The 56,154-nt window shown below is 63.2% G+C and carries 55 protein-coding genes and 1 tRNA gene (1 of these 56 only partly in view); 18 read left to right on the top strand and 38 right to left on the bottom strand.

Annotated features, from left to right (window positions below):
- Positions 1-821, top strand: the 3' portion of a protein-coding gene (locus BW940_RS00270; protein ID WP_076607188.1) for a CaiB/BaiF CoA transferase family protein. The gene continues 367 nt to the left of window position 1, outside the view; only the last 821 of its 1,188 coding nucleotides appear in the window; its start codon lies off the left edge, out of view; the stop codon is at positions 819-821.
- Positions 822-1,335: 514 nt separating this feature from the next.
- A complete protein-coding gene (locus tag BW940_RS00265) occupies positions 1,336-1,785 on the top strand; it encodes a CBS domain-containing protein (RefSeq protein WP_076607187.1) in 450 nt (149 codons plus the stop codon).
- Positions 1,786-1,818: 33 nt separating this feature from the next.
- On the opposite strand, the gene BW940_RS00260 is transcribed toward BW940_RS00265, so the two are convergent.
- The gene (locus BW940_RS00260; protein ID WP_076607186.1) at positions 1,819-2,337 is read right to left on the bottom strand and encodes a gamma carbonic anhydrase family protein; all 519 of its coding nucleotides are present in this window, start codon (positions 2,335-2,337) and stop codon (positions 1,819-1,821) included.
- A gap of 141 nt (positions 2,338-2,478) precedes the next feature.
- Between BW940_RS00260 and BW940_RS00255 the strand changes: the two genes are divergently transcribed.
- The gene (locus BW940_RS00255; protein WP_076607185.1) at positions 2,479-3,150 is read left to right on the top strand and encodes a metallophosphoesterase family protein; all 672 of its coding nucleotides are present in this window, start codon (positions 2,479-2,481) and stop codon (positions 3,148-3,150) included.
- Positions 3,151-3,234: 84 nt separating this feature from the next.
- Here BW940_RS00255 and glnA read toward each other — a convergent pair whose 3' ends face one another.
- Positions 3,235-4,590, bottom strand: a complete 1,356-nt coding sequence (glnA, locus tag BW940_RS00250) for a type I glutamate--ammonia ligase (RefSeq protein ID WP_076607184.1) — start codon at positions 4,588-4,590, stop codon at positions 3,235-3,237.
- A gap of 126 nt (positions 4,591-4,716) precedes the next feature.
- On the opposite strand from glnA, the gene lrp reads away from it, so the two are divergent.
- A complete protein-coding gene (lrp, locus tag BW940_RS00245) occupies positions 4,717-5,178 on the top strand; it encodes an HTH-type transcriptional regulator Lrp (protein WP_076607687.1) in 462 nt (153 codons plus the stop codon).
- 120 nt (positions 5,179-5,298) lie between these two features.
- Here lrp and BW940_RS21640 read toward each other — a convergent pair whose 3' ends face one another.
- The 12 genes from BW940_RS21640 to BW940_RS00190 form a co-directional block, all read right to left on the bottom strand.
- On the bottom strand, positions 5,299-5,439 hold the full coding sequence (locus BW940_RS21640) for a hypothetical protein (protein WP_173834825.1): 141 nt from the start codon (positions 5,437-5,439) through the stop codon (positions 5,299-5,301).
- 204 nt (positions 5,440-5,643) lie between these two features.
- A complete protein-coding gene (thsB, locus tag BW940_RS00240; protein WP_076607183.1) occupies positions 5,644-7,305 on the bottom strand; it encodes a thermosome subunit beta in 1,662 nt (553 codons plus the stop codon).
- A gap of 202 nt (positions 7,306-7,507) precedes the next feature.
- A complete protein-coding gene (locus BW940_RS00235; protein WP_076607182.1) occupies positions 7,508-8,221 on the bottom strand; it encodes an SOS response-associated peptidase in 714 nt (237 codons plus the stop codon).
- 411 nt (positions 8,222-8,632) lie between these two features.
- Positions 8,633-8,714: transfer RNA gene (locus BW940_RS00230), tRNA-Ser, on the bottom strand.
- A 27-nt stretch (positions 8,715-8,741) separates the two neighbouring features.
- The gene (locus BW940_RS00225; protein WP_076607181.1) at positions 8,742-9,017 is read right to left on the bottom strand and encodes a hypothetical protein; all 276 of its coding nucleotides are present in this window, start codon (positions 9,015-9,017) and stop codon (positions 8,742-8,744) included.
- Positions 9,018-9,020: 3 nt separating this feature from the next.
- Positions 9,021-9,401, bottom strand: coding sequence for a Rid family detoxifying hydrolase (locus tag BW940_RS00220; protein ID WP_076607180.1), 381 nt, complete (start codon positions 9,399-9,401; stop codon positions 9,021-9,023).
- Positions 9,402-9,444: 43 nt separating this feature from the next.
- Positions 9,445-10,656: a threonine ammonia-lyase gene (gene ilvA, locus BW940_RS00215; RefSeq protein ID WP_076607179.1), complete on the bottom strand. Its 1,212-nt coding sequence runs from the start codon at positions 10,654-10,656 to the stop codon at positions 9,445-9,447.
- Positions 10,657-10,909: 253 nt separating this feature from the next.
- Positions 10,910-11,359, bottom strand: a complete 450-nt coding sequence (locus BW940_RS00210) for a gamma-glutamylcyclotransferase family protein (protein ID WP_394329392.1) — start codon at positions 11,357-11,359, stop codon at positions 10,910-10,912.
- Positions 11,360-11,473: 114 nt separating this feature from the next.
- Entirely contained in the window at positions 11,474-12,622 is a 1,149-nt protein-coding gene (citZ, locus tag BW940_RS00205) for a citrate synthase (protein WP_076607178.1), read from the bottom strand.
- Positions 12,623-12,791: 169 nt separating this feature from the next.
- Positions 12,792-13,442 (bottom strand): helix-turn-helix domain-containing protein, encoded by a 651-nt coding sequence (locus tag BW940_RS00200; protein ID WP_076607177.1) that lies wholly within the window; start codon positions 13,440-13,442, stop codon positions 12,792-12,794.
- Positions 13,443-13,524: 82 nt separating this feature from the next.
- Positions 13,525-13,887, bottom strand: a complete 363-nt coding sequence (locus BW940_RS00195) for a cell division protein SepF (protein WP_006064815.1) — start codon at positions 13,885-13,887, stop codon at positions 13,525-13,527.
- Positions 13,888-14,076: 189 nt separating this feature from the next.
- Complete coding sequence (locus BW940_RS00190) at positions 14,077-14,556, bottom strand: RNA-binding protein (RefSeq protein WP_076607176.1); 480 nt, start codon at positions 14,554-14,556, stop codon at positions 14,077-14,079.
- A 123-nt stretch (positions 14,557-14,679) separates the two neighbouring features.
- Here BW940_RS00190 and BW940_RS00185 point away from each other — a divergent pair, with 123 nt between their 5' ends.
- Together BW940_RS00185 and BW940_RS00180 are read left to right on the top strand one after the other, a co-directional pair.
- Positions 14,680-14,973, top strand: a complete 294-nt coding sequence (locus BW940_RS00185) for a DUF7562 family protein (protein ID WP_076607175.1) — start codon at positions 14,680-14,682, stop codon at positions 14,971-14,973.
- A 99-nt stretch (positions 14,974-15,072) separates the two neighbouring features.
- Entirely contained in the window at positions 15,073-16,371 is a 1,299-nt protein-coding gene (locus BW940_RS00180) for an RNB domain-containing ribonuclease (RefSeq protein ID WP_076607174.1), read from the top strand.
- A 4-nt stretch (positions 16,372-16,375) separates the two neighbouring features.
- On the opposite strand, the gene BW940_RS00175 is transcribed toward BW940_RS00180, so the two are convergent.
- Positions 16,376-17,743, bottom strand: coding sequence for a cytochrome P450 (locus BW940_RS00175; protein ID WP_076607173.1), 1,368 nt, complete (start codon positions 17,741-17,743; stop codon positions 16,376-16,378).
- A gap of 81 nt (positions 17,744-17,824) precedes the next feature.
- Here BW940_RS00175 and BW940_RS00170 point away from each other — a divergent pair, with 81 nt between their 5' ends.
- Complete coding sequence (locus tag BW940_RS00170; protein WP_076607172.1) at positions 17,825-18,472, top strand: helix-turn-helix domain-containing protein; 648 nt, start codon at positions 17,825-17,827, stop codon at positions 18,470-18,472.
- A 4-nt stretch (positions 18,473-18,476) separates the two neighbouring features.
- Here BW940_RS00170 and BW940_RS00165 read toward each other — a convergent pair whose 3' ends face one another.
- The 7 genes from BW940_RS00165 to rtcA all read right to left on the bottom strand — a co-directional run bounded on the left by BW940_RS00165 (position 18,477) and on the right by rtcA (position 24,636).
- On the bottom strand, positions 18,477-19,010 hold the full coding sequence (locus BW940_RS00165; protein WP_076607685.1) for a GNAT family N-acetyltransferase: 534 nt from the start codon (positions 19,008-19,010) through the stop codon (positions 18,477-18,479).
- Positions 19,011-19,249: 239 nt separating this feature from the next.
- The gene (locus BW940_RS00160; protein ID WP_076607171.1) at positions 19,250-19,720 is read right to left on the bottom strand and encodes an Hsp20/alpha crystallin family protein; all 471 of its coding nucleotides are present in this window, start codon (positions 19,718-19,720) and stop codon (positions 19,250-19,252) included.
- Positions 19,721-19,870: 150 nt separating this feature from the next.
- The gene (locus BW940_RS00155; RefSeq protein WP_076607170.1) at positions 19,871-20,149 is read right to left on the bottom strand and encodes a lipoyl domain-containing protein; all 279 of its coding nucleotides are present in this window, start codon (positions 20,147-20,149) and stop codon (positions 19,871-19,873) included.
- On the bottom strand, positions 20,146-21,159 hold the full coding sequence (locus BW940_RS00150) for an alpha-ketoacid dehydrogenase subunit beta (protein ID WP_076607169.1): 1,014 nt from the start codon (positions 21,157-21,159) through the stop codon (positions 20,146-20,148). Before BW940_RS00150 ends, BW940_RS00155 begins: the two co-directional genes overlap by 4 nt.
- Positions 21,156-22,178 carry a thiamine pyrophosphate-dependent dehydrogenase E1 component subunit alpha gene (locus BW940_RS00145; protein ID WP_076607684.1) on the bottom strand — a complete coding sequence of 341 codons (1,023 nt, stop codon included), beginning with the start codon at positions 22,176-22,178 and terminating at the stop codon, positions 21,156-21,158. Before BW940_RS00145 ends, BW940_RS00150 begins: the two co-directional genes overlap by 4 nt.
- Positions 22,179-22,426: 248 nt before the next feature.
- Positions 22,427-23,380 carry a bifunctional 2-dehydro-3-deoxygluconokinase/2-dehydro-3-deoxygalactonokinase gene (gene kdgK1, locus BW940_RS00140; RefSeq protein ID WP_076607168.1) on the bottom strand — a complete coding sequence of 318 codons (954 nt, stop codon included), beginning with the start codon at positions 23,378-23,380 and terminating at the stop codon, positions 22,427-22,429.
- 149 nt (positions 23,381-23,529) lie between these two features.
- Positions 23,530-24,636, bottom strand: coding sequence for an RNA 3'-terminal phosphate cyclase (gene rtcA / locus BW940_RS00135; protein WP_076607167.1), 1,107 nt, complete (start codon positions 24,634-24,636; stop codon positions 23,530-23,532).
- 120 nt (positions 24,637-24,756) lie between these two features.
- On the opposite strand from rtcA, the gene BW940_RS00130 reads away from it, so the two are divergent.
- Positions 24,757-26,031: an MFS transporter gene (locus BW940_RS00130; protein WP_076607166.1), complete on the top strand. Its 1,275-nt coding sequence runs from the start codon at positions 24,757-24,759 to the stop codon at positions 26,029-26,031.
- 191 nt (positions 26,032-26,222) lie between these two features.
- Here BW940_RS00130 and BW940_RS00125 read toward each other — a convergent pair whose 3' ends face one another.
- From BW940_RS00125 to BW940_RS00110, 6 genes are all read right to left on the bottom strand, one after another.
- Positions 26,223-26,432, bottom strand: a complete 210-nt coding sequence (locus tag BW940_RS00125) for a hypothetical protein (protein WP_076607683.1) — start codon at positions 26,430-26,432, stop codon at positions 26,223-26,225.
- Positions 26,433-26,611: 179 nt separating this feature from the next.
- Positions 26,612-28,726: a DNA mismatch repair endonuclease MutL gene (gene mutL, locus BW940_RS00120; RefSeq protein WP_076607165.1), complete on the bottom strand. Its 2,115-nt coding sequence runs from the start codon at positions 28,724-28,726 to the stop codon at positions 26,612-26,614.
- Positions 28,723-28,848, bottom strand: coding sequence for a hypothetical protein (locus tag BW940_RS22315; protein ID WP_268875521.1), 126 nt, complete (start codon positions 28,846-28,848; stop codon positions 28,723-28,725). Before BW940_RS22315 ends, mutL begins: the two co-directional genes overlap by 4 nt.
- A gap of 71 nt (positions 28,849-28,919) precedes the next feature.
- A complete protein-coding gene (locus tag BW940_RS00115) occupies positions 28,920-30,443 on the bottom strand; it encodes a glycosyl hydrolase family 28-related protein (protein WP_076607164.1) in 1,524 nt (507 codons plus the stop codon).
- Between the two features lie 2 nt (positions 30,444-30,445).
- Positions 30,446-30,610, bottom strand: a complete 165-nt coding sequence (locus tag BW940_RS21415) for a hypothetical protein (protein ID WP_152938868.1) — start codon at positions 30,608-30,610, stop codon at positions 30,446-30,448.
- Between the two features lie 178 nt (positions 30,611-30,788).
- Entirely contained in the window at positions 30,789-31,682 is an 894-nt protein-coding gene (locus BW940_RS00110; RefSeq protein ID WP_076607163.1) for a dihydrodipicolinate synthase family protein, read from the bottom strand.
- Between the two features lie 165 nt (positions 31,683-31,847).
- Here BW940_RS00110 and BW940_RS00105 point away from each other — a divergent pair, with 165 nt between their 5' ends.
- Together BW940_RS00105 and BW940_RS00100 are read left to right on the top strand one after the other, a co-directional pair.
- Complete coding sequence (locus tag BW940_RS00105; RefSeq protein ID WP_076607162.1) at positions 31,848-32,672, top strand: helix-turn-helix transcriptional regulator; 825 nt, start codon at positions 31,848-31,850, stop codon at positions 32,670-32,672.
- A gap of 252 nt (positions 32,673-32,924) precedes the next feature.
- On the top strand, positions 32,925-33,527 hold the full coding sequence (locus BW940_RS00100) for an OsmC family protein (RefSeq protein WP_076607161.1): 603 nt from the start codon (positions 32,925-32,927) through the stop codon (positions 33,525-33,527).
- Positions 33,528-33,632: 105 nt separating this feature from the next.
- Here BW940_RS00100 and BW940_RS00095 read toward each other — a convergent pair whose 3' ends face one another.
- From BW940_RS00095 to BW940_RS00085, 3 genes are all read right to left on the bottom strand, one after another.
- On the bottom strand, positions 33,633-34,430 hold the full coding sequence (locus BW940_RS00095; RefSeq protein WP_076607160.1) for an SDR family NAD(P)-dependent oxidoreductase: 798 nt from the start codon (positions 34,428-34,430) through the stop codon (positions 33,633-33,635).
- A 147-nt stretch (positions 34,431-34,577) separates the two neighbouring features.
- A complete protein-coding gene (locus tag BW940_RS00090; protein WP_076607159.1) occupies positions 34,578-35,237 on the bottom strand; it encodes an SOUL family heme-binding protein in 660 nt (219 codons plus the stop codon).
- Between the two features lie 723 nt (positions 35,238-35,960).
- Entirely contained in the window at positions 35,961-36,761 is an 801-nt protein-coding gene (locus tag BW940_RS00085; RefSeq protein WP_076607158.1) for an IclR family transcriptional regulator, read from the bottom strand.
- 387 nt (positions 36,762-37,148) lie between these two features.
- Between BW940_RS00085 and BW940_RS00080 the strand changes: the two genes are divergently transcribed.
- The 6 genes from BW940_RS00080 (at position 37,149) to BW940_RS00055 (ending at position 44,994) form a co-directional block, all read left to right on the top strand.
- On the top strand, positions 37,149-38,399 hold the full coding sequence (locus BW940_RS00080; protein ID WP_076607157.1) for a M20 family metallo-hydrolase: 1,251 nt from the start codon (positions 37,149-37,151) through the stop codon (positions 38,397-38,399).
- 295 nt (positions 38,400-38,694) lie between these two features.
- On the top strand, positions 38,695-40,263 hold the full coding sequence (locus BW940_RS00075) for an ABC transporter substrate-binding protein (protein ID WP_076607156.1): 1,569 nt from the start codon (positions 38,695-38,697) through the stop codon (positions 40,261-40,263).
- 72 nt (positions 40,264-40,335) lie between these two features.
- On the top strand, positions 40,336-41,295 hold the full coding sequence (locus BW940_RS00070) for an ABC transporter permease (RefSeq protein ID WP_076607155.1): 960 nt from the start codon (positions 40,336-40,338) through the stop codon (positions 41,293-41,295).
- Positions 41,295-42,218, top strand: a complete 924-nt coding sequence (locus BW940_RS00065) for an ABC transporter permease (protein ID WP_076607154.1) — start codon at positions 41,295-41,297, stop codon at positions 42,216-42,218. Before BW940_RS00070 ends, BW940_RS00065 begins: the two co-directional genes overlap by 1 nt.
- Entirely contained in the window at positions 42,215-44,338 is a 2,124-nt protein-coding gene (locus BW940_RS00060) for a dipeptide ABC transporter ATP-binding protein (RefSeq protein WP_076607153.1), read from the top strand. The genes BW940_RS00065 and BW940_RS00060 overlap by 4 nt, the downstream gene beginning before the upstream one ends.
- Positions 44,335-44,994, top strand: coding sequence for a DUF1028 domain-containing protein (locus BW940_RS00055; protein ID WP_076607152.1), 660 nt, complete (start codon positions 44,335-44,337; stop codon positions 44,992-44,994). Before BW940_RS00060 ends, BW940_RS00055 begins: the two co-directional genes overlap by 4 nt.
- A gap of 441 nt (positions 44,995-45,435) precedes the next feature.
- Here BW940_RS00055 and mutS read toward each other — a convergent pair whose 3' ends face one another.
- On the bottom strand, positions 45,436-48,069 hold the full coding sequence (gene mutS / locus BW940_RS00050) for a DNA mismatch repair protein MutS (protein ID WP_076607682.1): 2,634 nt from the start codon (positions 48,067-48,069) through the stop codon (positions 45,436-45,438).
- A 138-nt stretch (positions 48,070-48,207) separates the two neighbouring features.
- On the opposite strand from mutS, the gene BW940_RS00045 reads away from it, so the two are divergent.
- On the top strand, positions 48,208-49,044 hold the full coding sequence (locus tag BW940_RS00045) for a universal stress protein (RefSeq protein WP_076607151.1): 837 nt from the start codon (positions 48,208-48,210) through the stop codon (positions 49,042-49,044).
- Between the two features lie 63 nt (positions 49,045-49,107).
- Here the strand turns inward: BW940_RS00045 and BW940_RS00040 are convergent, their stop codons facing one another.
- From BW940_RS00040 to thiD, 5 genes are all read right to left on the bottom strand, one after another.
- A complete protein-coding gene (locus tag BW940_RS00040; protein WP_076607150.1) occupies positions 49,108-49,857 on the bottom strand; it encodes a universal stress protein in 750 nt (249 codons plus the stop codon).
- Positions 49,857-51,278, bottom strand: coding sequence for an APC family permease (locus BW940_RS00035; RefSeq protein ID WP_076607149.1), 1,422 nt, complete (start codon positions 51,276-51,278; stop codon positions 49,857-49,859). Before BW940_RS00035 ends, BW940_RS00040 begins: the two co-directional genes overlap by 1 nt.
- An 81-nt stretch (positions 51,279-51,359) precedes the next feature.
- On the bottom strand, positions 51,360-51,689 hold the full coding sequence (locus BW940_RS00030; RefSeq protein WP_076607148.1) for a hypothetical protein: 330 nt from the start codon (positions 51,687-51,689) through the stop codon (positions 51,360-51,362).
- 77 nt (positions 51,690-51,766) lie between these two features.
- On the bottom strand, positions 51,767-52,774 hold the full coding sequence (locus tag BW940_RS00025; RefSeq protein WP_076607147.1) for a TIGR03560 family F420-dependent LLM class oxidoreductase: 1,008 nt from the start codon (positions 52,772-52,774) through the stop codon (positions 51,767-51,769).
- Positions 52,771-54,126: a bifunctional hydroxymethylpyrimidine kinase/phosphomethylpyrimidine kinase gene (gene thiD, locus BW940_RS00020; RefSeq protein ID WP_076607146.1), complete on the bottom strand. Its 1,356-nt coding sequence runs from the start codon at positions 54,124-54,126 to the stop codon at positions 52,771-52,773. The genes BW940_RS00025 and thiD overlap by 4 nt, the downstream gene beginning before the upstream one ends.
- Positions 54,127-54,279: 153 nt before the next feature.
- Between thiD and BW940_RS00015 the strand changes: the two genes are divergently transcribed.
- Positions 54,280-54,831, top strand: coding sequence for a cysteine hydrolase family protein (locus BW940_RS00015; RefSeq protein ID WP_076607145.1), 552 nt, complete (start codon positions 54,280-54,282; stop codon positions 54,829-54,831).
- 28 nt (positions 54,832-54,859) lie between these two features.
- Here BW940_RS00015 and BW940_RS00010 read toward each other — a convergent pair whose 3' ends face one another.
- Positions 54,860-55,876 (bottom strand): AIR synthase family protein, encoded by a 1,017-nt coding sequence (locus tag BW940_RS00010; RefSeq protein WP_076607144.1) that lies wholly within the window; start codon positions 55,874-55,876, stop codon positions 54,860-54,862.
- Between the last annotated feature and the right edge of the window lie 278 nt (positions 55,877-56,154).

Raw genomic sequence — 56,154 nt, 5'->3', positions numbered from 1 at the left:
CCGGCTACGGACAAGACGGCCCCTGGGCAGACCGGGCCGGCCACGACCTCAACTACGTCTCGCTGGCTGGATTGATGGATCTGACCCGCGATTCAACTGACGAAAAGCCACAGGTTCCCGGCTACCAGATCGGCGATATGGCCGGCGGGCTGTTCGCCGCGTTCGCCATCGTCGGCGCACTGCTCTCGAGAGAACTCGGTAACACTGGCGGCGAGTACATCGACGTCGCGATGGCCGACGTCGTCGCCTCGTTCTCCCAGTCGGTCGCCTACCAGTCGTTGACCGGCGACCCGGCCGAACCGCGACCGGGGGAGACGCCGCTGACCGGCGGCGTCCCGTGGTACGACAGCTACGAGACCGCCGACGGGACGTGGGTCACGCTCGGCGCGCTCGAGCCGAAGTTCTGGCGAGCGTTCTGTGACGCTGTCGATCGGGACGACCTCGTCGACAAACACGGCTCACAGGATCCGGCCGTGCTCGCCGCCCTCGAGGCCGAACTCCGAGATCTCTTTCGCAAACGAACGCGAGACGAGTGGGAAACGATGCTCGGCGACGTCGACGCGGCGTTCGCCGGCGTCTACGCGCCCGCGGAAACGGTCGCCCATCCCCAGTTTCGGGCTCGAGACCTCGTCGTTCGACCCGACGACGCGCCACCGCGGCTCGGCTTCCCTGCCTGTGGCAGCGACGTCCCGGAGACAACCGACGAGGCCGTGCCGGCCCACGGCGAACACACTCACAAGTATCTCGCCGAAGTGGGATACGACGATGGGGAGATCGAGTCGCTCCTCGAGTCCGGTGTCATCCGTCGAGACGTATCGTGACGAGCCCAACCTCCGCTTGCGTCTGGAGAGACGGAGACGGATCGCGCTAACGTGGTCCTGATCGGCCGACTGCTATCGAAAGGAAGTGGACAAATAGTCGAGAAAACGGTTATTTAGGACGATATAATTAGCGAGGACGGGTGAGTACCGAATGAAACAATATGAGAACCGCTACGAGTGTCGCGATTGTTCGATAGAAGTCTATCCCGTTTCCTATCGAGCGAACTGTCTGAACTGCGGTGGCGCGCTTCGGTCTGCGACACGCTATGGTGGCGGCGAAACGACGGGGAGCTGACGGACGCTCCGTCCGTTTTTTACGACGCTGGCGACAGCCGTGCAGCCGCGCCGATAGCGCCATCTGATATGATATGCCACCCGTCTACTTGGTCGCAGACTTTCCACCTATATATAACTAATATCGCCTAATAAATAGACATACAGCCAGTATTCTAGCAGATATCGAGTGTACTCCCACAGCGCATATATACTGTGTAGTGGTACCAATGTTCAACCGATGATTCCCATTCCAGTCGAACACGCGCTGTCGCACGCTGCACGAACGGTTTCGCCAGAAACGTCCACGACCGAAGCTGCGACGATGCTTCGTGATCCGAGCGTCCCGGCACTGGTCGTCCTCGAGGACGAGTCAGTCGTCGGTATGATCACCGAGTCGGATATCGTCGCGTTCGTCGCCGAGACGCTCGAGCCCCACCCCGTCGACACGATCATGTCCTCGCCGGTGACGACGGTTTCGCCGACCGAATCGCTCGTCGACGCCGCCGAGTCGATGCGCGCAAACGGCGTGAGCCACCTGCCGGTCGTCGACGGCGGGGCCTACTGTGGGCTCGTCTCCGCGTCTAGGCTCGCGCCGTACCTCTCACGGACCCGACTCGAGATCGAGTGGCAGGACGACCCGATGCGGATCGACGCCGACGACAGCGGCGGAATCCGGATCAGTGAGTGAGACGGTCGCTCGAGTTCGTCCATCGCCGATCGGTCACTCGAACAGCTCTTTGTGCCGTTTCGCGAGGTCCGTGTACTCGCCCGAGGAGAACATCTCGAAGATCTCGTCGGGATCGATCGTCGTCTCCTCGAGCGGTGTGATTTCGCCGGGGACACCGCGAACGAACGATTCAGGCGGGATATCGTACTCGTCGGGAATCACCGTTCCGGCGGCAACGACGCTGCTCGAGCCGATTGTCGCACCCGTGTTGATCGTCGCGTTGAATCCGACCAGCGCCTGTTCGTCGACGGTCGCCTCGTTGAGGACGGCCCCGTGACCGACCATGACGCGGTCCGAAATCGTCGAGGCGTGAATCGTCGCGTTGTCGCCAACGTGTGCCTGTTGTCCGACCCGAACGGGACCGATATCACCCCGAAGTACGACCCCCGGCCAGACGCTCGCGTCGGCGTCGACGTGGACATCCCCGACGAGCGTTGCCTCTTGGCTGACCGATGCATCGTCGTCGATCGTTGGTGTCGTCCCTTCGAACGCGTACTGTCGACTATCTACCATGCGAATGCGGCCCACGTCGCCGATAATAAGCGTTCGTTACGGGTTCTGTGACGCTCATCCGATGATGCGTTTCGCTCGAGCAGAGCCCGGGCAGCCTTCGACGGCACCGGTTCTTTGCCTATCGGGTTCGTCTAGACCGATATGCTCGTCCTCGGTGACGCCCACGCGTCCGATCCGGCCCGCCGCGAGACGTTGCTCGAACTCTACCGCGCTCTCGAGCCCGCGTCCGTGCTCCAAGCCGGCGATCTGGAACGGTACGACCTGCCTGCGCCGACGTGGTTCGTCGCGGGTAACAACGAGGATCTCGACGTCATCGAGGCGCTTCGGGCTGGCAAGGACCCGTCGACGCGGGTGACGGCCACCCTGCTCGCAAGCACGGCCGCGACCGTCGACGGCTGGCGCGTCGCCGGGCTCTCGGGGAACTTCGCGCCGACAAAATACGACTGTGCGCGAACAGAACTCGAGGGCGACCGGCGTCGCCACTTCACTCACGAAGACGTCGAGCTGGCGGCTGCGCTGTCCGACGTGGACATGCTGGTCACCCACGAAGCACCGACTGGCCTGCTGTGGTACGGCTACGACCCCGGCTGTAAACACGTCGACGACCTGCTCGAGTCGCTGTCGCCGGCGCTCTGTCTAGTGGGCCACCACCACCGCCACCGCGAAGCCGAGATCGACGGCACGCGTGTCGTCAGCCTCGCCCCCGCCTGGGAGCGCTACTATACGCTCGAGGGCGATCCCGACGGATTCTCTCTCGAGGTACACGACCACGAGTTCGGTCCCGACGCTCCATCGACGGGCGACGGATCGTAACGACGCAAAAAACAGCAACAACAACCGTGAGTTACGGGACAGCACTTCTCGGGCAAGAGCCTGCGAACCGAGACGCTTGAGCCGTTAGAACGTCTCGAGGTAGCGGTCGAGTTCCCACTGGGAGACGTCGATGAGGTACTCCTCGAACTCCTGGCGTTTGGCCTCGACGAACTTCGAGGCGATGTGGTCACCGAGCGCACTGTAGATCGCCTCGTCTTCCTCGAGGGCGTCGACGGCTGCACCGAGGTTCGACGGCAGCGTGTCGATACCGTGTTCGTCGCGTTTGGCCTCGTCGAACTCGTAGATGTTGTCCCGAACCGGGTCGGGGGCCTCGAGGTCCTGTTCGATGCCGTCGAGACCGGCATGGATCATGACAGCGATGGCGAGGTAGGGGTTACACGAGGGATCGGGCGAGCGCAGTTCGATTCGCGAGGCCGCTGGGACGCGTGCGGCCGGTTTGCGGATCAGCGCCGAGCGGTTGCGGTCGGACCAGGCCACGTAGACGGGTGCTTCGTAGCCCGGCACGAGGCGCTTGTAGCTGTTAACCGTCGGGTTCGCGATCGCGGTGATCGCGGGCGCGTGTTCGAGGATCCCGGCGAGGAACGAGTGGGCGGTGTCGGACAGATCGAACTCGTCGTCCGCGTCGTGGAAGGCGTTCTCGCCGTCCTCGGTGAACAGCGAAATGTGGGTGTGCATCCCCGAGCCGTTGATCTCCGGGATCGGTTTCGGCATGAACGTCGCGTGGTAGTCGTGCTGGGAGGCGATCGCTCGGACGACGGTTCGGAAGGTCCCGACGTTGTCCGCCGTCGTCAGCGCGTCATCGTACTCGAAGTTGATCTCGTGTTGGCCCTCGGCGACCTCGTGGTGGCTGGCCTCGACTTCGAAGCCCATGTTCTCGAGGCCGTAGATGATGTCACGGCGCACGTCGCTCGCGAGGTCTTTGGGTGCGAGGTCGAAGTAGCCGCCGGCATCGTTCGTTTTGGTCGTCGCGCGGCCCTCCTCGTCCTCCTCGAAGAGGAAGAACTCCGGTTCGGGGGCGGCGTTGACCAGATACCCCATTTCGTGGGCACGGTCGAGTGCCTGCTTGAGCACGTAGCGTGGGTCGCCCTCGAACGGCTCACCGGTTGACGTATTATAGACGTCACAGATCATTCGAGCGGAGGAGCCGTCCTCACGGTCTCGCCACGGAAGCACAGCAAAGGTGTCCGGATCAGGGACGAGTCGCATGTCCGATTCCTGAATACGCACGAAGCCCTCGATCGAAGAGCCGTCGAAGTAGATTCCGTCAGTAAACGCCTTCTCGGCCTGGCGGGCCGGCACCGAGACGTTCTTGACCGTCCCCAGAATGTCCGTAAACTGCAGTCGAAGGAAGTCGATATTTTTCTCGTCAATCTCGTCGAGTACGGCCTGCTCGGTCTCAGTGATGTTTCCGCTTGTCATCTTTCTCGTCGTGCTATCCAAGTAACTCTGCTACTAAAACCCTACTGCTCCAAGCAAATCTTCTCTCCACCGCTGGAAACTGTATATTCGTAAAGTTCTAAAGGCTCCAGTGAGAGGTTGGATGTGATGACGTACGAAAATCTCGATGCAAAATTAGTGAATGCACTTCTGGGCGATGGCCGAGCCAGCCTCCGCAGCCTCGCCGAGGAGCTTGACGTCTCCGTGACGACCATCTCGAACCACCTTTCTGATCTCGAGGAAGAGGGCGTAATCGAAGGCTACACGCCGCGAGTCAACTACGATGCCGTCGGCTACGACGTTACGGCCGTCATCCAGCTACAGGTCGAAGGGAACGCGCTTCCGGACATCACCGACACGCTACGTGACCACCGCCAGATGACCAGCGTCTACGAAGTCACGGGCGACTACGACGTGATCGCCATCGGCAAATTCAAAGACACCGATGGAATGAACGACCAGATCAAACAGTTGCTAACCGACCCGGATATCAAAGCCTCGAACACGAGCGTCGTTCTCAATGCCGTCTCCGAGAACGAACAGTTCGAACTCGAAGTCGACGATTCCTGAGCCAGCCGTTTAGCCAGTCACTCGTTCTCCCGCCACGATCCCATCAGACGGACTGCTGTCTGTCAGTGCCGGCGCGACCGCACGTCGATTCGCGGTCTCCGTTCATGCCGGAGGAGAATGTCATCTGAGATAGAGGAACACCATGCCGAGGACGAGCAACAGGAGCCCCCACCACAGCGAGTCGCCGGGGAGGACTTTCAGGACGAGCGTGACGACACCGGAGGAAAACAGCGACCAGCCGATGGTCGTTCGGTATGTCATACCTGTCGTACACCGGCCAGCACAATAGGTCGTGTGCCTGTCATTTCCAGTGTGAGTCAGGGCAACGAACGTGTGGACACACCGGACTCTCGTTCGAGGCAGCGATCGCTGGCCGCACGAGGACACACGCAAAAAACGGCAGCAGTTGTCGACGATACGACGCGAAACCGCAGCGTGGGTGGTGAAAGTTGGCTATGGCCGAGCTTACATCATGCCGCCCATGCCGCCGCCCATGCCACCCATGCCGCCGGGTGCACCGCCTTCTTCGTCTTCGCCCTTGTCGGTCGACAGGTCTCCAGCGGAGATGATGTCGTCGATTTTGAGGACGAGGTTTGCGGCTTCGGACGCGGAGGTGACGGCCTGCTCTTTGGCGTGAGCCGGTTCGACGACACCAGCGTCGAAGGTGTTCTCGACGTCGCCCGAGAAGACGTTCAGCCCAGCCTGGACGTCGCCGTCGTCGTGGGCTGCACGCAGGTCGACGAGCGTGTCGATGGAGTCGAGACCGGCGTTCTCGGCGAGCACGCGTGGGACGAGCTCGAGTGAGTCGGCGAAGGCCTCGACGGCCAGCTGTTCGCGCCCGGAGACGGAGTCAGCGTAGTCACGGAGGCGCGAGGCGAGTTCGACTTCGGTTGCGCCGCCACCAGCCAGCACGCGGCCGTCGGAGACGGTCTGGGCGACGACGTCGAGTGCGTCGTTGACACCGCGCTCGAGTTCGTCGACGACGTGGTCGGTCGATCCGCGAAGCAGGAGGGTGACGCCGTGGGCGTCGTCGCCCTCGACGTAGAACAGTTCGCCCTCGTCGTCACGGGTGACGTCACCGAAGCCGAGGTCGGCCTCGGTCGCGCTCTCGAGATCGGAGACAACGTTTGCGCCGACGACTTCCGAGAGGAACTCGAGGTCGGACTTCTTGGCGCGGCGGACGGCGAGGATGCCTTCCTTTGCGAGATAGTGCTGGGCGAGGTCGTCGATGCCTTTCTGACAGAAGACGATGTCAGCGCCGAGGTCGGCGATCGTGTCGACTTTGTCACGCAGCTGTTTCTCCTCGCGGTCGAGGAACTTCTGGAGCTGGTCGGGGTCGGTGACGGAGACTTCGGTGTCGACGTCGGTCTCTTCGACCTCGATGGCTTCGTTCAGCAGCAGAATATCGGCGTCGGTCGCCTCCGTCGGCATGTTGTCGTGGACGGGGTCTTTGTCTACGATGCCACCCACGAGCAGATCGGACTCGCCGACGGCGCGGCCGGTCTGGGTCTCGATGTTGAGATACTCGAGGTCGACGACGTTGTTGCCGTCTGCGTCTTCGACGGTGACCTGGCTGACAGCGTCGACGATAAGCTGGGCGAGGTGTTCTTTGTTGACCTCAGTGCCCTTCCCGGTCATCGAGGTCTCGGCCGTCTTGCGGATGAGTTCCTCGTCGTCGGTGTCGATGGTGCTCGCGATGTTGTCGATCTCCTCACGGGCCTGCTCGCTTGCCATGTGGAAGCCCTTGATGATCGCCGTTGGGTGGATATCCTGCTCGAGAAGGTCCTCGGCGTTTTTGAGGAGTTCACCGGCGATCGCGACGGCGGTCGTGGTGCCGTCCCCAGCTTCGTCCTCCTGGGTTTCGGCGACTTCGATGATCATCTCGGCCGTCGGGTTGTCGATGTCCATCTCCTGAAGGATGGTGACGCCGTCGTTGGTGATCGTTACCGATCCCATCGAGTCGACGAGCATCTTGTCCATCCCTTTCGGACCGAGTGTCGAGCGTACAGCCTCGGCGACTGCACGGGCTGCACTGATGTTGTAATCCTGCGCGTCCTTGTCCTTGACGCGCTGGGAATCCTCGCTCATCACGATCATCGGCTGACCCTGCTGCATTCGCTGGCTCATAGTCAACTGATTCATTGATTGTCCTTCTATATAAATACACCGGTATCTGCTGTTCAGGGCAACGGTCAGACACAGATTAAATACCGTCAAAACCCCCGTACTGCGGGCCGATATAGACCCCTATATGGTGTGCGTTAACACGCTACTACAGCGCTGATCGAATGGGATGCTCCGACATATTTAAGAGTAACTGGAATTGCAGTCACAGGTCGACCGGCTCGACCAGCGACGGCTCGTCGGTCGACGGATCGTTGACCGCCCGCGAGACGGGATACGCACGCATCTCCTCGGCCGGGTACGGCTCGAGCAGGTCCTGTGGCTCGTCAGCCGTCAGCCACTCGCGTTCGCGCTCGGGGTCGAGAATCACGGCCATTCGGTGATGAAGCTCCGAGACGAGGGCGTTCGGTTCGGTGGTAACGATCGTGAACGTCTCGAGCGGGCCGTCGTCCGTGGGTGCATCCTCGAGGCCGCCACCGAACGCCTCGAGGCCGGACTGGGTCGTCTCGTCGGTGGATTCCCAGCGTTCCCAGAGGCCGGCCAACGCGAAGACCCGGTCGTCCTCGAACGCGACACGGTAGGGTCGTTTTCCCCCACTCGTCTCGACCCACTCGTAGAAGCCATCCGCCGGAACCAGACACCGGCGGCGCTCGTATGCCGCCCGAAAGCTCGGTTTCTCGGCGATCGTCTCCGCACGCGCATTAATGAGCCCACCGCTGTCGTCGTCGGCCCACGACGGCACAAGCCCCCACTCGAGGTGCCGAATCGTCTCGGGGTCGTCGCCCGTGATCACTGGCAGTTGCTGTCCCGGTGCCATATTGTATCGGGGTGTGGAGACGGCCGCCGAGTCCGTGATTTCACTGTCGAAACGGTCCTCGAGCGCCGCCGGCTCGACCATCAGTGTGTACCGTCCGCACATACCGACCAGTCGGTGGCCCCGAATAAATCGTTGTCCGCTCGTCGGCGTGTGGGTGCTCACTCGAGTAGGCTCCCCGTACTCCCGCAAACGCCGGTGGTAAGCGCCCTGTTACGATATCCGATCCCGCCGGAGTGCTCCATGGGGTCACGATGACGGATCAATACGAACTGGTGGTGTGTCAAAACGGCAAGCTAGAGCTTCGAGATCCGGACGACCCCAACTGCTGGCTCGCAACCGACTCGCCGGCCGAAATAGAGCGATAACCGTCTCGCCTCCGCGGTCGCTCATCGCGCCATCGTTTTTTGTTACTGCTCGGCTACTGCTCGTTGTCCAGCGCCCACAAGAGACGCGTCTCGAGTCGAGTCTCAAAATCACAGCCGAGCGGCTCGCAGTCTTGCTCGCAGTAGAAGACGCCAGGACAGGGATTTGAACCCTGAATCCCGAAAGGGAACACGCTTTCCAGGCGTGCGCCTTACCGTTCGGCCATCCTGGCCTACCTCTTTGTAACCACGTCGGTCGTTTAACTCTTACTTTTGTCGTCGCCGTCCTGTGGCTTGGTTTCATCCATTACGCGGCGGGCCGACCACGTCGCGATCCGATACTCGAGGACGTATGCACTGCCCGCAGTCACACCGCCGACGAAGAGGGCAATGAAGGCGCTCTGGGTGATCGAGACGAGTGGCTCGACGACCAGCGCATAGCCCTGGACGAGCACGAGGAAGGCCAAAACGCCAACAGCGCCCCACAACAGCGCGGAGATGAGCCGCGGGGAGAGCCCGGCAACGGTCGCTCGCATTCCTTACTCGAGGGAGGCGACGGCTTCGAGTTCGATGCCGACGCCTTTGGGGAGGGCGGCGACCTCGATGGCGCTCCGGGCCGGTGGTTCGTCGTCGAAGTAGTCGGCGTAGGTCTCGTTCATCGCGTCGAAGTCGCCGATATCGTCGAGGAAGACGGTGACTTTGAGGACGTCTGCCGACGTCGCACCCGCCTCGTCGAGGACGGCATCGAGGTTGTAGAGCGCCTGTTCGGTCTGGGCCTCAATCGACTCGTCGGCGAGCAACTCGCCGTCGGTCGTCAGCGGGATCTGACCGGCAGTGAACAACAGCGAGTCGTCAGTCGTCGCCTGACTGTACGCCCCGACTGCGGCAGGTGCGTCGTCAGTCTGGATAATGCGTTTCATATCTCACCCCTCGGCGCGCCCGGGCTTAAAACGGGGCGAAAGCCTACGCGAGGATGTCGACTGGGTAGCCGGCGTCGCGGAGATCGGAGAGGAAGGCATCGACGTGGTCGGGGCCGCGCATCTCGAGTTCGATCTCGACTTCGGTGTCGCTCATCTCGACCTCACGGGAGGTCCGGTCGTGGTGAATCGCGTAGATGTTCGCCTGATGAGTCGTAAAGATATCGAGCAGGTCTTCTAGGGCACCCGGCCGATCTTTCAGGACGGTTCTGATCTTGAGATAGCGGCCGGTTTCGACGAGGCCACGGACGATAACGTTCGTCAGCGTGTTGAGATCGATATTGCCGCCACAGAGGGCAGCAACGATCGTCTCGTCATCGTCGTAGTCGAACTGCTCGAAGAGCACTGCCGCAAGCGGCACTGCACCAGCGCCTTCGACGAGCGTCTTCGAGCGCTCGAGGAGATAGACCAGCGCGACGGCGATCTCGGGATCCGAGACGGTGACGACCTCGTCGACGTACTTTTGGATGTAGGGGAACGTCTGCTCACCGACACTGCGGGTCGCGATCCCGTCCGCGATGGTGTCGACCCCCTCGAGCGAGACGCGTTCGCCCTTCTCGAGGGAGGCTGCAGCGCTCGAGGCACCCTCGGCCTGCACGCCGACGATTCGCGTGTCGGGTTTCTGTTCTTTGATCGCCGTCGCGATTCCGCTGATGAGTCCCCCGCCGCCAATGGGGACGACGACGGTTTCGACGTCGGGACAGTCTTCGAGGATCTCGAGGCCGATAGTCCCCTGGCCGGCCATGATGTCTTCGTCGTCAAAGGCGTGGACGTAGGTCCGGCCCTCCTCGCGTTCGATTTCGTGGGCGCGCTCGGCGGCTTCGTTGTAGTCTCGGCCCGAGAGGACGACCTCGGCCCCGTAGCTTTTCGTCGCCTTGACCTTCGAAATCGGCGCGTGTTCGGGCATGACGATCTTCGAATCGACGCCCGATCGTGTCGCTGCGAGCGCGACGCCCTGGGCGTGATTGCCCGCACTCGCGGTGACGACGCCCGCATCCTTTTGTGCCGCCGAGAGCGTCGCGATCCGGTTGGTTGCCCCACGGATCTTGAACGCCCCTGTTCGCTGGAAGTTCTCCAGTTTCAGATGGACGTCAGCGCCAGTCATCGCCGAATACGTGTGTGCGTGTTCGAGTGGCGTGTGTCTGGACGTTTCTCGGACCCGTTCGTGTGCCTCGAGAACGTCGGCAAGTTCGAGCATACGCCCGACTACTCGGCAGGTGTTGTAAGACTGTCGGGGACTGGGCAGCCAGTCGCCCCGGCGGTTACCAAATCCCACGACAGGACTGTGTTGCCGTATCGGCAACACGACAGGGAATACAGGAATGCACGGCGTGTGACGTGCGAGTGTAGAGGGGAACGCGTAGCATATAAAGCTCATGGCTCCGGAGCGAAAGTGAAATCGCAAGCCTGGACGGTGGTACCAGAGATGTCTGACGTTCGGCAGACGAACGTCATTCGGACGGTCGAATCTCGACCGCTGCTCGCTCGAGATGCGATCGAACGGCCTCGCGAAACGACGGTTCGTCGGGCCACGACGTCTCGGCCTCGATATGGAGTCGCTCCGGCTCGCCGACGTAGACCCAGACCGACTGCCGGTCTGTGTGCGACACAGCAACCCGTGTATACAGCCCGCGGTCGACGCCCTCGTACCGATCGAGTCGCTCGAGTGCCGGTTCATCGACTGCGAGCAGTCGTCCCTCGACGCTTCCACCAGGTGCGAGCGTTGGATAGCGGCCATCGACGCGGTGAAGCCCCTCGAGGATGGCGTCGCTACCGAGTTCGTACTCACCGGGGCCGTCGCCCAGCAGCACCTCGACCCGATCCGGATCGGTCAGCGTTCCGTAGACGAAGACCAGCACGGCCGACCGTTCGGGTTCGATCGTCTTGTCCGTGCTGCTCACCGGTCAGTGGCTGGCGACTCGAGCAGGTCGCTCGAGTGGCTCTGTGTGACACAACACGTCGCGTGTGAGGGAGCCGCAAAAAACGAGCCGAACGGACACGGCAGTGACCCGCCGTTATCGGTCTTCGAGCGGGACGAACGTCTTGTCCTGCGGGCCGGTGTAGCGTGCACGTGGGCGAATGAGACGGTTATCCTCCTGGTACTCGAGGACGTGGCCGACCCAGCCGCCGGCACGGCTCATCGCGAAGATCGGGGTGTACATATCGATCGGGATGCCGAGCTGGTAGTAGACCGAGCCCGAGTAGAAGTCGACGTTCGGGGCGATCCCCTTATGCGCGAGCCCTTTCTCCTCGGAGAGATACTGTTCGATGGTCGTGGTGTAGTTGTACCACTTGTCCTCGCCGTTGTCGGCGAGTTCCTTGCTGCGTTCCTGGAGGATCTTCGCCCGGGGGTCTTTGACGTCGTAGACGCGGTGGCCGAAGCCGGGGATCCGTCGGCCGTCCTCGGTGGCCTGTTCGACCCACGCGCGGTGGTCGAGATCGCTCTCGTCGATCTCTTTTAGGACCTCCATGACGTCCTGATTTGCGCCGCCGTGGAGCGGGCCGGAGAGCGCGCTGACACCGCCGGTCACGGCGCTGTAGATGTCGGCCATCGTCGACCCGATCACCATCGAGGTAAACGTCGAGGCGTTCAGGCCGTGGTCTGCGTGCAAGATGAGTGCCTGATCGAAGGTTTCGGCGTGGACATCGCTCGGTTCCTCGCCGGTCAGCATGTACAGGAAGTTCGCTGCGAGTCCGAGATCAGGGTGCGGGTCGAGGGGCTCCTCGCCGAGCCGGTAGCGCTCGAAGGCCGCGAGCGCGGTCGGGATCTTGGCGGTGATCCGTCGCCCTTTCCGGAGCGTTGCCTCGAGGTCCTCGGGGTCGGCGTCGCGTTCGGGTTCGGTGGCTGAGAACATCGAGACCGCAGTCCGGAGTGCGGCCATCGGCTGCTCGTCGGCTGCCGCGAGCCGCTCCATCGTCGCGAGCACGTCGTCGCTGACTTCGCGTTCCTCGTTGAGCGCCGCGGTGAACGCCTCGAGTTCGTCTTCGTCCGGGAGATGACCATGCCAGAGGAGATAGACGACTTCCTCGTAGCTCGCGCCACGGGCGAGATCTTCGATCGTATAGCCGCGATAGATCAGCCGACCTTCGGCGCCGTCGATCGAGCTGAGTCCGGACTCTGCAACAAGGACTCCCTCCAATCCTTTCTTGAGATCGTCAACCATACTCGGCATTTCGCACCCCGATGGAAAAGTATTGTCGTTTGTTCGCTGTCACGGCCGAACACGTGTGATGTCGCCGTTTCGTTGGGATGATTCAAAAACTGAACGGGGAGTTCCGGCCCTGGAATAGACATACGTTCACTGTTTAATCTTCGGGGTGGAGTATTTTACATTATTTTTCGAGAATGGCGTTCAACAGCTTCGTCTGTCCAGCAGCCAAATGCTCGGTCAACGTCGAGCGAGCGATGTCGAGTTCCTCGGCGACGTCGGTCGCGTTTGCCCCTTTTGGATACTCGAAATAGCCCAGTTCGTGGGCCGCCTCGATGATCTCCCGCTGGCGCGTCGTCAACAGCTCCCGGTCGACAATGACGGGATCCGTCGATTCGTCGTCCTGGTCTTGCGTGAGGTCCTCCACGAGGACGCCGTCGAACTCGGCACGGAGGTCGCCGACGATTTCGGCCACTACCTCGAGGTCGAGCGTCCGAAACGTCAACAGCAGCGAGCCGTTCTGTGCGCGAACGGCCGAGATCGGCGTTCCAGTTTGTTCGATGATTTCACACGCACACCCAGCGTCAGCATCCCGCTCGAACCGATAGATGTCTTCCTGCTCGGTCGTCTGGATCGGCGTCAGTTCGGCCTCGGTGCTGGCGTCGACCGTCTCCGTCGACGACCCATCAGCAACGCCGAACTCCTCGACAACACCTCCGTCCGTCGACGCACTCGAGCGCGTGACGGAGGTAATGGTATCAGTAGTCGAAGAAACATCGGCAATCGGACAGCCTGTCGGATCGTCGACGACGACTGTTGCTCGAAACCCACTCATACGCATCGCTTCGGTCTCAGTTACAATAACCAGCCGCCAGAATTCCCGGCCGGTGAAAACTCGTCAGAGCAGGGACCGCGGGTTACGCTCGTTGCCCCAGTTTTTCGCGGCTGATCCGGACACCGGTCGGCGTGATGATCATCTGATCGTCGCCTTTCCGAACGATGTCACCGTCGACCTCGTGGGCGACCTGGCGGAGTTCGTCGATGATGTGTTCGACGGTGCTGTCTTCGGTCCGCAGGCGCGTGATGTCCGCGATGACGATATCGCCGTCGTAGACGGCGTCTTTGATGTCGATGGCGTCGGCTTGTCCGCTGACCTCGGCGATATGGACCTGCATCGCCGCGTCAGCCGAACTCGCCGATACGTCGTCGAGATTCAGTTCGACGTAATCCTCGGCCGTCCGCGACTGACTCCCGCCGAGAATTTTGCTCATAAATCCCATTGGCGTAACCCACCGCCGCCGTCAGTATAGTTCTTACGTCAGACACAGTCTTGTGTTCCGGTACTGATCGCTGGAACGAACGCCCTGAACGGATCGAAAAGAGAGTGACAACGCTGTCCGTTCGTCAACGAACACGCCGCCGTCGACGACGCCCTCGAGGCGGGGTCACTCGCAGAAGCAGACGGGTGACTACCCGGCGAACTCGTAGAGATCGTCGCCGACGTGGTGAAGCGACTCGACGACTTTGCCCTCGTCACCGACCATCTCCGTGCCCTCGACGCGGGCGCGGCCGACGGCAAGCACCTTGCCGTGGGTTTCCTCGGCGATGACGACCAGATCGTCGGGCGAGATGTCATCGGTGGCCGTCGTGATACCCGGGCGCATCACGTCTGCACCGTCGCTGACGAACGAGATTGCCCCAGCATCGACCGTGACCAGTCGCCGCTCGGGCTCGTGGGCGTTTGCTCCTCTAACCGTCAGGAACGGCTCCTCGTCGAAGTACGCGACCTGTGGCTCGCCATCGATGAGGATGACTTCCCAGTCAGTGTTCTCGAATTCGACACGCTCGTAGGCGTCACCGTCGGGCGAGACGCCGAGTTGCTCCTCGAGAGTTGCTTCGAGATCCGAGACGGCGTCGCTGCGGAGATGATGGCGAGATTTGACCTGCATACGCGGCCAAACGGGCGGTCCAGAAATAAAAGGCCCGTTCCGCCGACCGATCTACCACCGTGACAGTCGGTGTTGGCGACGAATGTGACAATTGCTAAGTATTCTCATGACGTCGTGGTAGCTATGTGGCCCTCACGGAGCCGCACTGAGACGGTCACGTGCCTGTCCTGTGGTGAGCAGGTCGCCCGGTCGGCAGCCCGCGAGTACGACAAACACGGCGACCGCTGGGATCGCGAGGACAAGACGTTCGAGTATCTGTGTACACCCTGTCACGAGGCGCTGTGTCGCCAGCCACGGGACGAACTCGAGGAGTTGCTCATCGAGAGCGAGGCCGGCAATATCGATCAGGAGGCGTTTCTCTCGGGCTATCTGGCGCTCGTCGAAGAACGGTACGGAACGCTGGAGGAAGAATCCTGATCCCGGCGACCGTCTGTCAGTTTCGGGGCGTCGCGACCGGCGGCTGACTGTGCCGGCCGTCCCGACACGACTTTTACGCTTTCGTTCGTACCCATCTGTATGAGTGACGACGCACAGGCCGAAGCCGGTACGGCCGACGGGCAGGGCCCAGTCGAGATCAGTGAGGAACTCGGACGACATCTCGAGAACAAACGCGAGGAACTCTTCGAAAAACTCGAGATTCGCGGCGAGTTTCCGCCAGCAGTCCTCGAGGAAGCCGAGGCACGAACCGAAGGCGTCGAGGCGGAGATCCAGGACGAACTCGACGAACGGAAAGATCTGCGAGAGTTGACGACGTGGACGACGGACCCAATCGACGCACAGGACTTCGACGACGCGCTGTCGATCGAGGAACGCGAGGACGAGTACGTCCTCTGGGTCCACATCGCCGACGTGACCCACTACGTCAACCCTGAGACGGCGATGTGGGACGAAGCCGTCGAGCGCGGGAACACGGTCTATCTCCCGGGCTATACGATCCACATGCTCCCGCCCGTGCTGGCCGAGACGGTCTGTTCACTGGTCCCCAACGAGGATCGACTGGCCCACACCGTCGAGATGCACCTGGACAAAGAGCATCTTGGCTATGAGACCATTGACATCTACAAGTCGGTCATCGAATCCGACGAGCGACTCACCTACTCCCAGGCCGAGAATCGCCTCGAGGACCCCGACGCACCGTTGCACGAGGAGAACAAACTGGTGCACAAGGTCGCAGACCGGATGCACGAACAGCGCAAAGAGGACGGCTCGCTCGTCTTGAATCCCGCTCGAGACCGCGCCCACACGATCATCGAGGAGTGCATGCTCAAGGCCAACAAGGCCGTCACGCACGAGCTCATGTGGAATCGCGGCGTCGAGGCGATGTACCGGGTTCACCCACAGCCAAGCCCCGACGAGTGGTCTGAAGCCCTGCAGGAGATTCAGGACCTGGATGGCGTCTCGATCCCCGGCAGCACCTGGGATGACCCGCGAAAGGCCGTTAACGCGACGCTCGAGGACGCGCCCGCCCGCCAACTCGATAAGATCCAGTGGGCGGTGATGAAGGTGATGCCCCGCGCGAAGTACATGAACGACCCGTTCGGCGGCCACCACGCGCTGAACTTCGAGATTTACGGCCACTTCACGAGCCCGATCCGCCGACTCAGCGACCTGATCAACCACTGGATCGTCTACCAGAACGACGTCCCGGAGAACCTCATCGAACTCTGTGATCGGGCCAGCGACAAGCAAAAAGACGCCGAGCAGTGCGAACGCGAGTACAAGACCTTCCTCCAGGAGGTCGGCCTCGATCCGATGGCGGTCAACAACCGTGGGATCGAAGTCGTCGACGAGGACGAAGCAGAGAAAACGCTGTAGTCGGCTACCGTTTGTTGATCCGCAGTTCGACAGTGCCGGGATCGAGCGTGAGGCCGGCCGCAGGCGACAGCGACTCAGTGACGCGCTCGAACTCGAGTCGCCGAGCGAGGGTTGCAAGCGCGAGTTTCAGTTCGACTGTCGCAAAACGCATCCCGAGACAATGGCGCGGCCCGCCGCCGAACGGGAAGTACGCGTACTCGGGACGGTCACGGTCCTCGAGCCACCGGCCCGGTCGAAACGTCTCGGGTGCGTCCCACCACCGCTCGTCGCGGTGAATCCCATAGGCAGAAAGCTGGAGGGTCGTCCCCGCTGGGATCCGGTAGCCACCGAGAGTCGTCGTCTCGCCGGCCTCGCGGTAGAGGTCCGTCACCGGCGGATAGAGGCGAAGCGTCTCGTTGACGATCGCGTCAGTGTACTCGAGATCCGGGAGGTCGACGATCGTCGGATCGCGGTCGCCACAGACGGCCTCGAGTTCGCGCTCGAGACGCGTTCGAACCGCGTCGTCGCCGGCGAGACACCAGCAGGCGAACGTGAGCGCGGTGGCGCTCGTCTCGTGACCGGCGACGAGGAGGGTGACGAGCTGGTCGCGGACGGTCTCGGGGTCCATCCGAGTGCCGTCAGGATATTCCACGCTCGCGAGCAACGAGAGGAGATCCTCACCGTCTGCGTCCGCCTCGCGCCGCTGGGTGACCAGCCTCGAGACGAGGGCGTCGAGGTCGTCCATCGCGCGCTCGTACGCCGGTTCGGCCGGCGTTGGAATCCACGAGGGCAAGAGCGTGCGGAGCGCGAAGCCGCGAGGACTGGCGTAGGTCGACAGCGCGCGGGTCGCCCGTCTGACCGTGGCCGCCCGCTCGTCGTCGAACTCGAGGTCGAATAACGTCTTCGTGAGCACCCGGAGGGTGAACGCCGAGAGCGGGTCTCCTACGTCGACGATGTCGCCGTCGTCCCAGCCGTGGGCGAGCGTCGCGGCCTCCGCGACCATGCAGTCAGCGTACGCTTCGATCCGGTCTGGCGTGAACCACGACTGGAGGACGGTCCGCTGGCGACGCCAGCGCTCACCCTCAGTGAACACCACGCCATCGTGGGCGATGCGATCGCCGAACTCCCTGTCGAGTTCGCCTTTCCAGAACTCGTTGCTGCGCGAAACCAGTACCTGCTCGACGACGTCGGGATCAAAGACGGCGGCCATGTCGGCGCCGAACGCCTCGTAGGCCACGACGTCGCCGCGCTCGCGTGCCGCCTCTGTGAACGCGAGCGCATCACGCATGATCGAGAGCGAACTCCCGATCACCGGTACTCCGTCGAGTCGCGGCGGCGTTGTCGCCTCGAGATCGTGCGTCGTGTCGATCGCCGGCGAGCGTGAATCGATCATACTCGAGCAATCGATCGACACTGATGTCGTCGTTTCCGCGAAGCACTGAACTTCATTATACTGGGTGACGGACGACTGGATATGCACTCGGCGGATCTCACCCTGCGACTCCCGCAGTCGATGCAACTCCCGACGCCCGACGCGGACGCGGTCTACCGAGAGGAGCTGCTGTCTTGGGACATCGACACCGGTAGCGAAACACTGCGGTTTCTCTCGCGGTTCGTCGGTGATCCCGAAGCGGCCCGCGACGCAGCCGCCGACCTCGAGATTGTCCGCCGGTACGAACTCACGCCCGTCGGGGAAGGGACGTACTACGGCTACGCGGTGTTGGATCTCCGTACCGTCGATGCGACGCTGATGGGAATCTTCGACGACCTCGGACTCGTGATCGTCCCACCGATCGTCTACACCGGCCGGCAAACGGCACAGCTCAGCATCCTCGGCGAACCGAACGCGTTAGCGGGCGTCCTCGAGCGCGTTCCCGACGACGTCGGTGTCGAGGTCGAGCGCGTCAGTGAGCATCACCGGCGGGCGGAAACGCTCGCCGGGAGGGTGACCGGCCGCCAGTTCGAGGCGCTCGAGACGGCTCAAGACCTCGGCTACTACGACGTCCCGCGGACGGCGTCGCTGGCGAGGGTCGCCGACGACCTCGGCTGTTCGGAAAGCGCGGCGTCGACGTTGCTTCGCACTGCCGAGTCAGCGCTTGTCGACGCGGCACTCGGGCGGTGAACGCCTAAACCGATTTCTCGTAGACGGACTCCTCGAGGCCGTTGGGCAGATCCGTCTCCCGCGTCGCGACGTGTTTGAACCCGGCAGCTTCGGAAAATGAAATCCCGCGCTCGTTGTCGGCGAGGACGGCCAGTCGCAGCCGATCGAACGTGTCGCCGAGAGCCGTCTCAAGCGCCTCGAGTAGTGTGGTCCCGACACCTTCACCCCACATGTCGGGCCGGACGTAGAGTCGAGTCAGATATCCCACAGTGGCGTCCTCGGGCCACGGAACGACGTGTGCAAAGCCGCGACAGTCGCTTGCGAACCCGTCGCCGGTGGCGGCGTCGCTGCCCTCGGCGACCAGAAAGGCAGCGTCAGCGCGGCCGCTCGTATCGCTGATCGACGACTCGAGGTCGCCGATCGCGTACCACTCGTCGACGATGTCGTCGACGCGGTCGGCACCGAGGAGATCGTCGTACGCAGCGTGCCAACTCTGGCGCGCTGTCGCGTGGACAGCCCAGATATCGTCGACGGTCGCCTGTCGGACCGCATGGGTCACGTGTACCCGTATCATATCGGGAGGGAAAAGGACATGGCCAGCCGTTGATTGGTTGTACGGATACTGATATGATGGGGAGGCAGTGAACAGGGGCTGGATGTTTCAGCGTCGGTGTCGTATGGACGTGGGAGATTACTCCATCCGTCTAGAAGTATAAATGCTGAAACGCTCGTCGAGAAAGTGGTCGGGACGGTCGCTGGCCGGTGTGCCGAACGGGTCCGAGCGCGCCACCGATCGGCTCACTCGATCTCGATGTGGTGGCTGTCGTCCTCACGGTCGTCGTCGACGATCGGCAGGTGCACCTCGAGGACGCCGTTGTGATAGCTGGCGGTGATCTCGTCGGTGACGATCGCGTTCGGGATGGGAACCTGACGTCCGACCCGACGCGAGCGGACGGATCGGTAGGCGTCGGAGCCCTCCTCGACGTCGGTCTGGGCCCGGATCGACAGGAGGCCGTCGTCGAACGTGAGTTCGATGTCCGACTTCTCAAACCCCGGCAGATCCATCACGTAGACGTAGCGGTCGCCTTCGTCCTCGAGGGTCGCAGCCATGTCCGCGCCGAGCATCGGGGTCAGCTCGTGTTCGGACCGGCTCTCGAGAGCGGGACGGAAGCCGGGCGTATCGAACTCGGACAGCCAGGTCGATCGGAGCTGGTCGAAGGCGCGGTCCATCTCGCGAAACATGCGGTTCATCTCATCGAAAGATTTCATGGAGAATCGGACATCTCTAGGCGACTGGGAAGCATAAGGATTACTAGATGTGAGTTAGCACACGAAACCGGCCGTCTAACAGAATTATCGTCAGTTTCAGTTCGCACAGCCGGTTCGATGTCGAGGAACCGCCGGGTGCTCCCGACGAGGTCAGCGCTCGGACTCCCTCTCCGGCATGAGATACGCGAGCGTGTCGCCGCGCTCGAGTTCCGCGTCTTTCTCGAGGACGATCTCGTCGACGGTCCCACTCGTCGGGGCGGCGACCTCGACGTCGATCTTTTCGACCTGGAACTCACAGAGCAGGTCACCGTCGTCGACCTGACTGCCCTCGCTAACATACCAGTCGAGGACGAGTCCCTCCGCTTCGTCCGTATCCTCGGGCCAGAAGTCGGCCGAATCGAGCGCCACGCGCGATCCGTCGTCACTCATGGCTGGGTCTGCCGAATCGCATCTTCGATGTCGTCGCTGTCCGGGATCACCCTGTTCTCGAGCGGCCGTGCGTACGGCAGGGGAACGTCGGGAATGGCGAGCCGTTCGACCGCCTCGAGGGCGTCCGGCTCGGCCTCGACGACGCGGGAGATGACCTCGCCGGTGAGGCCGAACGAGCGGTAGTCCTCGTCGACGACGACGAGTCGCCCGGTCTTTTGAACCGACTCGAGGATCGTCGCTTCGTCAAGTGGCACGAGGGTCCGGAGATCGATCACCTCGACGTCGATGCCGTCGTCGGCGAGTTTCGCGGCGGCCTCGAGCGCGCGGTGGACGTGCAAGCCGAGCGTGACGACGGTGACGTCAGCACCCTCGCGTTTGACGTCGGCTTGCCCGAACGGGATCGTATAGGGTTCATCAGGAACGGCGGTTTTCGGGCCGTCGGGGGCCGGCATCCAGCCGATCCCCATCAGGCGCTTGTGGAACATGTAGACGACCGGATCGTCGTCCCGGATGGCGTTGTGCAGCAGCCCCTTGGCGTCGTAGGCCGTCGACGGGACGACGACTTTCATTCCCGGGAGATGGGCGAAGGTGCCGTACAGCGTCTGGGAGTGTTGGGCTGCGTCGCTGTAGGTCCCGCCGACGGCCGTCGTCAGGACCATCGGGACGCTCACGTTCGCCCCGCTCATGTAGGTGTTTTTGGCCATCTGGTTGTAGAGCTGGTCCATACAGACGCCGAAGAAGTCGGCGAACATCAACTCGGCAATCGGCCGCATCCCCTCCTGTGCGGCCCCGACCGCCGCGCCGATGTAGGCCGTCTCGCTGATCGGGACGTCCATGATCCGATCGTGACCGAACTCGGAGAGGAGGCCGTCCGTCGAATCGAAGATGCCGCCGTAGTCGGCGACGTCTTCGCCCATATAAAATACCTCGTCGTTGTCTCGCATCTCGGTCGCGATGGCCTCGACCATCGCCGTGCTCATCGTTGCCTGTCGCCCGCCGTCGTCGCTCATCGATTCGCACCTCCGTCACCGGCGAACTCGGGCGTCGGATCCTCGTCTGTCACACCCGACGGCGGATTCGAGAATACGTCCTCGAGGGCGGCCTCGGGCTCCGGTTCGGGCTGGTCTTTGGCCCACTCGATGGCGTCGTCAACGCGCTCGTGGGCGTCCTCACGAATCGTCTCCCGTTCGTCTTCGTCAACGCCGGCGGCTTCAAGATCGGACGCCAGGCGCTCGATGGAATCCCGCTCCTGATGGCGCTGTTGGTCGGCCTCGGGGCGATACGTTTCCGGGTCGCCCATGAAGTGACCCATCCGGCGGTGGACCTGCACTGACATGAGCGTCGGTCCGTTGCCGTCTCGAGCGCGCCCGACCGCCTCGGCGGCGGCCTCGGAGACCGCGGTGGCGTCGTCGTGGTCGATCCGAACTCCCGGCATGTCGAACCCGTCGGCACGTCTCGAGCCATCCGGTGGCGCGCTGATCCGTCCTTTGGGCATGCTGATCGCCCAGTCGTTGTCCTCGACAACGAAGATTACGGGGAGGTCGTGGACGCTCGCGAGGTTGAGCGACTCGAGGAAGGCCCCCTGACTGATCGCGCCCTCGCCGAGGTAGGCGACCGCGACGCTGGATTCGTTGCGCTTCATGGCAGCCAGCGCCGCGCCAACGGCGGGCGGACAGCCCTGGGCTATGATGCCGCTACAGGCGAAGTTGACGTCGGGATCGAACAGGTGCATGTGCCCGCCTTTGCCGGCGCTGAGCCCCGTCTCCCGGCCGAAAATCTCCGCAGTCATCCGTTTCAGATCGACACCTTTCGCGATGGCGATGTGGTGTGGCCGGTGCGGTGCCGTAACGGTATCCTCGTCGGTCAGATGCGCACAGACGCCGGCCGCGGTCGCCTCGTGGCCCGCCGCGAGGTGGAGTTCACCCGGGATCGGCCCGGCACTGATGTCGAACCCCGGCGTCTTCCCCTCCATGTACTCCTCTTGCAGGCGCTCCTCGTAGTATCGCGCCGTTACCATATCCTCGTACATCGACCGTAGCTGTGTTGTGGTGACAGTTCCCATGATCCGTCCGGATACACCCCACCAGCTAGTATAACGTTGTTCACCACCTTCACAGCCTGACAGTCACGCGACGGTGTCGGAGTCGACAGTGCGCTCGAGTCGAACGCCGTCGGATAAACGACCGGTGGGCGAACGGCGAGAAATGCGACCGCTGCGGGACGAAAGTGACGACAAACACGAATCGGTCGATCTGTGACCGTGTCGCGCTCACGGCGTCAGCGAGAGAGTGCCGTCCCGCCGTCGGCGACAACCGCGTCGACTTCCTCCTTGGTGACCAGCGCGACGTCGCCGGGGATCGTCCGCTTGAGTGCCGCCGTCGCCGCGGCGTACTCGAGGGCGGTGGAGACGTCCTCGCCGTGGAGCCGGCGGGCGATAAACGCGCCGGTAAAGGCGTCGCCGGTGCCGATCTGGGAGACCGTCTCGGTTTCATAGACCGCCTGTTCGTGGACGACGCCGTCGTGCCAGCCGACAGCGCCGTCGGCCCCGCGGGTGACGACGACGGTGGTGAAGTCGTACTGGGAGCCGAGTTTGTGGGCGAGCTGTCGCGGGTCGCCCTCGAAGCCGAGGACGTCCCGGGCGTCGCGAGCGGCGATCACGAGCACGTCGATCCCCGGAAACAGTTTCGTCATCGTCTGTTTGGCCTCCTCGGGCGACCAGAGCTTGCGCCGATAATTGAAGTCGAACGCGGTCGTCGTCCCGCCCTGTTTGGCCGCCTTGAGCATATTCATCGTCGTCTCCCGCAGCGTCGAGGAGAGCGCCGGCGTGATGCCGGTCGTAAAGAAGACGCGGGCGTCCTGTATCTGGTCGATATCGAACTCGCGGGCCTCTGCAGTCGTGATGGCAGCATTTTCCCGGTCGTAGACGACGTTCGTCCCGCGAGGCTTGCCCGCCTGCTCGAGGTAGTACGTCCCCTGTCGACCGCGGTGGCTCCAGACGACGTCGGTTTCGATCCCGTGCTGGCGGAGTTCGCCGACGGCGCGCCGGCCAAGCGGCGTCTCCGGTACCTTCGAGAGCCAGGTCGCCGTCGCGCCCAGTCGATCCGCGGCAATCGCGACGTTGCTCTCTGCGCCCGCCGCACGGACCTCGAACGTGGCGGCGTCCTCGAGGCGCTCGTTGTCCGGCGGCGACAGCCTGAGCATCGTCTCGCCGAAGGTGACGATATCGCTCACGGCTCGGTCCTCCAGATGGAGCCTCCGGTGCTGTGTGTGTCGGCCATACCCGGATCAACGAACGGCTATCGTATAAGTTGTGACGTTATGTTGATTTACTAAAGTGTATGGGAACCGATGACGGGTCAGCGACGCGTCGAGCACCGTGATTACGCATCGACCGTCGACTCGACGGTCACGAGCGCCGGCTCCCCTGCCTCGTCGTGTGTGATCTCGAGTCGCGCGCCGAAGGCCTCGAGGAGCTCACAGCTCGTGGCGACGTGATCCGTGACGTCGGGAACGCGCAGCCGGCCGCCCTCGAGTGCGAGGTAGACGAGCAGCTGATCGGCCATGTGGCGGTCGACCGGTGGCGCGCGCTCGCCCGCGTGCTCGAGGAATCGGTTCGCAGCGTCGGCGGCGTCCTCACCCACGCGTTCGGCCGGCGTGCCCCGTTCGCCGAGCGCTGAAAAGCCCGCGATTCCGGTCCCGTGATCGAGCCGAAGGACGATCGCCGAGCCCGGAGAGGGACTCGTCACGGTCGCCTCATGGCGTTCGATCAGGTCGAGGTCGGTCTCCTCGAGCGACAGTCGCTCGAGTGCGCCTTCGGCCTGTCGGTGAGCGACGTCGCGGTCGGCGAGCGAGGCCGATTCGACCGAATAGAGTCGGACTCCCTCGAGCGGCCCGCGTTCGGTGAGGGTGATCGACTCGAGACTCGAGGGCGCGAGATGCAGCGTCGCCCGACCGCCGCCATTGGGATAGAACCCGCGGCGGTCGACCTCACAGGCCGCGGTGAGACCGAACCGGCGAAGCAGTGGGAGTTTGACGTGGCGGACGTAATCGAGCGGCGGCGACCACTTGACGTCCGTCCCGCCGGTGACTGTCACCGAAAGCTGCGCGTCGAGCACCGACGCGAGCGGCAGGAGGGTGTCGAACAGCAGCGTTATGCTGCCGGCCGTGCCGATGTCAACAGCGTACTCTCCACCCGGCAGACGGCCGCGCTCCTGTCCGCGCCAGCCCGTCGCCCCCGTCGTCGACTCGAGAGCGGGATCGAACACGACCGTCTCCGAGTCGAGTTCTGCCCCCGAAACCTCGGCGTCACAGAGTTCGACCATCGTCTCGAGGACGGCCAGGTGCTGGTGGGCGAGCCCGGGATTCGGTCGGTTCCCACGGATGTGCTCGAGGCGAACGGGTTCGTTTTCGAGGACCGACAGCGCCAGTGCGGTTCGGACGAACTGTCCGCCCGCCTCCGAGCCGTCGAGTTCGTGTACGGCGGTCATAGCAGCCGGTACGGCCTCGAGTGCCCTACCGTTGGTGGTGGAGCTGGTTCCACCGCGGCGTCGGTTCCCAGCGTGCCGCTTGGCCAAACTTTTCACTCCGTCAGCGGAGACTGTCACCGAATGCAACTGTGGACGGACCCACTCAGACGGCGGTGGCTCCTCTGGGCGACGCTCGGCGTCGTCTTTCTGCTCGTCAACATGAATCGGCTCTCCTCGGCGGTGCTCGCAGAGGAGCTCATGGGCGCGTTCGAGACGACGGGCACACAACTGGGAACGCTGCACGCGATCTTCTTCTGGGTGTACGCCGTCATGCAGATCCCGACGGGGATCCTCGCCGACCGGATCGGGCCACGACGAACAGCGACGGCCGGTGCAGCGGTGATGAACGTCGGCGTGATCTGGTTTGCGTTCGCCGACAGCTATCTCACCGCCGTCGCGGCCCGCGGCCTCGTCGGCCTCGGCGGCAGCGTGATCTTCGTCTGCATCCTTCGGTTCTGTGCGAACTGGTATCGCGCCGACGAGTTCGCAACAATGAACGGCCTCACTTTCGCGTTCTCTGGGTTTGGTGGCGTCCTCGCGACCACACCGCTTGCGATACTCGTCGATAGCGCCGGCTGGCGACCGGCGATCGGTGGCTTCGGCGTCGTCGGCCTGCTGTTTGCTGTCGTCGTCTTCGCGCTGGTCCGTGACACGCCGACGGAAGCCGGTTTCGAGCCGCTCGAGGGGGTGCCAGGACAGTCGACACTGACGAACGCCCAGCTCAAGACGTCGCTTTCGGACATCCTTCGAGATCCGTTGGTCTGGGTCGTCAGCGTCATGCTGTTCTGTGTTACCGGGGTGAACCTCACCCTGTTCGGACTCTGGGGCGTCCCCTACATCGTCCAGATATACGACGTCTCCGTCACGTATGCGTCCGTGTTCACGCTGGCTGGCAGCGTCGGCATCATGGTCGGCCCGCCGGCGATCGGCTGGCTCTCCGATCGACTCGAGCGACGGGTCGAGTTGATCGTCGCCGGTGGGGGCCTGTTTACGGGTAGTCTGGGCATCATCGCCGTCGTTGGCGATCCGCCGCTGCCGGTCGTTGGCCTCGTGTACGTTCTCAGTGGTCTGTTGATGGGATCGTTCCTGCTTGCGTATGCGATCGTCAAGGAACGCCACCCGGCCAATGCAAGCGGGCTCTCGACGGGAACGATCAACGGCGCGAGCTTTTTCGGGGCAGCGATTCTTCCGACAGCGATGGGGTGGGCACTCGATGATTACTGGGCCGGAGAACTCGTCGGCGGTACCCGTGTTTACACCGAACTCGGCTACCAGATCGCGTTTGCCATCGCGACAGCCGCCGGCGCGATTGCGTTTCTCTGTGCGATCTGGCTGTATCGGCACGAGCAGCGCTGATGCCCCCGTTTCCGACGGAGTACAATCCGAATCGTTCGAGCGCGACTGCACGCTCGAGCAGACCGAATCGGCGTGTCACATCGACGGCCGTCTGATACGGTCTACTGGAGTCAATTACCGCCGATCGCCGACCCCGTGCTGGCGATCGGCGGTAAATAGGTACAGCGGTCCGTATAAGTGGTCAGTACCACTCACGCCGTTTGGTCGTCCGTACTGGAAAGCAGGGTCCAGAAGCCAAGCAGGACGGCAAAGAAGACTGCCCCGATGATCACTCGGAGGACGAGTTCTTCCGATCCGGTTGCCTCGGCGTGGACGAGAGCCGCTGCCCACCCGCCAGCGACGACAGCGAACCCAGTCGCAGCAACGAGCATCAACAGGAGCCGATCGGTTGGAACGTTCATGCCAGCCACTCCGGTCGAGGAGGGGGTAAGCGAATATAGTAACAACTGAAACGATTTACACACTGATCGCATAGTCGTCGTGCGATCAGGTGTGCATTGACGTTCAGTGGCTACTATAGCTTGAATTGGCCGAAGACACCACAGAAACGCCAGCAGGCGCCACAGCGGCGTCTGTCGGATCAGCCCTGATGGCCCGGATAATCCCGTTCGAACCGGTCTTCGATCTCCGTCTGATGGAACTGGACGAGCACTGGACGACCGTGTGGACACGAGTAGGGGTTCTCACAGCCGTCTAACGCCTCGAGCAGCTCGACGACCGACCCTTCGGTCAGCGACGTATTCCCGGTGATCGACGGATAACAGGCCAGATCACCGAGGAACTCGTCGGCCAGCGCGTCGACCGTCTCGGCACCCGCCTCACGGTCGCCCTCGACGAACGATGCGAGGACGTCTCTGAGCTGTTCGGGCTCGAGTGTCTCCTCGAGCACCGCGGGCACCGTCGTCACGGCGACCGTTCGGTCGTCGACCCGATCGGCGTAGAATCCGAGCCGGGAGAGCGCCTCCCGGTAGCTCTCGAACGCCTCGGCTTCGACGGCAGTCAACTCGAGGTCGACCGGCGAGGCCAGCGCCTGTGCGGCGGGGTCGTCGGCAAACGCCTGCTGAAGCCGCTCGTAGTTGACCCGCTCGTCGGCGGCGTGCTGGTCGATCAACACGAGGCCGTCGGCCGTCTCACAGACGAGGTAGGTGTCGGTGTACTGCCCCAACACGCGCAGCGGCGGCAACGAGTCGAACGCGGTTTCGTCGCCGGTCGCGACATCGCCAGTGAGTGTCTGCTGTTCGGTACCAGCATCGAACTTGCGGTCCGGCTCGGAAGCCCCGCTCGAGTCGTCTCGACCCGTCGCGGAATCGTCGCTCGAGCGAGTCGCGTCTCGATCACGGGTACTCGAGGACGGTGTCGATGCCGTCGCCTCGCTCGCGTCTGCCGTCGCTGTCGTCTCATCCGACTCCGCAGCCGCTGCCGTGTCGCCCGACTCGGAACCCGCCGGGGTCTCGCTCGAGTCGGTGCCAGCCGAGGCGGTGGCGGCCGTCGATTCCGAGCGTGCGCCAGCGCCAGCGCTCACGTCGTCCGGACTCGAGAGCGGCTCCCGTGCAGGCTCGTCGCTCGACGACCCGTCGCCGCCTCGAGCAGCCCCGGGCTCGAGGCGCGCTTCGCCGGGAGCCGATCGACCGCGGGGGGCCCGCGAGCGGAGGAGGCCGTGCTCGAGCAGCGCCGACTCGACGGCGGCGTCGACTTGCCGGCGGACAGCGTCGTCATCGTCGAAGCGGACCTCCCGTTTGCGCGGGTGGACGTTGACGTCGACGGCGTCGCCGGGCACCTCGAGAAAGAGCGTGACGAACGGATACCGGTCGCCACCCAGTTGGGTGCCGTAGGCCCCCATGATCCCCTCGCGAATGGCGTCTGCGGTGACGGCGCGGCCGTTGACGTAGGTGGCGAGGTACTCCCGACTCGAGCGGTTGGTTTCGGGGTGAGAGACGAGCCCGGAGACGGACTCGAGTGGGCCGGGAGGCAACTCCTCACCGTCGGCGTCGACGGGGATCATCGCCGACGCGACTTCGCGGCCGTAGACCGACAAGACGGCGGCTTGCAGGTCGCCCTGGCCCGTCGTCGCAAACACCTCGCGGCCGTCGTGGGTCAGGGAGACGGCCACATCGGGGTTCGCGAGCGCGTAGCGGGTGACGACGCGGTTGACGTGGGCAAACTCCGTCGCCGTCGTCTTGAGGAACTTTCGACGCGCGGGCGTGTTATAGAAGAGGTCGTCGACCTCGACGATGGTGCCCGCGGGACAGCCTGCCGGCTCGACGCTCGTCACCTCGCCGCCCTCGTAGACGAGTTTCGTGCCCGCGCCGTCGGCGTTTCGGGGCCGGGATTTGATCGTCAGCCGCGAGACGGAGCCGATGGTGTGTAACGCCTCGCCGCGAAAGCCGAGGGTGGCGACGCCCGAGGCCAGATCCTCGAGGCCGTCGATCTTGCTCGTCGTGTGCTGGCGAACGGCGGCCCGGAGGTCTACCTCGCTCATGCCCGCACCGTCGTCCGCGACGCGGATCGACTCGGTTCCACCCTCCTCGACGGTGACGTCGACGCTCGAGGCGTCGGCGTCGAGGCTGTTCTCGACGAGTTCTTTGACTGCGCTGGCGGGGCGTTCGACGACCTCGCCGGCGGCGATCCGGGCGACGGTGTCCTCGTCGAGTTGGTGGATGTCCGTGTTCGCTCGCTGGTCGTCGGTGCCGGTCATGGCTCGCTCCGCTCGAGGTCGGTGCGGTCGTGAACGTCGGAATCGGGACGTGTGCCGGTCGTTTGAAGTCGATCCGGTCGGTCGGCCGTCGATCGTCCGTCGCGTCCGATCGTTCGATGCATACGGGTTCAGTAGTGGTCAACCGAAGTTAAACTGTGGATTACTGATCAGACTCGGTCGAGCGTGCCGGCAGTTACGACGACGTCGACGTGGTCCACGCTCGAGTCTCGCCGTCGACGACGACCTCTGTCCCGACATCGTCGAAGGTGACACCGCCGTAGGCGACACTGCTGCCGGGTCCCGAGTAGATCCCCGCAGTGCCACAGTCCGCTGCGCGCGCGGTCGTGAGCGTCGCGTCGACATTGTCCCTGAATCGGAACGCTTGATGGGCCGCTCCTTTCGCCGTGACGGTGGTCAGTTTGAGGTCGTCCATATCGTCGAAGATGATCGCGTTCGTGAACGCGCCGTCGACGACGACGTTCGAGATCGCAGCGCTGGCGAAGCCGGACGCGTACAGCCCCGAGCCGGACGCCAGCTCGCTGTCGTCAGTGCGGATCGTGACGTTGTCGATCGTCAATGCCCGCCGGCCGTTCTCGAGGTGACCGATCGAGATCCCGCGTGCGTTCTCGAGACACGAGACGCCGTCGATGATCAAATCGTCGACCAGTTCACCGGCGTCGACCCTGATCGCCGAGTGCTGACAGCCGGAGATGTAGCCGTCTTTGATCGTGATCGAGTCGTTGCTCCCGCGATGGAGGTGGACGCCGTGGTCAGGGTCGTTCGTCGGATCGATCTCGAAGTTTGTCAGGGTACAGTTCGCACTCGGCGTGTCATCGCCCGCGACGAGTGTGTCGGTTTTGCCGTTCCAGACGCCGTTCCAGGCGGTTCCCGGCTGTTGGCTGTCGAACTGCACCGGCGCATCCGAGTTCCCCGCGCCACCACACGTCGCCCAGAAGCCGTCGATGGTAACGTTCTTACAGGAGACGACATCGATGTGATGATAGTAGACGGCATCGCCGTAGATCCGTTCCAACCGAACGTTTTCCGCGTGGGCGGGCATGATACCCGTCGCGTTCGGGGCATCGATTCGGACGTCACAGACCGCCCAGTTCGACGCGCCAGCGTAGCCCGATTCGTCGTACCCTCGGTTCGAGAGGAGGGCCCGTCCCTCCTCACCGTCGGGCCGTGGCCCCTCGAAAACCGTCGCACGACCTGCACCACGCACGATCGTATCGTCCCCGATCAGCGGCGTCCGCTCGAGGAGGTATCGCCCGGGCGGGAAGTAGACGATCCCGCCGCCAGCCTCGGCGACCGTCTCGAAGAGGTCGTGGACGGCTTGACCGACCTCGGTTGTCCCATCGCCCTCGATCCCGTGGGCCTCGACGTTCCACACCGGAGTCTCTTCGGTCCGCGCGTTGACGAGCCGTGCCGACTCGAAGCGTGCTGCCTCGAAGTGGCTCGTCCCCGGCACCGGCTGGTCGGGGCTGCCGCGACCGCTGAAGTACGTCCAGTCGCCGTTTTCGGCGTCCCAGCGCCAGGTAATCCCCTGATCGATCGCGTGGTAGAGTTCGTCGTCGTACTCGCCCTCGGCCGGTCGCTCGGCGATCGGACCGCGGACGATTGCGTGCTCGTCGACCGCCTCGACCGTGTCGGTGTGGTCCCACTCGTCGCCTCGTTCGTACGTGCCGAGCCCGAGCCGCGGTGTTCGATCAGCCATGGCTACTCAGTCCCGTATCCGCGTCCGTACGCCAGTCCGTAGAGGGCGGCCGGCGTCTCCTCTGCAGGCGTCTCCGTCAGTTCGTCGGCCGTACTTCCTGCGACCGTCACGCACCCGGCGGAGATTGTGGCGAGGACGTCCCGTCGCCGGAGCCCCGTACCGTTCATAGTAGCACGGTATTTCGGTACTGCATGAACATAATCAGAGACCGATCAGGGCGACAGCGATTCACACGGCAGCCATCGCGTCGACTCGAGGATATCGTCGACGGCCTCGAGTCGGCAGAGCAGTCGACAGGCGTTTCGGTGACGGTCATCGAGTCGCCTTTCACCCGCAATAAAAATATTAGTTTGCTGGCAAAAGCAGGTCGTCGACAGCGCTGGCGATCGCCGGGCGATCGGCTTCGGGGACCTCGACGAGCGGCGGCCGGACGGCGTCGGTGGGAACGACGCCGCGATATTCGAGGGCAGCCTTCGTCGCCGGCGCGAAGCCGTGGCTGGCACAGGCGTCGAACAGTGGGGCGATGGCGTCCTGTAACGCCTCGCCGCGGCGCTCGTCGAACGTCTCGTACAGCTCAGCGTACTGCTGGGGCGCGACGTTCGACAGCGCGTTCAGTCCGCCGTCGGCACCCATCCGGAGAGCGGGAACGAGCAGCGCGTCGTACCCCTGCAGCATGCAGAAGTCGTCGGGCGTCTGGCGCATGACCGAGAGGAAGTACTCGAGGTCGCCACTCGAGTCTTTCAGCCCGACGATATTGTCGTGGGTCGCGACGGCCGCGAGGGTTTCGGGCTCCATCCGCCCGCCCGTACAGACCGGGATGTTGTAGAGCAACACGGGGAGCGGCGACTGATCAGCGACCTGCTCGAGGAATCGCCGGTTCCCAGCCGGGTCGTTCGCCGTATGGAAGTACGGCGGCGTGACGACTGCGGCGTCGGCACCGGCGTCGGCCGCGTCTTCGGTGTAGGTGACCGCTTCGGCGACGCTCGTTGCGGCCGCACCGGCGAGCACCGGCACCTCGCCACCGGCGTGTTCGACCGCGAGGTCGTGGACGTGCCGGCGCTCCTCGCGCGTGAGACTGGCGAACTCACCCGTCGTGCCACACGGAAAAACGCCGTCGATGCCACCCTCGAGGAGCTGCTCGAGGACGTCAACGAACGCGTCGTCGTCGATCGCGCCCGCGTCGTCGAACGGCGTGACGACCGGACAGGTGATACCGGAGAGCGCGTGGTGGAGTTCCATACCATGGTGGTTTCGCGGCGACTGCAAAAACGTACCTGCTCGTCGTGACACCGCGACGGTACTGAAGCTACCGTCTGAACAGTTCCCCAGAGAGTGTCACAGGAATTACTGAACGGCCACATGAGAGGTGCGAATAGTTTTCTCGCTTCTTTGCGTATCTACCCTATGAGCCTCGATAGCACTGCACATATGCCCGCCGATTCGCCGATCGGTGACATCGCGTATCTCACGCGGTCAGAACACCGCATTCCAGCACTCATCGCACTGACAGAGCGGCCGCAGCGTCGCGCTGAACTCTGTGAGTTGACCGGCGTGTCTGCGTCGACGATGCGACGGACGTTGGACGAGTTCGATGACCGGGTCTGGATCCGCAAAGACGGACACCAGTACGTTGCAACCCGACTCGGAGAAGTAATCGCATCCGGGATAGAAGACCTGCTCGAGCAGGTCGAAACTGAGCGGAAGCTGCGTGACGTCTGGCACTGGCTCCCCGACGAGATCAGCGAGTTCCCGATCGAGACGTGGTCGGAGATGAGCGTGACCGTCGCCGAGCCCGATTCTCCGTACCGTCCGGTGAACCGATTCAAATCACTGCTTCGGCAGACGACCACGTTACGATTCCTCCACCCCGAGGTTGCCCTGATGGAGCCTTGCTTTTCGGTTCTGGATCAACTGATCGACGACGGCGCAGACATCGCGTTGGTCGACCGACCATCCTGTCATACGTACTTTCTCTCGACGTACCCGGAGCGCAGCGCGGCGATGCTGGAACAGGAGAATTTCACCGTGCTCACCCACGACGACGTACCCGCATGCGGAATCGGTCTGCTCGATGAACGTGTCATCATCAGCTGCTACGGGCAAGGCAGCGGAACGGTCCAGGCGTTGATTGTTACTGCCGCCCCCGACATCCGCGAGTGGGCAGAATCGGTCTACGAGCGGTACGCATCCGATGCTCGACACATCGATCCACGACGGATCGTGGAGTGACGCCCGCGGCGACGGTTCCGTGCCGTTGTATTCCCATCGCTGCTCGTCCGACCTCGATATAGCGTGCAAAGCGAGACCGCGTTCGATCACGACGTCTCGAGAGCGCAGTTGCTGCTTCGATTCCAGTCGCTGCAGGAACGGCGAGCGCTGCCAAAACGTCACAAAATAGCGACAAGACCGTCGGCATCGTTGTGTCGCTTGCGGGGACGATATGACGAGCCCCATCAACATCGCTCCCGGAAGTGATCACCAATGGCACAAACGCAATCAGAACCGACAGTAACGCACGGTATTGACCTCGAGGCGTTCCACGAGTTCGTCGAGTATGCGACGGAGAACCCGGACGACGTGCAGTTCGAACTCGGCGCTCGCTCGTGCTACGAGGGACGGCTCTTCCACAGCCTCGCGAAGATCGACGCCTACACGCTTGGCGACGACGAGATCGAACGCGAGACCCGCGAATACACGCTGCCCCTCGGTGCATGGAAAGAGGTCGAGGCGGCGGCCGGATTCGTCGATCCAACCGATCGCATGGAGCCGATCGAGGTGGCCCTTGCCGCGTTGACTGGCTGTCTGAACGTCGCCGTCGGAGTCACCGCGCTTGCCAACGAGATCGACGTCGACGAGCTCGAAACGACCGTCCGACTCGATTTCGATCCGCGCGTAATCCTCACGATTCACGACGTCGATCGAGCGGGCGAGATGTTCGACGATATCCGCATCGAGATCGAAGTCAGCGGGGAGAATCTCACGGACGAAGAGGCGGACATCCTGGCCGACGGAGCCAAGCGCTCACCCGTGTGGAATCTGATGCATCTTGCTCACGAGATGGAGCCGGTCGTCAGCGTGGCGTAACAGACCGTGCCGTCGTTCGATCCGGTTTACCCGGATTCGTCGAACGCCACAATCCGACGCGTGCCACAACAGTGCCGTGGATCGTCGGCGAAGACGACGACCCTGTTACTCGAGGCCCAGATCCTGTGTCATCGAGTTACCCGCGCGTGGCACACCTTTGACGGTCACCGTCTCCCCGGTCATGAACGAGGCGGCGGGACTCGAGAGGAACTGGACGACGTCGGCGACCTCTTCGGCGTGGCCGATCCGGCGGTCGGTCTTCTCGCGTGATGGCATCGATTCGCTGTCGATGCCGAGCGTCTCGGCAACGCCGGGTGTCTGGACCAGACCGGGCGCGATGCAGTTGACGCGGATGCCGTCGTCGGCCCACTCGACGGCGAGTGTCTCCGTGAGACGGATGATCGCCGCCTTCGCAGCCCCGTAGTGGCTCTCGCCGGGGGCTGCGTGCTGGCCGTTGACACTCGAGAGCGTGATGATGACGCCGCCGTCGCCCTCGCGCATGACCTCGCCAGCGAGTTGGGCACAGTGGACGGTGCTGGTGAGATTGAGGTCGAGAATCGTCTCCCAGCCGTTCGCCGAGATGTCCTCGAAGTTGGCGACGAACTCGCCGCCGGCGTTGGTGACGAGGATGTCGACGTCGCCGAACGTCTTGACGGTCTCGTCGACCAGCTGCTGGACCTGCTCGCGCTTGCGAACGTTACACTCGACGGCGAGGGCCTCACCCGCGTCCTCGGCGTCGTTGATCTCGTCGGCAACCGGGCCGATGCGATCCATCGATCGCGAGCAGATCGCTACGTTCGCACCGCCCGCAGCGAGCGTCTCCGCGATCGCTCGACCGATTCCTTGGCTTGCACCCGTGACGATTGCCGTCTCACCTGCCACGCTGTAGTCTGGGTTATGCATTATGCTATCACTCGTCTATCAAAGTATAATGTTACCGGTGGAAAGTAAAGCCGTCGAGTATTGAACGACGTTCAATGAAATCTGTTCGAGGGGAAACAGTCGTCAACAGCGGAGGGCCGACCGACGGCTGGCCCGACCGCTCGTCCGTCAGTACTCGACTGTCACGGCAACCTCGTTGCGGCGCAGAAACGGCGGTGTCCACGGGTCGTTGTACTGCAACACCGTCGGCTCGTCACGCGCCTCGAGGCCGCGCTCCTCGAGGGTGGCAGCCAGCGCCTGTCGTGCGCGCTCGATGCGACGCTCCGTTGCGTACCAGGAGAATCGCCACACAGCGACCGTCCGTGACGGTTCGGCGAGGAGGTGAACGGTCGGATCGGTCGGCATGGGTGCCGCCTCGAGCGAGACAGCCGACGGGAGATAGAACGCCATCGTCACGCCCTCTCTGGAGCGGGCAGTGCGGACAGGTGCAGTCATCGGCACGGACTCGCCGTTGCTCGGCTGAGCTGGAGCAGGGATCGAACGCGTCCCATCGCTCGTCGCGACGGGAGCGGTCATCTCGAGGTCGGCGTCGGTCTCGTTTGCACCCGACAGATAGTCGAAGAGCCGCCGGAACGCCGTTCGCTGGTCCGGTGCCGTCGTCTCGACCAGAACCGTGGCTGGATAGCGCCGCCGTTCGAACGCACCGTCGCGCTCAAGCGCCTCGAACGGCACGCGCTCGGTCGTCTTGATCACGTACAGTCCCCAGCCGATCCAGACGGCGAGGAGGCCGACGAGAATCGATACGGCTGCGGTGACTCGAGTTCGCATATGCCGTATACGTGCCCAGACATCAAAAGCTCGCCAGTGGCTCGGTTCAACGTCACTGGCCCGTCGGATCACAACGCCAATTCGACGGAACAAAATGTACTAGTAACTGTTATATTTCACTAACCATATGTAGAATATCATATTGTATTTCGTATATTATGGGTCGGGTAGCGCTCGAGAGAAGTACTGTACATCTACTAAATAGTCGTATATAGGACAGTTAAGACGGTACGCGACTACAATTGGATTGGATCCAAGAATTCAAAAGCGGATTTGAGTATAACTAATATTTCTCCAGAGAACAAGGTGGTATAAGCGATTTTTCGACGTATCTTTTAAATAGAGAGTGTTTAATAGTGAATTGCTGTGTTCTATCCCATATAGTAACTATTTCCTCGATTTTTGGGGAGTGTCGAGAATACCAAAATGTCTATTTAAATAGAGAAACTAAGATCTGACAAATATCAATAACAGCCGGCGACATCCGAACTGCCTCGCGACACACAGTGGATCGGCCACGCAGTTCCTCGAGTAACTCGCTCCGGACCAGTTCGATCTCGAGTCAGCAACCGTTTGCCTCGGCGGAAAGAGACCTGGTGTAGACGTCCCCTACAGTGCGTTTTCGAAATGCGAACAGATCATGAATTAGTCGTGTAAGAGGGAGAGAAATGGGGACTGATTTACAATAATATTCTTGTAAAAGCACGTGTGTGAACGCCGGGTTCAGAGCGATCGACTCGCGTTGGACATGTTGATGCTCGCTTCAGTGACGTTCGCACTCTCCATGACCTGCTTCGGGAGCGTCTCGTAGTACCGGTCGCCATTGAGTCGACTCGTCGGCCCGGAGACGCTGACTGCACCGAGAATCGCTCCGTTCGCGTCGCGAATCGGTGCCCCGATAGCCCGGATCCCCGTCACCTCCTCCTCGTCGTTCACCGCGTAGCCGCGCTCTCTGATGGTCTGGATCTCCTCGAAGAGGGCGTCGCGGTCGGTGATCGTGTTCTCGGTCTTTTTGACGAGGCCGTACTCGTCGATGATCGCCTCGACTCGAGCGTCCGGCAGATAGGCGAGGACGGCTTTGCCGGTCGACGTGAAGTGGAGGAAATCGGCCTTGCGCTCTTTGGTCGTGTGGTAGGTGTCGCCAACGGCGTTCTCGCCTGCGACCTTGTAGATATTCCGCTCGAGGCCGTGTTGTTCGCACATGAGGTGGACATACTCCCCAGTTTCCTCGGCCAGTCGGTCGACCTGCTGTTTGCCGTGTTCGAACAGCACGTGTCGGTGTCGAATCGTCTTCCCGAGATACAGAAACTCGAGGCTGAGTCGGTACGTGTCGTCGTCTTTCACGACGAGTCGCTTCGTCCGCAGCGTCGAGAGATACGAGTACGCTGAACTCTTCGAGATGTCGAGATAATCGGCTAACTCCGTCACGCCAGCGCCGTCGAGTTCCTCGAGTGCGTCGATGACGTCGCACGCTCGAGCGACCGTTTCGAGCTGCCTTGGGCCTGCATCGTTTGTCTCGCGCATACGCACACGTAGGCTGCGAGCGGAATATGTGTTCGCATTTCGGGAACGGACGTCGCTGGCGTGGCATCTCGGTACCGATGTACGAAAAGCGCTCGAGTGCGACACCGAACGCGTGCTGATCTGACGTCGAGCGATGATTATCTCTGAACGTCACTGCACGCCACATCGCATGACGGCTGTGCAGTGGCGTGTTACGTCGTTCGGCTGGGACGGCACCGTCGCTCGCGTCCAGTGGCCGTTTTATGAGGAACTGTGTTCTCATTTCGGAAACTCGTCGGTCGGTGATCGCGCTCTGTTCCACTGGTTCAGTCCGAGTCGCTGTCGATATCGGGTCCGCTGCGAAGAACGCAAACATTTAACAAAGCGGACTTCCGATCACGCATCGGAATGCATGTCTCTGAGGGGAGGCTTCGGCGAGAGATCGAAGCTAACGCGCAGTTTGGCGCACTATCCGACGTGGACGGCCACGGACGAACGACGCTCACCGGGACGGACGCGAACCGGCGTGCTCGAGAGCGATTCGTCGACCGACTCGAGCAGGCGGGACTCGACGTTCGGATCGACGCAGTGGGAAACATCGTCGGCCAGTGGGTACCGGAGGGTGTCGATCCGGCCGCCGCGCCGGTCGCGACCGGCAGCCACCTGGACTCAGTTCCGGTCGGTGGGATATTCGACGGTCCGCTCGGCGTCTACGGCGGCCTCGAGGCAGTCCGTGCGATACAGGAGTCCGATCGAACACCCCAGCAGCCAATAAACGTCGTTTGTTTCACTGAAGAAGAGGGGCAACGGTTCGGCAACGGACTGCTCGGCTCGTCCGTTGCGACTGGCCAGCGGTCGGTCGACGACGCACTCGCGTTCGAAGACGAGTCCGGAACGACGCTCGAGGACGCCCTCGACGAAACCGGCTTCCGTGGTGAGGGACGAATCGACGCCGCCGAGTGGGACGCCTGGCTCGAGTTGCATCCCGAACAGGGGACGCGTCTCGAGGAGGAGAACGCGGCGGCTGGAATCGTCACGAACGTTACGGGAATCACCCACTGCTATCTCGAGGTCGACGGCGAAGCCGACCACGCGGGCTCAACACCGATGCCCGGCCGAGCGGACGCCCTCGCTGCAGCGAGCGAAGTCGTTCTAGACGTCGAGGAAGCCGCAAACCAACTCGTCGACGACGAATCCCCGTCCGCCGTGGGCACGGTCGGAAAGGCGGTTGTGGAGCCAAACGCGACGAACGTCATCCCGGGACGAGTCCGACTCGGGATCGACATTCGGGACGTGTCGGCGGACTCGATTTCGACGCTCGTCGACGCACTCGAGGACAGTGCACAGCGAGTCGAACGGGAGCGAGCCGTCGAGACGACCGTATCGCGACCGTACAACGTGCCGCCGGAACCGATGGCAGAGCGATGTCGTGAGACGCTGGTCGACGCCGGCACTGCAACGGGAATCAACACGTTGCTCATGCACTCGGGGGCAGCCCACGATACGATGAACGTCGCCGGCGTCACCGACGCAGGACTGCTGTTTGCACCGTCGCGTGACGGGATCTCCCACAATCCCCGGGAGTGGACCGACTGGTCGGACTGCGCCCGGGCAACCACCGTTCTCGCGGAAGGACTCGCGCGCCTCGCCGACTCATAATCCGAGACTGCCAGCCGGAGTCGACACCCGGGACGACACGACGATGACCGTTCCACCGGAAATATCGTACTACAGATAGTATTCGAGTCGTTCTCGAACGGACGACGAGGAGGGCGACTGCTCGACGAGTGACCCCACGTTCGGCGACCGGTAATGGACCAAGACCGTCAGTGGCGACCCAGTCGATACTGTGGTACTGTCCGCATGGGTAATATTATAATAAGAATAGTAACGACCCTTTGCCACCAATAAGGACAAGATTTATCTATGAGCATTTGGAACGCTGCAAGAGTATATGGGAGATACTGACAACCCAACCGATACGCCGTCTTCAGACGGTCCGAGCCGGCGGCTTTTTATGAAAGCCGCTGCAGCAGGCGTCCCGATCGCACTCGCAGGCTGTGCCAGCGACGTCGATGACATCGAGACGGACGGAGAGTTACTGTGGGGTGGCAGCGTTCCAGTGCAGAGTCTGGATCCACACTTTGAAAGTGCCGCCGCAACCGCTCGCGTTCTCGAGAACATCACTCAGGGGCTCGTCAGAGTCAACTGGGACTACGAACTCGAGCCGGCGCTTGCCGAATCCTGGGAGTACTCCGAGGACAACACGGAGGTTTCGTTCTCGCTTCGCGAGGGCGTGTCGTTCCACGACGGGTCGGAGTTCACGTCCTCGGACGTGCTGGCCTCGTTCGAGCGCATCGAAGAACGCGAGGGACTCGCGGCCGATTACATGTCGCGGGTCGACTCGATGGACGCACCGGACGATTACACGTTCGAGATGGTGCTGACCGAACCGTTCGCGCCGCTGCTGTCGCGAATGGCGACGTCACACATGCACATCCTTCCCGCAGAACAGGCCGAACAGGAACAGGGCGCGTTCAGCGAGCCGATCGGGACCGGCCCGTTCCAGTTCGAGAGCATGGAGATCGACTCCGAGTTCGTCATGGTCAAATACGACGACTACTGGGACGGCGACCTCCCGTATCTCAACCGCGTTACGAAAACCGAGATCCCGGACGACGACAACCGACTCAACACGTTCCGCTCCGGCGAACTGGACTTCATCAATGACGTGCCGCCGCGACACGCCGAAAGCCTCGAGGACGATCCGGACATCGACTTCGTCGAGCGATTCCCGAAATCACTCGTCTACCTCGGTGTCAACTGCACCGAAGAGCCGTTCGACAGCCGCGACGCCCGACTCGCACTCGAGTACGCGATCGACAAGGACGAAGTCATGGAGGCCGCGCTGTACGGACAGGGACAGGTCGCCGCGAGTCCCGCCGCACCGGACAGCGAGTGGGAACATCCCGACCTCGAGCCGCGACCACGGGATCTCGAGAAGGCCCAGGAACACCTGGATGCGGCAGGGTATCCAGATGGCTTCGAGGCGACGTTCAAGATCCCCCAACAGTACAACGACCAGGTCACCGCGGCACAGTTGATCGAATCCCAGGCGTCGGAAGTCGGGATCGACCTCGACATCCAGATGATCACGTGGAGTAACTGGCTCAGCGACGTTTACACGGACCAGGAGTTCCAGGCAACCACCAGTTCGTATCTGGGACTCTGGTTCCCCGACGCCGGGTTCCACCGCCCACTCCACTCCGAGGGCGCGTTCTTCTTTACAGGCTGGGAAGACGAGGAGTACAACGACCTCATCGACAGCGCACGACTGAGCTACGACATCGATGAACGAGCCCCGATCTACCACGAGGCTGCCGAACTCCTCAAAGAGCGTCGGTCGGGTCACATCCTGCTGTACTGGATGCCGACGCTGATGGCTCGGACGCCCAACGTGACGGGCGAGGTCATGTCACCCGACGGCTCGACGTTCAGATTCGACGAAGTCCAGTTCGAATAATATCTCTCGGAAACACGTGCACACGACCACCGAGACATGAGACATACACTTTCACCCCCGTCATGTATATAAATGGCGTTCGTTAACTACCTGCTCAAGCGGTTCGGCTTCATGCTCGTCACGTTGTTCTTAGTGACGCTCATCACGTTCGGCCTCACCAAGATTTTACCGGGCAACGTGGCGCTGTTGATTCTCGGACCCAACGCGACCGAGGCATCGATCGCACAGCTCGAGGCACAGCTCGGACTCGATCAACCACTGTACGTTCAGTACGTCGATTGGGTCGCCGGGCTGCTCAGTGGCGACATGGGGATGTCCCTCCGGTACAACGTCCCCGTCTTCGACCTGATCGCGCTGCGGCTGCCACGCTCGCTACTGCTCGCCGTCACTGCAACGATCATTTCGGTGACCCTCTCGATCCCGCTCGGGATTATCGCTGCAGTGAGAAAGAACACGCCTGCAGACCTCACGGCATCGATGCTCGCGTTCATCGGCCTCTCGCTGCCGATCTTCCTGTGGGGGCTCGTGTTCATTTACGTGTTCGCACTCACACTCGGTGGGTTTCCGACTCGCGGATACGTCTCACCGATGGTGGACCCGATCGCGTCGATCCACCATCTCATTCTGCCCGCCAGTGCGATGGGGGTCGCGCTGACGGCCTACATTATGCGAATGACACGCTCGAGTATGATCGACGAACTGAGCGAGGACTACGTCGAGTTCGCCCGCTCAAAGGGGCTGAGCGAACGCGCGGTCGTCCTTCGCCACGCGCTGAAAAACGCCGCGATCCCCGTGATCACGGTGGTCGCGTTCCAGTTTAGCTACGCCTTCGGCGGCGTCGTCGTCCTCGAGGAAGTGTTCTCCTGGCCGGGTATCGGGCGACTGACGCTGACGGCGATCGAGAACCGAGATATCCCGCTGTTACAGGGCAGTATCATCGTTATCGCGCTCATCTACATGCTTTCGAACTTCCTCGCGGACACGTTCTACGCGTACGTTGATCCGCGAATCCGCTACGGAGGGTCCGAATAATGTCGACGAATCGGTTCCAGCTGACGGAGGAACGCAAGGCTCACTACGGGCGGTTCATCCGTCAGTTCCGCAACAACCAGAAAGCGGTGATCGGGCTCGGCATAATCGTCGTGCTCTTTTTCGTGGCCATCTTCGCACAGAAGATCGTCGTTCCGTACATCGACGTGACGATACAGCCGTTCTCGCTCGTGCCACACGATCCCGAGGCCACGAACGTCCAAAACCGAGAGCAGGCCCCGTCGATGGAGTATCTGATGGGAACCGATAATCTCGGTCGTGACATCTTCAGTCGCGTCCTTGCGGGGGCACGAATCTCGGTGTTGGTCGGTTTCACATCGATCAGTATCGCGATGATCTTCGGGACGACGATCGGCATCGTCGCTGGCTACTACCAGGGACTGGTCGACGAGGGATTGATGCGGGCGATGGACGCGATGATGTCGTTCCCGCCGATCCTGCTCGCGCTAACGATCGTTGCCGTGATGGAGCCGAATCTCGTCAACCTGATCCTCGCGCTGGCGTTCGTCTACACGCCGTTTATCGCCAGGGTCGCGCGGAGTGCCGCACTCTCCGTTCGCAACGAATCGTTCGTCGAAGCAGCCGTCGCTCGCGGTGAGAGCGACACCTACATCATCTTCAGAGAGGTGTTGCCCAACTGCGTCGGCCCGTTGCTCGTGCAGGGGTCGATCAACATCGCGTTCACGATGTTGCTGGAAGCGAGCCTCTCGTTCCTTGGCCTCGGCGTCCAGCCACCGACGTCGTCGTGGGGGCTGATGATCAATCAGGGATGGGCGTTCATGGGCGATGCCCCGTGGCTCGTCTTCTTCCCTGCACTCGCTATCGCGACCGCGGTGATCGGCTTCAACTTACTCGGCGACGGCCTCCGTGACGTTCTCGACCCGAAGGGGGAGATCATCGAATGACCACCAACGCTACGACCGACCCACTACTCGCAGTCGAATCGCTTCGCACACAGTTCAAGACCGAAAACGGCACCATCACTGCAGTCGACGACGTCTCGTTCACTCTCGACCGAGGTGAGGTGATGGGGATCGTCGGCGAGTCAGGGGCCGGAAAAAGCGTGACCGCGAAGTCGATCATGCGCCTTATCGACTACCCGGGCGAGATCGCCTCGGGCTCGGTCATCTTCGACGGCGAGGATCTTCTCGAGTGCTCCGAAAAAGAGATGCAAAGCGTCCGTGGGAACAAGATCGCACTTATCCCACAGGACCCGATGACGTCGCTCAACCCCGTGCTCACGGTTGGCCAGCAGATCACCGAGACGATCAAGCTGCATCAGGATGTCGGCGAAAGCGAGGCTCGCGAAATCGCGATCGAGGCGATGGCAGAGGTCGAGATTCCGGACCCCGAATTGCGCATCGACGAGTACCCACACGAGTTCTCCGGCGGGATGCGCCAGCGCGTGCTCATCGCGATCGGCCTCGCCTGTGAACCGGATCTCATCATCGCCGACGAGCCAACGACGGCACTCGACGTGACGACACAGGCGAAGATCCTCGAGTTGCTTAACGACCTCCGCGAGACGCACAACGTCTCGATTCTGATGATCACGCACAATCTCGGCGTCGTCGCCCAGACCTGCGACCGCGTCGGGGTCATGTACGCCGGCAACCTCATCGAAACGGGCGAGGTCGAGGCCATCTTCAACCAGCCGAGACATCCCTACACCCGGACACTCATCGACGCGATTCCGGAAGTCGGTGCGGACCGGAATCGACTGTACGCCCTCGGCGGGTCGATGCCCAACCTGCAGTCGCTACCGGATGGCTGTAACTTCGCCGACCGCTGTCCACACGCGACCGATGACTGCCACTCCGGCGGCGATCCGGCACTCGAGGCTGTGCCGGACGCCCCGGCGGGCTCGCACGCGGCGTGTTTCCGGACGGCCGAACTTGACCTCTCGGAGCCCGGCACTGAGACGGACGGCGAACGTCGCCACCGAACGCAAACGACGGAGCCGCTACTCGAGGTCACCGACCTCAAGAAGTACTTTTCGGCGGGTGACGGGCTGTTGGGCAACCTCTCGCTTGCCCGAACCGACGGCGGCGGGCTGACACTCGAGCGCCAATACGTCAAGGCGGTCGACGGCGTGAGCTTCACGATCAATCGCGGCGAGACGGTCGGACTCGTCGGCGAGAGCGGCTGTGGCAAGTCGACCGTTGCCAGAACCGTCATGCAGTTGCTCGAGCCGACCGACGGCGAAGTGTACTTCGACGGCCATCCGCTCCACGAACTCGGCAAGTCCGAGATTCGCAGTCTCCGCCAGGAGATGCAGATCATCTTCCAGGACCCGAAGAGTTCGCTCAACCCGCGCAAAACCGTCGGCCAGATCATCGGCCGCGGAATGGAAAAGCACAACATCGCAACCGGGAACGAAAAACGCGAGCGAATCGAGGAGTTGCTCGAGCGCGTCGGGCTGGCGGCGAGCGACATCGATAAGTATCCCCACCAGTTCTCGGGCGGGCAACAACAGCGGATCGCCATCGCGAACGCCCTCGCCGTCGAGCCGGATCTCATTGTCTGTGACGAACCCGTCTCGGCGCTGGACGTGAGCGTGCAGGCCCAGATTCTTAACCTGCTCGACGACATCCAAGACGAGTTCGACCTCTCGTATCTGTTCATCTCGCACAACATCAGCGTCGTCCAGCACATCTGTGACCGCGTGGCCGTCATGTACCTCGGCAAGATCGCCGAGTTTGGCTCCGTCGAGCAGGTGTTCGAACCGCCGTACCATCCGTACACGGAGAGCCTGCTCTCGGCCGTCCCCCACCCGAATCCGAACCGAGAGACGAAGCGGATTCTCCTCGAGGGCACAGTGCCCAGTCCGATGGACCCGCCTTCGGGCTGTCCGTTCCACACCCGCTGTCCAAAGAAACTCGGCGGGGAGTGTGAACGGGATGAACCGCGCGCGAAGCCGGTCGACGGGGACGACGACCACACGATCGCCTGTCACCTCTCCGAAGCGGAAATGTCAGAGCCACTCACCCACCAGCAGTCGAACACAACGGTCGAACAGCCGTGACGTTCTCGCTCTGTGCGACGGTCGACGGTCGTCACGGGGCCGCCATCGCGACGAAAGCGATCGGCGTCGGTTCGACGGCCCCGTTCGTCTGCCGCTACGGCGCGGTCTGTACGCAAGCGATGACGAACACCCCGATCGGCGTTCAGACGACGCACCGACTCGCCGACGGCGACTCGGTCGACGACGCCGTCGCCGCGTTGCTCGAGGCCGATCCAGACGCCCCGCTCCGGCAAGTCCACGGCGTCGACCACACGGGCACGACCGTCGCGAAGACGGGCGACGCGTGTGAGGAGTGGGCCGGCGACCGTGAAGGCGAGGGGTACACCGTCGCGGGTAACATGCTCGTCGGCGAGGGCGTCCTCGAGGCCGTCGTCGACGCCTTCGAAGACAACGCCGATCGGTCGCTCGACGAGCGCCTCCTCGTCGCGCTTCGGGCCGGCGAGGACGCAGGCGGCGACAAACGCCGTGACCACGCACAGAGTGCAGCGCTGTCGGTGTTCGATCCGGACGAGCCGCGACTCGAGCACGACCTGCGCGTCGACGAACACGACGACGCCGTCGCCGAACTCGGGCGTCTTCACGAGGTCGCAACCACCACGGGTGCCGACTGGGCGGAGCGGTTCCCGGCGGTCGACCTCCAGCGCCATCCGGAGTAACACTCGAGACGGCTCCCTCTCTCGAGTGCACATCGTCTGAGAGTGCAGTCAGAAAACAAACCTATCGAAGATCATATATAGCTACCAAAAACACATGTTGATTTTTATAGCTGTTTCGACACATATGAGGCAAAACTCTTGAGGCCGCTTCTAAGCACAGATTCCGACCGTTCTGGTTCGATAAGCCTCTGCGGCAGACACATTCTGAACTCGAGAATTTGTTCGCTTAAATCGGTGATTCAATCAATTATAAGTCAGTCTACTCGACTTTCCCTCTGATAGAGTAAACTCGACTCTATAATATACGTAGAAGTATGTATCCGGTAAGCAGCCAGAAGGATTATATTATTGATCCGCAGACTCGAGTCACAGACGCCGCTGTGGGAAGGTGGTGTTGTACCTCGAGCGCCGGAGAAAGAACGACGACGAACGACCCGCAGCTTACTCCTCTAACTGCGCTTGCCACTCCTGGACTTTCGCGATCAACTCGACTGGCGGCGTCGTGTTCACGTCGATTCCCTCGAGGTCCTCGAGCACTGCCTTCGTTTCGGGATCGATCGACTCGCCGCTCTCGCCTGACTCGCCGCCATCAGTGTTGGCCGGGCCGCGGAACTGGCCGCTCGAGACGTCGAACACCGCCTGGACGGGATCACTCGAGGACCCACCTTTTGCCTCGATGGCTTTCTCCTCGCGCAGACGCGCTAAGACATCCCTCGAGCGGTCGACGACGGGCGCTGGCACGCCGGCGAGGTCGGCGACGTGAATGCCGTAGGAGCGGTCGGTCGGCCCGTCTCGAACGGTGCGAAGGAAGGTGACGTCGCCGTCACGTTCGTCCGCGGCGATGTGGACGTTAGCGACGCGGGGCAGGTTCTCAGCGAGACCGGTCAGTTCGTGGTAGTGAGTCGCGAACAGCGTCTTCGCCTGCACTTCGTTGTGGAGATACTCCGTGGCGGCCCACGCGATCGAGATGCCGTCGTAGGTCGCGGTACCGCGGCCGACTTCGTCCAAGATGACCAGCGACTCCTCGGTCGCGGTATGGAGAATGTTCGAGAGTTCGCTCATCTCGACCATGAACGTCGAGCGACCCTGTGCGAGTTCGTCGAGCGCGCCCACGCGGGTGAAGATGCCGTCGACGAGGCCGATCTCGGCGTCCTTAGCAGGGACGAAACTTCCGACCTGCGCGAGCAGGACGATACAGGCCACCTGGCGCATATACGTCGACTTCCCGGACATGTTAGGGCCGGTGACGACCAGAAAGCCCCGCTCCTCGTCTAAGCGGACGTCGTTCGGGACGAACTCCGTCGTCTGCTCGACGACCGGGTGGCGACCCTGCTCGATCTCGAGGCGATCCCCACCGTGCAGGGCGGGCTTGACCCACCGGTTTTCGGCCGCGTGCGTCGCCAGACTCGCAAGCGCGTCGACGGTCGCGAGCGTTCGGCCGACATCCTGGAGCAGTTCGGCGTGGGCGGCGACGTCCTCACGGAGGTCCTCGAAGAGGTCGTACTCGAGGTCGCCGCGTCGTTCCTCGAGGCGCAGGATCTCGCGTTCTTTGTCCTCGAGTTCCTCGGTCGTGAACCGTTTGGAGTTTTTCAGCGTCTTGATCTGCTCGTAGTGGTCGGGGACGCCGTCGGCGGCGGACTTGCCGACCTGGATGTAGTAGCCGTCGGTCTTGTTGCGGTCGACCGTGACGTGGGAGAGACCGTGCGCTTGCTTTTCCCGCTCTGCGAGTGTCTCGAGCCACTCGATGACGTCCTCGTGGCGCTCGATGAGGTCGTCTAACTCGTCGTCGTAGCCGTACTGGAACAGTCCGCCTTGCGTCACCGTCGACGGCGGCTCCTCAGCGATTGCGGTCGCAAGGGCATCCTGTAAGTCTCGCGCGGCATCGCGGTCGGGTTGGTCGACGATTTCGGCGAGCGGCGAGGCCGCGAGATCGGGGTTCGAGTCGATAGCATCCGTGAGCGCAGGGAGGACGGCGAGCGTGTCCCGGACCGAGAGGAAATCCCGCGCATCCGCGCTGCCGTGGGTCGCCTTCGAGGCCAACCTCGCCAGATCGTACGCCTCGCTCAGCACGTCCTGAAGCTGGTCACGAGCGAGCGGGGCCGAGGCTAGCGCCGCGACGCTCTCCTGGCGGCGCTCGAGGACCTCGAGCGAACGGCGGGGCCGCTGGAGCCACTCTTTCAAGCGGCGGCCGCCAGCGCTGGTCTCGGTGTGGTCGATCGTCTCGAACAGCGAGCCGTCGCTGTCGCCGTGCATCGTCTCAGTCAACTCGAGGTTGCGCTGGGTCGTCGCGTCGAGGGTGACGTGGTCGTCGCCGTGGTGGGCCTGAATGCGGGTCATGGAGGCGAGGACGCCGGTCCCCGTCTCCTCGACGTAGTCGAGAATCGCCCCGGCAGCCGACAGCGCTGGCTCGCCGACCGAGAGACGATCGACCGTCTCTCGGCCGAACTGCTCGCGGACGGTGTGGGTCGCGCGTTTCGGGGCGAAGCGCTCGGTCTCGTGGAGCGTCAGCGCCGCGTCGATGCGCTCGCGAACCAGCCCCAGCAGGTCGTCGTCGGTTCGCGTCTCCGGACCGGGCAACACCTCGACCGGGTCGAACCGGTATAGTTCCGTCAGCGCGTCATCGGCGTCATCGGCCTCCGTGACGAGAAAGCGGCCGGTCGTTACGTCGGCGAACGCGAGGCCGTAGGAGTCCGAGCCGCTGCCCTCGACCACCGCGGCGAGATACTGGGCGTCGGCGTCGGTCGTCTCGAGGAGCGTCCCAGGCGTGACGACGCGGACGACCTCGCGTGCGTGGCCGTCGTCGGTCTCGTACTGGTCGGCGACGGCAACCCGGTAGCCGCGTTCGACCAGCGCTTTGAGATACGGCGTGAGATCGGCGAGTGGAACGCCGGCCATCGGATACGACGAGCCGTGTGAGGATTTTTGGGAGACCTTGAGATCGAGTTCGTCGCTGACGGTCTCGGCGTCCTCGCCGAAGAACTCGTAGAAATCACCACACTGCATCGCCAGCAGGTCGGCGTCGGTGGACTCTTTGAGCGAAAAGAACTCTCCGACGATTCCCGTCGCCTCTGTCATACCCGGTGACTGTCCTTCCATCGCTAAAACCCTGCGGGATCCGTGGTGGACCGACTGGTATGGTCGTCCGCGATGACAGTCACCGATGGGGCTACTGAGGACTATTACGCACCCTGTCCTAGAGGATAGTATCTCATAATGGCTGCTCCCCGCGACCATCGCGTACTCATTCCAGTTGATGTCCTCGGCGGCCAAGGCGTTCCGGCGACAGTCATCGGTGCATTTGCGTCGGTCCCAATCGTCTTGCTCGGCTATCGCGAACTGCCCGACCAGACCGGGACAGACCAAGCGCGTGACCAGTACGGGGCGCGCGCTCGAGCCGAACTCGAGGAACTCCATACGGCGTTCGAAGACGCCGGCTGTCTTGACGTCAGTTCGCGGCTCGTCTTCACCCACGATCGACTCCAGACGTTCGAACGTATCGCGGTCGAAGCGTCGTGTGATGCAGTCTTGCTACTCAACCCGGCCCCCGTGCTCGAGTCGGTACTCGTCGCGATCCGCGGCGAGGTCAACGTAGAGCACATCGCCCAGCACCTCGAGACGCTGCTCACCGGAACCGACCTCACGGTGACGTTCTTTCACGTCGTCGACGACGAGACGGACCGTGAGCGTGGCACCGAACTCCTCGACACCGCCGTCGCCGCGCTGGCCGACACCGGCGTCGACCGCGGTCGGATCGATAGCTCGCTCGTGGTCGACGGCTCACCGACAGCGGCGATTCTCGACGCTGCAGCCGATCACGACCTCCTCGTCGTCGGCGAGAGTCGGCCGTCGATTCGCCGATTCATCTTCCGAGATCGGGCGAAAACGCTGGCGAAGGGGACAGTCGACCCGGTGCTCGTGATCCGGGGCGAGTACCTCGAGGCCGACGACACCGAGCTGACGGTCGACGACACAGAGATCCCAACCGACGACGATGCGGGCAGAAGCGAGCCGACAGCCGACGAAACGGAGGGCCCTGACAACGAGTCCTGAACGCGCTCGAGCCATCTCGGTGGCTCACGATGACCGACAGCGCAGGGATGTCTGCGAAGTCAGTCAGGAGTCGTCGGCGACGTCGGACGGAGACGGCCGCTCAGTAGCTTCGACCGACTCGTCAGCATCCTCGATATTTCGGACGACGAGCACCGGGCCGACCGACTCGGCGGCGACGCGTTCGGTCTCCTCGCCGAAGATGAGCGACCGAAGCGACGGCGCTCGTTCACCCATGACGATCGCGTCGTGGTCGGTGGCAGCGTCGACGAGCGCCTCGAGCGGCGGTTCGTCGACCGCAAGTTCGGTCCGGACGTGGAGGCCCTCGTCGAAGAGGGTCACGGCAGCAGCCTCGAGAGACTCCCGACCGGCGTGTTCGTCGTCGGTCGCCAGAAAGAGCGTGACGCCGATGTCGCGGTCGCCAACCAGTTCGGTGACGAACGAGACGATCCGGTCGACGGCGACGTCGCCGGTCAGCGCCACGAGGAGGTTCTCGACTGGGCCGGTCGCGCCAGGGATGGCGTAAACGTCCGACGCCGTCTCTGCGGCGACCCGATCGAACGTCTGTTTTCGGTCGTGGGTAAAGACGAGCCGATAGTCGGCGGTTCCCTCGTCGGCCCCGAACTCGGCCGCGAGATCCTCGAGGGCGTCGGTGGCTCGCTCTTCGAACTGCAGCCGCGCCTGGTCCGGCGGCGTCTGTTCCGGCAGGACGTGATAGCCCAGCACGGTCACGTTCATCGGCTCGAGCAACGTCGTGAGACCGGCCGAGACCGATTCTCCCTCGAGGATCGCCAGTGGAACGAGTATGCGTGTCATTACAGTTTCCCCTTGAGCGTCACGTCTCGGGCGTAGTAGAAATACCACCCAGCGGTGACGAGCATGATCGCGACGCCGATGAGCTGTGAGGCAGGCTGCATGAACCCGATCAGGGCGAAGCTAGCGAGCGCCCCGAGCACCGGGACAATGGGGTAGCCCGGCACCCGAAAGTCGGGATCATACCAGTCGGGCTCGTTGCGACGCAGCGCGATCAGCGCGACGCAGATGAGCCCGTACATGATGAGATGCAGGAACGAGGCCACTTCGGCGAGCAGTTGCACCTGCCCGGTTGCCGTCAGCACGAGGATCGGCCCGCCGGCCATCCCCAGTGCGACGTGTGGTGTGCCGTACCGAAGGTTGATCCGACTCGCCCTCTGTGGGAGCAGGGCGTCCCTCGAGACGGCATAGATCGACCGAGACGTGCTCAGCACCGACGCATTGGCGCTTGACATCGTCGCGAGCAGGCCGCCGAAGACGATCGCGAACGCGCCGGCCGCACCGAGATAGTGGCGACCGACCTCGACCATCGCCGTCTCGCCGAGTTCCGCGAGGCGTTCGCTCCCGAGTGCGCTCGTCGAGACGAAAATCGTCACCACGTAGAGGACGCCGACGACGAGCACCGAACCCACCATCGCGAGCGGCAGGTTCCGACCGGGATCTTTCATCTCGCCGGCGACGGTCGCCACCTGTGCGAAGCCGAGATACGACGTGAATACGAGCGCGGCCGTCGTCAGGATGGGCAGCGTCCCGAACGGCGCGAACTGCTCGGGTGCGGATGGCTCGCCGACGATTCCCGCCGCGTCGAGGCCGCCGTAGCCGAGGAAGACGACCAGAATCGAGAGCAACAGGGCGACGATCCCGTTCTGGAGCTTCGCCGCGTTTTCCGTCCCGGTGACGTTCAGAACGGTAAAGCCCGCGCCGAACAACAGCGCGATCGGGATCACGAGCCCGTTGCCGACCGCGATTCCGAGTTCGGCGAGCGTATCGACGGCGTAGAAGCCGAAGCCGACGAGATAGAAGGCCGTCGCAAACACCAGCCCGAACCACAGCGACAGCCCGACAACGGCCCCCGCGAGCGTGCCCAGCCCGCGCGAAATAAAGTAGTAGCCGCCGCCGCTTTTGGGCATTGCCGTCGCGAGTTCGGAGGCCGGTAACGCGACCAGTAAGGCGACGACAGCTCCGATCGCAAACGACGCTGCCGCAGCCGGTCCAGCGTTACCCGCTGCGAGCCCGGGAAAGACGAAGATGCCTGCACCGATCATCGTCCCAATCCCGATCGCGAGCCCGCCAGTGAGCCCGATCGTTCGCTCGAGTTCGGCGTCATCAGTGATCGTCGCCTCGTCAGTTTCGATCGTCGGCTCGACCTGCGGAGACTCGCCTTCGATGTTGGTTCCCTCCGCCGACGGCGGCGTGTCACCCATACTGGCTGTGATTCACGCCGGGCGTATATTGTTACTGCTGACTACAGGTGGGTGGAAACGAGTCGCTGCCATCGTCGGCAGTCAGAACAGGACCCCGCCAAGTGGCACGTCTGTCTCCGGCTCGACGAGGACCGGGTACCCCTCCTCGTCGGGGACGCCGACGGTCAACACCTCGGATTTGAAGCCGGCGATCCGGACCGAGCCGAGCGTCGTCGCACAGAGCACCTGTCTGCCCTCGAGATCCGCGGGCTCGTAGTGGTGGTCCAGCTGTCCCGCCGACTGGACCTCGCCGTGGTCCTCACCGAGGTCGATCCAGAGTTTCGTCATCTTCGGTTTGTTCGCCTCGGGGAACGCCTGCGCTTCCAGGACTTCGCCGACACGGATCTCCGTCTCGAACGGATTCTCGACCATGCATCATGGCACTGTCTGCCACAAAAATGAGCCTTCCCGTTCCGGCATCCCGACGCAAGACGACCCGCGGCCCACCCTCACGCGAGCAGCTCGGTGGCCAGCAGCGCCAAACTGTCGTCCGCGTCGTCGGCTGCGTTCGGTATCGCGAGCATGACGGTTTCGATACCGACGGCCGCATACGCCTCGAGTCGCTCGCGAACCGCCTCGGGGGTCCCCGTGGGAGCCGTCTCGAGGTAGCCCGCAAGGAAGAACTCGCGTGGCTCGCTGGGCTCGTCGGGGAGAACCTCGCGTTTGAACTGCTCGCGCTTTTGCTCGGCCTCGGCGGTCGTCTCGCCGACGAAGACGAACAGCTCGGCGGATTTGCGGATCTCGTCGTAGCGCGCCTCGCTCTCGCAGTGCTCGCGGAGCACGTCGAGTTTGTTCGCAAAGCCTTCGGGCTCGAGCGTGCCGTAGTTCCAGCCATCGGCCAGTTCGGCCGTGTACCGGAGCGTGAACTGCTCGCCGCCACCACCGATCCAGATCGGCGGGTGGGGCTCTTGGACGGGCTGGGGCTCACAGAAGGCGTCCTCGAGATCGACCTCGAGATGCCGCCCCTCGTGGCTGTAGGTATCGTTCGTCCACAGTCCCTGCAGGATTTCGACTGTCTCGGCGAGTCGGCGGAGTCGTTCGGCCGGCGGCTCCCGGAACTCGTAGCCAAAGCGGTCGTACTCGGCTTCGTACCAGCCCGCGCCGAGGCCGAGTTCGAGTCGCCCGTCGCTGACGTGGTCGACTGTCGCGGCCATCTTCGCCAGCAACGCCGGGTGGCGGTACGACTGGCTCGTGACGAGCGTGCCGAGGCGGATGCGGTCGGTTGCCTCGGCGACGGCACTGAGCGTCGTCCAGCACTCGTAGGTGTTTCGCCGCGGGTCGCCGATCCACGACTGGAAGTGGTCCTCGAGCCAGACGGCGTCGTAGCCGAGCGTTTCGGCCTCGAGGGCCGTCTCCCGAACCGTCTCGAAGGGGGTCCCGTACTGGGGGAGGATGACGCCGACGTCGAGATCGGTCACGGTTGCATCGGTCCTCGCCTCGGTCTCAGGGTCAGTCATTCGGTCACCTCCCGATCGAGCGCCAGCACCCACTCGGCGAGCGTCTCGGGATCGCTCGCAACAAGTTTCGTCATCGCTTCCTTCCCGACGTCGCCGCGGTCGATGATGGCGACCGGTGGCTCCGTGCGGCCCTCGAAAACCTGGCGTGCGCCCCACCCCATCGTACTCCCCTCCGCGTCTCTGGTTGGCTCCTCGCTCCGGTCGTACTCGGTGACCGGCCACTCGAGGGCCTCGAGGGCGTCCTCGATGTCGGGCCCAAAGCGGCAGTTGACCGCAAATCGCAGGTCGGGGACGAACTCGCGGGCCGACAGCAGGAATCGGGCCACGTGACTCGAGGCCCCGAATCGGACGCCGCGATTCGGCTGGATGCCCGACAGCGTCCGCGTGATGCGACCCTCGACAGCCGCCGTCTCGGCGACGGATTCGGCGTAGGGCGTCGCGCCGACGACGTTCATCCCGACCTCGGGAACGAGCGCGGAGACGTCGGCGGCGACGAGGCGGTCGACGGTCGACTGGACTGCCTCGGCCGTGGGCTCTCGGTGGGCCGCGTTCCGCAGTTCGACCGTGTGGTTGACCGCGCCGGGGCCTTCTCCGACGTCGGCGTAGTATCGCACTGCACGAGCGAGGAACTCGGTCGCCCCTTCGACGGCGACCTCGAGCGGTTCGCCCTTCGCAAGCCGGGCTGCGATGGCGGCGGCGAGCGTACAGCCGGAGCCGTGCGTCGCGTCGGTGTCGATCCGCGGATGCTCGAACGATCGGCTCCCGTCGTCGGTAACGAGCAGATCGCGAACCGTCTCGCCGGGGACGTGGCCACCCTTTATCAGCACCGCGTCGACGCCCGTCTCGAGGATCACCTCGCCTGCCTCGCGAGCCGTCGCCTCGTCGGTGACGTCGATCCCGGTCAAGACCTCGGCCTCGTCAGTGTTGGGCGTCGCAATCGTCGCTTCTCCCAGCAGGGTCTCGTAGGCGCGTTCGGCTTCGGGCTCGAGCAGGCGATCGCCGGACGTCGCGACCATCACAGGGTCGACGACCAGCGGGAACGCGAACTCGGCGGCGTGGTCGGCAACGGTCTCGACAATTTCGGTCGTCGCGAGCATCCCCGTCTTCGCCGCGCCGACGTCGAAATCGCTCGTGACGGCCTCGAGTTGGGCCTCGACTTCCGCTATCGGGAGGACGTGCGAAGACTCGACGCCACGGGTGTGCTGGGCGGTAACGGCGGTGATCGCGGACGTCCCGAAGACGTCGTGGGCGGCCATCGTCGTAAGGTCGGCCTGGATCCCTGCGCCGCCGCCGGAGTCGCTACCGGCGATCGTCAGCGCCACGGGTCGGCTGTCGGGTACGGGCGTTCTCATGCCAGAGAGTATTCCGCGGTTATACTAAGCGGTGATGGTCGGCGGGTCGGCGTCGGTCGCGCTGTCGCTTGCAGTCGTTTCACGCCGCCGTGACAGTCCAGGTAACTGTGTTGTACCCCCAAGCGATATCGTTCGCTCGAGCGAACGGATCATATGGGAGACGTTGTCATTGTTCTCGACATGCTGAACGACTTCGTGACCGGCGAAATCGCCGCCGACCGCGCTGAAAACATCATTCCGACGCTCCGTGACGAGTTGCTGCCGGCGGCGCGCGACCACGGCGTCCCGATCGTCTACGCCAACGACGCGCACAGACCGGAGGACTTCGAACTCGAGGTCTGGGGCGAACACGCGATGCGCGGGACGGAAGGAGCCGAGGTGATCGACGACCTCGAGCCCGAGGCTGACGACCACGTCTTCGAGAAGCGTTTTTACGACGCGTTCTTCGAGACGGGTCTGGACCAGCACCTCCGGAGTCTCGGCGTCGATCGGCTCGTGATGACCGGCCTGCACACGAACATGTGTGTTCGCCACACGTCCGCGACCGGCTTTTTCAACGGCTACGAGATCGTGGTCCCCGAAGATTGCACTGACGCGTTCACAGAAGACGAGTACGAAGACGGACTCGACTACTTAGCGCGCGTTTATAATGCCGACCGCACGACCGCAGCCGAACTCATCGAGGAGTGGAAAACCGGCGAGTAGCCGTCGGCGGGGCCGGAATCGAGTTACGTCACTCGTCTTCCGCGTCGGCCAGTTCGGCGTAGGCGTCCCACGACGGGTCGACATCGGGGTGCTCGAGTCGCTCACCGTCGACAAGCACGCCTGAACCAGACTCGACACCCCCGATTTCAGCGACCACGGTGTCGCGGTCCTCGAGTGCGGCGCGAACGGCGTCGACACCGTCGGGATCGACCGCGAGCAACAGCGAGCCGCTGCTGGTCGCCGCCCACGGGTCGATCTCGAGGGCGTCACACACCTCGCGAACGCCGGGCCGGATTGGCACGGCGTCGTGGTCGATGACAAACCGAGCGTCCGCACCGGTGGCCATCTCGTTGAGTGCGCCGGCGAGGCCGCCCTCGGTCACGTCGTGCATCGCCCTGACGGGACCGGCCGCGGCCGCGGTAAGGGCGTCTCGAGTACAGTAGACCTCCTCGAGGCGGGCCTGCGCGTCGGCGACGACGTCGTCGGGGAGCTCGAGTTGGTCGCCAAAGAGGGTGCTCAGGAGGCCGACCGACTCGACGGCGGGCCCAGTCGTCAGGAGGAGCCGGTCACCAACGCGTGCGCCGTCGGGGCGGACGATTGCGTCGTGGTCGCCGACACCCATCGCGGTCGCCGCGCCGACCCACGGGTGCAACGAATCCGAGTAGCGGGCGGTGTGGCCCGTGACGACGGCGACGCCGAGGTCGGCACACTCCTCGTGGATCGTTTCCCAGACCGTCGCGAACTCGTCGTCGGTCATCGTCTCGGGGAGGGTAAAACAGATCGAGAGATGCGACGGGGCGATCCCGCTGACAGCCACGTCCGCGAGGATGAGATCGAGGGCGAACCGAGCCGCGCGCTCGAAGCCGAGCGCCGGCAGGATCGAGACCGGGTCGGTCGCGGTCACCAGTGCCTGTCCGCCAACGTCGATCACGCCGAAGTCGACGCCGTGTTGGGGTCCCACTACGACGTCGCTGCGCGCTGCACCGAGGTTTGGCGCGACGTAGCGGTCGAAAAACGAACGGTCGATTTTGCCGAGGTCGCTCACGCTCGAGAGGTCAGACTGGGCGGGCTTAGCAGTGCTGGTCCTCGAGGCAGACCGACTGGCCAGTCGCACTCGGCCGGATCGCCGTCGAGCGATGAACCGAAGTGTCCTCGAGGATTTATACGCTGAACAGGCGCAATACCACGGCTTCAGCCCGTGGATACGCGCCGTCACTTGTGAGTATTTCCATGCATTCCACTTTGTTGGAATTTCTATCGATATGTTCAACTGACACCACGCCGTACTGTGAAACAGGATGAACTCGACACACATTCATCGCG

The sequence above is a fragment of the Natronorubrum thiooxidans genome (assembly GCF_900156475.1).
Taxonomy (GTDB): domain Archaea; phylum Halobacteriota; class Halobacteria; order Halobacteriales; family Natrialbaceae; genus Natronorubrum; species Natronorubrum thiooxidans.
The sequence above is the reverse complement of the archived record's forward strand: the minus strand, read 5'-3'. Positions and strand labels throughout refer to the sequence as shown.

What these genes read in the sequence shown, in the direction of transcription:
- BW940_RS00195 (WP_006064815.1), bottom strand. Translation starts at nt 13,887, where the DNA reads ATGGGATTTATGAGCAAAATTCTCGGCGGGAGTCAGTCGCGGACGGCC.
- BW940_RS21640 (WP_173834825.1), bottom strand. Translation starts at nt 5,439, where the DNA reads ATGACATACCGAACGACCATCGGCTGGTCGCTGTTTTCCTCCGGTGTC.
- BW940_RS00155 (WP_076607170.1), bottom strand. Translation starts at nt 20,149, where the DNA reads ATGAGTGACGACGGATCGCGCGTGGCGCTCGATTCGGCCGACTTCTGG.
- BW940_RS00110 (WP_076607163.1), bottom strand. Translation starts at nt 31,682, where the DNA reads ATGGAACTCCACCACGCGCTCTCCGGTATCACCTGTCCGGTCGTCACG.
- BW940_RS00175 (WP_076607173.1), bottom strand. Translation starts at nt 17,743, where the DNA reads ATGATCGATTCACGCTCGCCGGCGATCGACACGACGCACGATCTCGAG.
- BW940_RS00160 (WP_076607171.1), bottom strand. Translation starts at nt 19,720, where the DNA reads ATGAAATCTTTCGATGAGATGAACCGCATGTTTCGCGAGATGGACCGC.
- thsB (WP_076607183.1), bottom strand. Translation starts at nt 7,305, where the DNA reads ATGAGCCAGCGAATGCAGCAGGGTCAGCCGATGATCGTGATGAGCGAG.
- BW940_RS00235 (WP_076607182.1), bottom strand. Translation starts at nt 8,221, where the DNA reads ATGTGCGGACGGTACACACTGATGGTCGAGCCGGCGGCGCTCGAGGAC.
- thiD (WP_076607146.1), bottom strand. Translation starts at nt 54,126, where the DNA reads ATGAGAACGCCCGTACCCGACAGCCGACCCGTGGCGCTGACGATCGCC.
- BW940_RS00260 (WP_076607186.1), bottom strand. Translation starts at nt 2,337, where the DNA reads ATGGTAGATAGTCGACAGTACGCGTTCGAAGGGACGACACCAACGATC.
- BW940_RS00035 (WP_076607149.1), bottom strand. Translation starts at nt 51,278, where the DNA reads ATGGGTGACACGCCGCCGTCGGCGGAGGGAACCAACATCGAAGGCGAG.
- BW940_RS00060 (WP_076607153.1), top strand. Translation starts at nt 42,215, where the DNA reads ATGACCACCAACGCTACGACCGACCCACTACTCGCAGTCGAATCGCTT.
- BW940_RS00220 (WP_076607180.1), bottom strand. Translation starts at nt 9,401, where the DNA reads ATGAAACGCATTATCCAGACTGACGACGCACCTGCCGCAGTCGGGGCG.
- BW940_RS00170 (WP_076607172.1), top strand. Translation starts at nt 17,825, where the DNA reads ATGCACTCGGCGGATCTCACCCTGCGACTCCCGCAGTCGATGCAACTC.
- BW940_RS00075 (WP_076607156.1), top strand. Translation starts at nt 38,695, where the DNA reads ATGGGAGATACTGACAACCCAACCGATACGCCGTCTTCAGACGGTCCG.
- BW940_RS00115 (WP_076607164.1), bottom strand. Translation starts at nt 30,443, where the DNA reads ATGGCTGATCGAACACCGCGGCTCGGGCTCGGCACGTACGAACGAGGC.
- mutL (WP_076607165.1), bottom strand. Translation starts at nt 28,726, where the DNA reads ATGACCGGCACCGACGACCAGCGAGCGAACACGGACATCCACCAACTC.
- rtcA (WP_076607167.1), bottom strand. Translation starts at nt 24,636, where the DNA reads ATGACCGCCGTACACGAACTCGACGGCTCGGAGGCGGGCGGACAGTTC.
- BW940_RS00015 (WP_076607145.1), top strand. Translation starts at nt 54,280, where the DNA reads ATGGGAGACGTTGTCATTGTTCTCGACATGCTGAACGACTTCGTGACC.
- BW940_RS00105 (WP_076607162.1), top strand. Translation starts at nt 31,848, where the DNA reads ATGAGCCTCGATAGCACTGCACATATGCCCGCCGATTCGCCGATCGGT.
- BW940_RS00080 (WP_076607157.1), top strand. Translation starts at nt 37,149, where the DNA reads ATGCATGTCTCTGAGGGGAGGCTTCGGCGAGAGATCGAAGCTAACGCG.
- BW940_RS00095 (WP_076607160.1), bottom strand. Translation starts at nt 34,430, where the DNA reads ATGCATAACCCAGACTACAGCGTGGCAGGTGAGACGGCAATCGTCACG.
- glnA (WP_076607184.1), bottom strand. Translation starts at nt 4,590, where the DNA reads ATGACAAGCGGAAACATCACTGAGACCGAGCAGGCCGTACTCGACGAG.
- BW940_RS00125 (WP_076607683.1), bottom strand. Translation starts at nt 26,432, where the DNA reads ATGAACGTTCCAACCGATCGGCTCCTGTTGATGCTCGTTGCTGCGACT.
- ilvA (WP_076607179.1), bottom strand. Translation starts at nt 10,656, where the DNA reads ATGCTCGAACTTGCCGACGTTCTCGAGGCACACGAACGGGTCCGAGAA.
- BW940_RS00025 (WP_076607147.1), bottom strand. Translation starts at nt 52,774, where the DNA reads ATGACTGACCCTGAGACCGAGGCGAGGACCGATGCAACCGTGACCGAT.
- BW940_RS00130 (WP_076607166.1), top strand. Translation starts at nt 24,757, where the DNA reads ATGCAACTGTGGACGGACCCACTCAGACGGCGGTGGCTCCTCTGGGCG.
- BW940_RS00150 (WP_076607169.1), bottom strand. Translation starts at nt 21,159, where the DNA reads ATGAGCGACGACGGCGGGCGACAGGCAACGATGAGCACGGCGATGGTC.
- BW940_RS00065 (WP_076607154.1), top strand. Translation starts at nt 41,295, where the DNA reads ATGTCGACGAATCGGTTCCAGCTGACGGAGGAACGCAAGGCTCACTAC.
- BW940_RS00040 (WP_076607150.1), bottom strand. Translation starts at nt 49,857, where the DNA reads ATGACACGCATACTCGTTCCACTGGCGATCCTCGAGGGAGAATCGGTC.
- BW940_RS00255 (WP_076607185.1), top strand. Translation starts at nt 2,479, where the DNA reads ATGCTCGTCCTCGGTGACGCCCACGCGTCCGATCCGGCCCGCCGCGAG.
- citZ (WP_076607178.1), bottom strand. Translation starts at nt 12,622, where the DNA reads ATGGTTGACGATCTCAAGAAAGGATTGGAGGGAGTCCTTGTTGCAGAG.
- BW940_RS00085 (WP_076607158.1), bottom strand. Translation starts at nt 36,761, where the DNA reads ATGCGCGAGACAAACGATGCAGGCCCAAGGCAGCTCGAAACGGTCGCT.
- lrp (WP_076607687.1), top strand. Translation starts at nt 4,717, where the DNA reads ATGACGTACGAAAATCTCGATGCAAAATTAGTGAATGCACTTCTGGGC.
- BW940_RS00200 (WP_076607177.1), bottom strand. Translation starts at nt 13,442, where the DNA reads ATGAGTGGGTTTCGAGCAACAGTCGTCGTCGACGATCCGACAGGCTGT.
- BW940_RS00145 (WP_076607684.1), bottom strand. Translation starts at nt 22,178, where the DNA reads ATGTACGAGGATATGGTAACGGCGCGATACTACGAGGAGCGCCTGCAA.
- BW940_RS00030 (WP_076607148.1), bottom strand. Translation starts at nt 51,689, where the DNA reads ATGGTCGAGAATCCGTTCGAGACGGAGATCCGTGTCGGCGAAGTCCTG.
- BW940_RS00265 (WP_076607187.1), top strand. Translation starts at nt 1,336, where the DNA reads ATGATTCCCATTCCAGTCGAACACGCGCTGTCGCACGCTGCACGAACG.
- BW940_RS00180 (WP_076607174.1), top strand. Translation starts at nt 15,073, where the DNA reads ATGAGTGACGACGCACAGGCCGAAGCCGGTACGGCCGACGGGCAGGGC.
- BW940_RS21415 (WP_152938868.1), bottom strand. Translation starts at nt 30,610, where the DNA reads ATGAACGGTACGGGGCTCCGGCGACGGGACGTCCTCGCCACAATCTCC.
- BW940_RS22315 (WP_268875521.1), bottom strand. Translation starts at nt 28,848, where the DNA reads ATGCATCGAACGATCGGACGCGACGGACGATCGACGGCCGACCGACCG.
- BW940_RS00225 (WP_076607181.1), bottom strand. Translation starts at nt 9,017, where the DNA reads ATGCGAGCGACCGTTGCCGGGCTCTCCCCGCGGCTCATCTCCGCGCTG.
- mutS (WP_076607682.1), bottom strand. Translation starts at nt 48,069, where the DNA reads ATGACAGAGGCGACGGGAATCGTCGGAGAGTTCTTTTCGCTCAAAGAG.
- BW940_RS00090 (WP_076607159.1), bottom strand. Translation starts at nt 35,237, where the DNA reads ATGCGAACTCGAGTCACCGCAGCCGTATCGATTCTCGTCGGCCTCCTC.
- BW940_RS00070 (WP_076607155.1), top strand. Translation starts at nt 40,336, where the DNA reads ATGGCGTTCGTTAACTACCTGCTCAAGCGGTTCGGCTTCATGCTCGTC.
- BW940_RS00185 (WP_076607175.1), top strand. Translation starts at nt 14,680, where the DNA reads ATGTGGCCCTCACGGAGCCGCACTGAGACGGTCACGTGCCTGTCCTGT.
- BW940_RS00100 (WP_076607161.1), top strand. Translation starts at nt 32,925, where the DNA reads ATGGCACAAACGCAATCAGAACCGACAGTAACGCACGGTATTGACCTC.
- BW940_RS00190 (WP_076607176.1), bottom strand. Translation starts at nt 14,556, where the DNA reads ATGCAGGTCAAATCTCGCCATCATCTCCGCAGCGACGCCGTCTCGGAT.
- BW940_RS00045 (WP_076607151.1), top strand. Translation starts at nt 48,208, where the DNA reads ATGGCTGCTCCCCGCGACCATCGCGTACTCATTCCAGTTGATGTCCTC.